We start from the raw sequence: 57,671 nt of genomic DNA on the forward strand, positions 1-57,671 counted from the left end.
AGCGGGATCGGGCGATCAATCATCGGCGTACGAGAGAACGAATACACCGCAGCGGCCTACACGGTCGGTCCGTCACGCACGAAGCTCATGGCGTTCGCACTTGCCGGAGGGATCGCCGGGCTAGGCGGTGCCCTGCTCGGCGGCCTCGTACAGAACATTCCCTACACCGAGCGCCTGTTCCAGATCGGCGACTCGTTGCGCCTGGTCTCCATGGTGGTAATCGGTGGCTTGGGCACCCTGATGGGTCCGGTCATTGGAGCCATGTGGGTGGTCGGCCTGCCCGCCTTCTGGCCTGACAACGACCTCGTTCCGCTGTTCACCTCCAGCATCGGCCTGCTGATCCTGTTGCTCTACTTCCCAGGCGGCCTGATCCAGATCGCCTACGCGGCACGCGATGCCGCGCTCCGACTTGCCGAGGCGCGTCTCGGTGAGGCTTCCACGGAGCGGGCGACGGTACCCCCCGCGGTGATATCCAGCCGAACCACCACACGTCCGGTGCTGACCGGCCCGGCTCTCGCGGTCACCGACGTATCGGTGACCTTCGGTGGCCTCCGGGCGGTGGACAAGGCCTCCATGTTCGCCCAACCAGGCGAGGTCGTGGGCCTTATCGGTACCAACGGCGCCGGCAAGTCGACGCTCATGAACGCCATCGGTGGATTCGCCCCGTCCGAGGGCACCATTGAGATCCTCTGCCGGGATGCCTCACAAATGAACTCGGCCAACCGGGCGCGTCTGGGTCTGGGACGAACCTTTCAGGCAGCCCGCCTGTTCCCCGACCTCACCGTTCGCGAGACCGTGCAGGTCGCCCTCGAGGCACGAGGACGTACCGGTCTGTTGTCGACCGCCCTCCACCTTCCCTCGGCCACCCGGGCCGAACGGTCCAAACGGTCCGACGCCGACGACCTGATCGGCTTTCTGGGCCTTGGCCGCTACTCCGATGCTTTCGTGGCCGACCTCTCGACGGGAACCCGACGCATCGTGGAACTGGCCGGTCTACTGGCGCTCGATGCACAGGTTCTCTGTCTGGACGAACCAACCGCCGGCATTGCCCAGCGGGAGACCGAGGCATTCGGACCACTGCTAAAGCAGATCCAGCAGGAACTGAACGCCACCTTGATCGTGATCGAACACGACATGCCCATGATTATGGCCCTCTCGGACCGGGTCTACTGCCTGGAGGCCGGACAGGTCATCGCACAGGGCACTCCCGATGAGGTGCGAAACGATCCACAGGTGTTGGCCAGCTACCTGGGTACCGACCAGCGGGCCATCGACCGCTCCGACTCCTAATCTCCAAGGTCCCGCCCGCCGGGGATCCCGCCCAACAGAGATCCTGACGGCAGGCCGTTACTCCTCGCCGTCGCTCCCTGAGCGGTTCTCTAGCAGGTCGTCACGGATCTGGGTGGTTTCGACGGCTGCCGCCGGTCCCTCCGACACCTGGTTGACCCAGACGGTCCGCTGAGGGAACGGAATCTCGATTCCGTTGGTGTCGAATGCCTTCTTCAGGCGAGCCCGAATAAGACGACCGGTGGCCCACTGTTCGCCCGGCTCGGTTTTGACGGCGAGGCGGATGGAGATGGCGTCGGCTCCGAAATTCTGCACGCCCCAGATCTCTGGCTCCTCGATGATGGTCGCCGACTCGAGTTCCTCTCGCCAAACGCTGTCGGCCACCTCCTTGATGACGCTGGCCGCTAGGTCGATGTCGGTGTTGTAGGCCACGTCGACGTCGAGCACCGTGCGGGCCCAGAGTTGCGACGAATTGCCTACTCGGCGGATCTCGCCGTTGGGCACCACCCAGAGCGCCCCGTGGACGTCTCGCAGCACCGTGGTTCGCAAGGTGACCCGCTCGACGGTCCCTGATGCGGCACCCACGTCGACGTAGTCGCCGACTCCGTACTGGTCCTCGATGATGATGAAGATCCCGGCGATGAAGTCGGCGACCAGTGACTGGGCGCCAAAGCCCACGGCCAGGCCGACGATGCCCGCGCCGGCGATCAACGGACCTAGGTCAAGACCCAACTCACCGAGAGCCACCATGAACGCCAGGGCGTACACCGAGAAGCCGGCGAGGCTTCGGAGCACCGCACCGAGGGTCATGGCCCGCTGGCGGGACCGCTCGGCCTGTTCATGGATCTTGGTCAGCTTTCCGCGTGCCCGACGGCCGAGACGGGACAGTGTGGCCGACGCCGAGTCCTCGGCCACGGTCTCCTCCTGGGTGCGGGTCTCGACCAGGCGATTGACCATACGGTCGATGGCCCGCTTGACCAGTCGGTTGACTATCAACGCGCCGATCAGGATCACCACGACCTTCAAGGGTCGCTCGATCAGCCAGTCGACGAGCGAAGCAAGCGCCTCGTTGCCGGTGGTATCCCAGATCCATTCGCAGGTGTATCCCGGCTCAAGTCCACAGGCTTCCACCAGCCCCTGATCCAATCCCATGGTCGTCTCCGTTTCAGCCATCGACATCGCCTCCGGCCCGGACGGTAGTGGACCGGGCCGACGACCGGCCGGAGCCGTTGGCAACCGTCACGGTGGTTCAGCCAGCGAGCGTGGCCACGGCCCATAGGGCGGCGGCCGTACCCAGGACGATGTAGAGCAGGCTGCGCCACAACGGCGCCCGCTCCAAGTCGCCCTCTTCACGTCCGGCTGGTGGCCGGATTAGAGCCATGGCGTTACCGACGGCCATTGCCGCGCCGAGGGCCAACAGCAGCCAGCTCAACAGATTTTCGCCCAGGAACACGCTATTACCCGGCTCGGGACATGTTGGCAAAGCGCGTGTACCTGGGAAGCCATGCCAGCCGGACCGTGCCGGTCGGGCCGTTGCGGTGCTTGGCAACGATGACCTCGGACAGTCCCACATCGGCCGTGTCCGGGTTGTACATCTCATCGCGGTACAGGAAGATCACCACGTCGGCGTCCTGTTCGATCGAACCCGACTCACGCAGGTCAGCCAGCATCGGGCGCTTGTCCTGGCGGGCTTCGAGACCACGGGAGAGCTGGGATAACCCGATCACCGGGCACTGCAACTCACGGGCCAGGATCTTGAGTCCACGGCTGATCTCGGCAACCTCTACCTGGCGACTCTCCGCTGACGAGCGACCGGTCATCAGCTGGATGTAGTCCACGATCACCACACCCAGATTGCCGACCCGGCTCTTGAGACGCCTCGCCTTGGCCCGGATCTCCATCACAGAGATATTGGGGTTGTCGTCGATCCAGATATGCGCGTCGCCCAGCTTTCCGGTGGCGCGGTTGATCTTCGTCCAGTCCTCGGCAGAAAGCTGTCCGTTGCGGATGTTCGTCGCGTCGACCCGGGCTTCCGAGCAGAGAATCCGCTGGCTGAGCTCCAACTGACTCATCTCGAGCGAGAACACCACGGCCGGAAGCGCCTTGCGGATACCGACGTGAGCGGCAATACCCAGGGCGAACGAGGTCTTGCCCATGGCCGGCCGCGCCCCGACAATGGTCAACGTCTCGTCCTGGAGGCCGGACAACAGCCGATCCAGATCGTCATAGCCGCTGGGCGTTCCGGTGATCTCCTCACCCCGCTCGTACAGGTCCTCCAACCGATCAAGGTTGGCGCTCAGGACGTCACGCATCTGGGCCATCGAGTCAGTGACCCGACCCTGCCCCACCTGGAAGACGAGGTTCTCCGCTTCGTCCACGGCCTTGACCACGTCGTCGGGGCGGCCGTAGCCGATTTCCGCGATCTCGTTGGCTGCTCCGATTAGTCCACGAAGGGTGGCGTGCTCCTGGATGATGCGGGCGTACTTGGATGCACTTGAGGTGGCCGGGGTCGAAGCCTGGAGTTCTAGGAGGAGTCCCGTCCCGCCCATCTGTTCGAGCAGTCCCGATCGGGTGAGGGCTTCGGCCACCGTGACCGAGTCGGCTGGTTCTCCTGAGGAATAGAGACCACAGATGGCCTCGAAGACATGCGAGTGGGACGGCTTGTAGAAGTGCTCAGCAGCCACTACCTCGAGTGCATCGGCAATGGCGTCGCGCGAGAGGAGCATGGCCCCCAAGAGGGAAGCCTCGGCATCGAGGTTGTGTGGTGGAACACGCGAGGCCAACGATCCGCTGGCTCGACGATTCTGGGACTGGTCTCCAGATCGCGATCCACTCCAGGATCCCGCCGAGGAGGGCTCCCAGCGCGGTGGCTCGTCGTACTCCGGGGGTTCGATGGGCGGCGGCTCACCGAGGGCCGGCGGCGGTTCGAGGGTAGGCGACGCCACGAGGGGATCGGACTGTAGATCAGTCGCATCCGGCGACTGGTCCGGCGCTTCTTCCGGGCGTTCCGAGGGCTCCGGAATTTCAGACGACGGAGCGTTCACGCCACGCTGCCGATCGCCACCCCACCCATGGGGACAAGCATGCACGCGATGCCCTGTGGGGAACCAGAAGGAAAAGCACCGAACTTCTCCCCATCGCGCCGTAACTCACCGGGGAAAACCCGGGCCTTTCTGTGGACGACCGTCTGGCCGGTCCGAGCCTTCTCCCCGGACCGGCCGACGTTCGTCATAACCGGGGGATCAGACCTCGGCCTGCACCTCGACGGTGACCGGAACGGCCACGTCGCTATAGAGGGCAACGGTGAACTCATACGAGCCCACCTCCTTGATTACCTCACCGGCGAGCTGCCGCCGATCGACTTCGAGCCCGACCTGCGCGGTCAGAGCCTCAGCCACCTCGACAGTGCCAACCGAACCGAACAAACGGCCCTCATCAGAGGCCTTGGCGGTCACCTGAACCACCACGCCGGCGATCCGAGCGGCAGTTGCCTCAGCCTCGGCCCGGTCTGACGCTGCCTTGAGCGCACGCTTGCGCCGCATGGACTCGGCCTGCGCGGTCACACCGGCCACGGCCTCAATGGCCAGGCCCTTGGGCACCAGGTAGTTGCGTGCATAGCCGCGAGCCACGTCGACAATGTCGCCGGTCCGGCCCAGACCATCCACGTCGGAACGCAGGAGAACCTTCACGACTGGGTCTCCTCGTCTACCGCCGACGCGGCCTCGACCGCATCGTCGAGCGTCTCGACGGCAACCACCTCGTCAATCGCCTCAACGGTCTCGTCGGTACCGGCCTCGTCATCCGAGCCGGGCGGCGGACCTGACGGACGCGGCGGCGGACCATCGGCCCGGGCACCCCGGTCGTCATTACGACGCTCACGACGCTGGGTCGTGACGCGGTTGGCATAGGGAATCAGTGCCATCTCACGGGCGTTCTTGACCGCCCGGGCGACCTCACGCTGCTGCTGCTCGGTGTTGCCGGTGATCCGACGTGCCTTGAGCTTTGACCGCTCCGATACGAACTTCTTGAGAAGCTCGGTGTCTTTGTAATCGACGTACTCGATCTTGCCGATGACGAGTGCGCTGATCTTCTTCTTGCCCCGCCTGCCCGCATCGCGGGGCTTGGATCGGCGGGGAGGGGTACGACGTGCCATCAGAAAGGCTCCTCATCGGTCGGATGGGTGGGAGCGGTCTGGCCACCACCACCGGTCGGGGCGCCGGATCCACCGTCGCCGCGGAACTCGGTTCTGGTCACCTCGGCAGTCGCCCACCGGAGGCTAGGGGCCACCTCATCGGCTACCAGTTCCACCTTCGAGCGACGCTCTCCCTCCTGGGATTCCCAGGAGCGCTGATCGAGTCGCCCGTAGATGACGACGCGCATGCCCTTGGTGATGGACTCGGCCACGTTCTCAGCCAGGTCACGCCAGCAGGCGACGTCGAAGAAGGAGACGCTGTCCTCCCCGGTCTTGGACTTCATATTCCAGGCCACGCCGAAGTTGCACACGGGGGCGCCGCTCGGAGTGAACCGGAGTTCGGGATCACGGGTCACATTGCCCACGATGGTCACAGTGTTGTCGAATGCCATTTGTTCTCTCCGGTGCTCAACCGGCCTCAGCCGGCTCCGCCTCACCCAAGAGGCCGCGTCGTGCGACCTCCGCATCGGGCAGGCGAATGATCTTGTGACGGACCACTTCACTGCGGTCCGCGAGTCTGAGGATGCGATCCGTGGAGTCCAGGTTGCCCGCATCGGTCACCACGTCGAGGACGACGTAGACGCCCTCCCACTTGTGGTTGATCCGGTAGGCAAATCGCCGACGGCCCCAGGGTTCGGAATCCTTGAGGGACGCGATGCGTCCACCCTCAGATTCGATGTTTGCGGTGACCTTCGAAAGGCTGGCCTCCAAGGCTTCAGCCTCGAGGTCTCCGTCGAAGATGATCATGAGTTCGTATACCCGCATGGCGGGGACTCACCTCCTCTGGTCTCGGACATCGCCCACGGCGTGCCCGGGGCCCCACGGTGGGGCAGGGGTAACGGGTTGTCAGAGCCTCCGTGGACACCAGTTGACCGGCATCCACAAGGGCGAGAGCAGGTTACCGGCCTTCGGTTCGCATCCACGCAGACATCATGGCAGGGGCCTGTGACAGGGCTTCTGGCGCGGGCTTCTAGACAGGGTCCGGCCGCGTCGTGGTGAGTGACGGGTTTCACGCAGCCGCTGCTGCCAGAAAACCGAGGGGGCTCAGCCGCGGCCCAAGGAAGTGACCCGCACCAGATGATTCCACCCACAGGCCGCACAGACCTCGACCACGTACCCGGTGAGGTGGGCCTTCCGGGCATCCAACCGTTCCAACTCGCCCGGGGTGGAGATACACCGCCCGAAGGCCGGCAGCCGGGGCCCGAAAACGTAGGTCACGTGCGCCACCTCATAGTCCTCGCACACCGGACAGATCTCCGAGGTGGGCGTGCCGCACTCCACGGCGTTGCGGCGGAGCATGGGCTGGGCATCACACAACACGTCTCGTCCCAACGAACCACGTCGCCAACCGTTCAAGGTCGTCTGGCGAGCCAGGCGGTAGTCGACGTCGGCTGGGCGTCGTCCGGGGAGCAGGCCCTCTCTGACCTGTCTCGCCTCGCCGGTTCGCCGACCTGTCACATCGTCACCCTAGGACACCCGTTCGACGGGCTTCCCTCGAAAGGCTGTCCAAACCAATGATCAGTCACCGCCAGTCCCCCAGTGGGCAAGCAGACGGCGTCGGATCTCGGCGTCGTCGAGGCGTCCCTCGGTGAGCCTAAGTTCGCCCAGCCAGGCCATTACCTCGCCCACTCCGGGGCCTGCCTCCAGATTCAACAGCCTCATCACCGTGGCCCCGTCCATGCCTGGTCCGAGATCGTCGAGTTCACCCAAGCCCCGAAGCCGGGCCACCGCGCGGCCCAACGTCGGGCCATCGGATCCCAACCCGACGAGAGCGGCGAAGGTCAGCACCTCGTCCAGCTGGTCTCCGACACGTGCTACCAATCGACGGATCTCTTCATCCGACGGTGACCCATCAGGTGGCGATTCGGCCAACATCTCGACACCATCCAGCAGGGTTCCGATACGGCCAGCCTCGCGCCCCGATAGTCGGAACGCCGCACTGCACCTCCTAAGGGACTCCCGCCCCTCAGCACCGTGGATGAGAAGGCCGAGGCGGAGCACCGCGTCCCCAGGATCCGCCGCAGCCACCCGACGCTCGAGCACTTCACGAACTGACGGCGTCAGTGCCGCCAACTCCGGCAGCAGGACGGGCAGCAGGCCCATGTCGTCCAACAGGGCGAACCCGGCCGTCGGATCCTCGACCTGCAACAACCGGAACAGTTCGTCGCGGATGCGCTCGCCCGCCACTATCTCCATTCGATCCACCAAGGCCCGAGCGGCGTCCACCAGACCATCGGCAGGCGTCAACCCATACCGGGACAAGAACCTGGCAGCCCGCAACATTCGCAGCGGGTCATCGGAAAACGACTCCACCGGATCCAACGGAGTCCGTAGGGTCCGGGTCTCCAGGTCGGCGCGACCACCGAACGGATCGTGCAACATTCCGTCAGCTACGTCGACAGCCATTGCGTTGACCGTGAAATCCCGACGAGCCAGGTCCTCGAACAGCTCGCTGGAGAATCGCACCACCGGCTTACGGGAGTCGCTCAAGTAGGCCTCAGCTCGATGGGTGGTGATCTCCATGGTGACGTCGCCCACCCGCAGTCCGACCGTGCCGAACCGCTCGCCCTGCAACCACACTGCATCAGCCACTTCGGCCACCAGTTCCCGGATCCGGTCAGGGGTGGCGTCAGTGGTCAGGTCGTGATCGGGCGTCCGGTCATCGCGCAGGAGCCGGTCACGGACCAGTCCGCCGACTAGATAGAGACCGTGCCCGGCCGCGTGGAATGGCCCGGCCACTGGCGCCACTGCAGCGCGGATGTCGTCAAACGTCCCATCAGGAATGGCGGAGAGCCCGTCCACCGTTCAATCCTCCAAGCCGTGGCGTCGAACCAGATCCACCACGAGGGAATCGACCTCGCCCACTACACCGCCGCGCCCTCGACCTGTGGCCTGTTCGGGCCGATAATCCATGCCGACGACGGCCGCCACGGTGGCCCCGGCCGAATCGGCGAGTGCACCAAGGTCGTACCCGCCTTCCAGGAACAACACCACCCGGCCCGTCGGGACCAGCCCCACCAGTTCGACGACCAGGTCTGCGTAGTCGGCCGAGGTCAGACCCATGTCCGTCAGCGGATCGGCCCGGTGGGCGTCGAAGCCTGCAGAGACGAGCAGCCAATCAGGAGCAAAACGCTCAACGGCGGGAACCACCACCGACCCCATGACGTGGCGGTAGTCATCGCCGGCCGCGCCAGGGGGAAGGGGAACGTTGATCGTGGTGCCGACTCCCGCACCTGTACCGACCTCGTCGGCCGCGCCGGTACCCGGATACAGCGGCCACTGGTGGCACGACACGAACAGCACCTGGTCATCACCGTAGAAGACGTCCTGGGTGCCGTTGCCGTGGTGGGCGTCCACGTCGACTATGGCCACCCGTTGACCGACTCCTACCAGAGCGGAGGCGGCCACCGCCACGTTGTTGAGAAGACAGAACCCCATGGACCGGTCGGGCGTGGCGTGATGCCCTGGAGGTCGTACCGCACAGAAGGCCAGGTCGGCGTGACCGGCACGAAGCCCATCAACCGCCACCAGGCCCGCGCCGGCCGCTAGTCGGGCTGCCATCCAGGAATTCGGGCCCATGACCGTGTCGGGATCGCACCGGCCACCACCCTCGGCATCGATCCCAGCCAGCTTCTCGAGGTACGCCGGCGGATGGACGCCCATCAGGTCCGCATCATCGGCCAGGCGCGGCGCACGACGGATGACCGCCTCATCAACGCCTGCGGCGTCCAGCCCCTCCCACACGGCCGTCAGGCGAGCAGGCTGCTCTGGGTGACGGGATCCCGCCCGGTGGTCCAGAAACCGCTCGTCGGTCACCAGGAGGAGCGACATCTAGCGAGCGTAACCTCCGTGCCCCCGGAGGTTCCGACCCCTCTGGCCAGTCGGGCAAGTCATACCCTGTCGGAATCGACGTCCGGACCGAACGAACCTCCGTCGACGAACCCTTCCCCTCGGGTCGCGTCGCCCAGCCGCCTGTCGGGCTGCCGGGTTCCGGTGTTCCCTGTATCGAACGGTTCATGACCAGCGGCGGCACGGTCATCCGTCTGAGTCCATGGCGTGGCAACACCCGGACCACCCAGGTAGTGGCCGTGGACGGGCCACCACCACGTCCCGACGACGTGTCCGACCTCATCGAGTACCTCGGCTCCCGGGGCGTCCGGGAGATCATGACCACTGCGCTGGGACCGATCGACCAACAATCGTTCACAGCACGTGGGTTCGACCCTCAGGAACACCTCCTACTCATGGGTCGACCTGTCGACCCGACGAACCCATCCTCCCGCTGGACATCACGCTGGACTGGACGTACCCCCAGTCGTCCCCGTACCCGACCCGCCCGTCGACGGGACCAGGACGCCGTACTAGAACTGGATGACCGAGCATTCGCCCCGTTCTCGCCCTTCTGGCGATTCGACAGGGCCGCCCTCGACGAGGTGGGGCAGGCCACCGAATCTCATCGTCGACGCGTGATCAGACAGCGGGCCAACCGACGGACGGGTTCCACGGTGATCGGTCACGCCATCACCGGACGAACGACCACCATCGGATTCCTCCAGCGTCTGGCCGTCGATCCGGCGGCCGAGGGCCGAGGCGTCGGCTCGGCCCTGGTCGTCGACGCACTTTGCTGGCTACGCCAGACGGGGGCCCATGAGGTCTGGGTGAACACCCAGCCCGACAACGACCGCGCCCGTGCCCTCTACCTCCGCCACGGATTCACCGAACGGGAGGGGGGCCTCGACGTCCTCCACAGGGTGATCGACGACCCGGCCGGAGATCTGGTCAGATGAACCGGCAACGAATAACCACGGCCGTCTCGGCCAACCCCACGAGGTGGTTCGGACAGCCCCTCCAGCCGACCAGTCGGCAGAAGGTCCTGATGCAGGTCCTTATGACCGTCCTGCTCGCAGCCCTGCTGGTATCTGCATCCGCGGGGGCGACGGCCGAACAGGCGCGAGCCGACGGTGACTCGGCCAGCCTCGGTCTCATTGCACAGTCGCCATGGATCGACGACGATGGCGATCTGGCCCTCCAGTTGAGGATCACCGGAGATGCCACCGGCTCCCACCTCCGCCTTGGACTCCACCACCCAGTGGATCGTCGTGGTCTCCTGGCCCTCCGGGACGACCCGGTGCTCGGAGTCCCGGAGTCCACCCTCACCATCGACGTCTCCGACGTCATCAACTCGGCCGGCGTGGCCTCACTCACCCTGCCAGTCGGTCCTGACGGGATCCTTCGCTCGCGACCCGGCGAAGTCTCCCCATTAACCGTCGAGCTGGTGGCCGCCAACGGCCACCTATTGGACCGACTGGTTACCCCGGTGGTCCATCTCCCGATCGTGCCCGCTGGCGAAGCGGCCGCCCAACGACCACTCCTTGTCGGGATCTCGCTGGACATCGACGGACCGCCACCGCTTCGCCCCGACGGGCGGGTCGAACTGGACGAGGCAACGGTGCGATACCTCGGCGCGGTGGCCAACGCCGTTCTCGACCATCCCGGCGCACCGGTGGACGTGCGTCTGCCGCCAGCCACCATGGCCGGTCTGGCCCACTCTGATGACCTGGCCCACGCCCGCCTCTTGGCCCAACTAGCGGCAGCCGTGCAGTCTGGTGGCCTCCACCTCCGGTCATCGCCGTTCGTGACCGCCGATCCAGAAGCATGGCGACAAGCTGGACGCTCCGACGTCCACCGGGATCTGCTCGACCACGGCGACCAGGTCCTGACCGAACACCTCGGCGCCGCCCCCGACCGATCAGTCGCCGTACTCGAACCCACCGCGGTTCCCTCCACCCTCGATCTTTTGAACCGACTGGGAACCGTCCACCACGTCGTCTCCGCTGATCACCTTGACCCCCGTCCGATCACCGCGTCACACGGCTCCACCCATCCCGCCCGACTCCTTGATGCGGCCGGGGTCGCCCACCCGGCGCTGGTATCTGATCCCGATCTGGCCCGACACCTGGTCGACCCCCGGGGATCGGTATCCGCTGCCCAGCAACTGGTGGCCGACCTAGCTCTGCTGGCCTGGTCGGACCCCACGGTGACCCGAACGGCCATCATTACCGTGCCCGACGGCCTGACCATCGACGCCCTAACTCTGGGTCTGGTCCTCGGAGTTCTGAGGGATGCGCCCTTCCTCCATCTGCAGTCGCTCCCAGACTTGTTCGAGGCGTCGTTGACCGCCGATGCAGCGGCCGCCATCAATTACGAGCTCTGGCCGGACCCCGTCATATCGGTCTCCCGGCGGGCCACCGACCGGAGTCTCGCCGAGACCACGGTGGCGGCCTACACCGCCATGTTGGGTGGCCCCCACCCCGACGCCGCGGCTCTCAATGACCTTCTAGAGGTCACCGCGGCTGCCGAACTCGACGGAGATGCGATGGGCGCATACCTGTCGGCCGTGTACGCCACGGTGTCCGGTGTCCTCGACGCGTTCACCACCCCATCGGACCAGAGCGTCCGACTCACGGCACGCCGAGCCGACCTGCCGTTCACCATTCACAACGGCCTGAACACCGACGCACGGGTGGTGCTTGTCCTCCAGAGCGACGGTCGTATCGACTTCCCCGACGGTGACGTCATCGAGGCCGTGCTGGTCCCCGGTCGTAACCGGATCGCCGTGCCCGTCCGGGCCAGGACGTCAGGTGACGCCCGACTCCAGGTCACCGTCCGATCCCCCGACGATGCCCGACTCCTCCAGCTCCGGTCGACACAACTCATGGTGCGTACCACCAGCCTCCCGGGCGTCGGTGTGGCGTTGTTCGTTGGTGCACTCGCCGTCCTGGCCATCTGGTGGGTTCGCTCAGCCCGACTACGCTCGACGCGCACCAGACTTGGAGAGAGCCCATGACCGTCCGCATCGTCACCGACAGCGCCTGCGACCTCACCGAGGCCGAGATCGAAGCCCACGGCATCGACCTGGTCCCGCTGAGCATCCGATTCGGCGAAGACGTCCAACTGGACCGCGAAGAGTTGTCCGTCGACGACTTCTACCGCCGCATGGCGTCGTCCGATGAGCTTCCCCAGACCGCTGCACCGTCCCCCGGGGCATTCGCCGCAGTATTCCAACGTCGCCTCGACGAGGGTGCCGACGCCATCGTGTGCATCAACCTCTCCAGTGGGATGTCGGCCACCATGGAGTCCTCGGAACTAGGCGCCCGCGAGGTAGACGGCGACGTTCGCATCGTGGACAGCCGATCGGTCACCGCCGGACAGGGCGTCATGGTCCTCGCGGCCGCCATCGCAGCTGCCAGTGGCGCGTCAGCAGACGAGATAGTGGCCCTCGCGGAAGACATCCGGGACCGCACACGGGTGTTCGCCGCTATCGACACCTTGGAAAATCTCAAGAAGGGTGGTCGAATCGGCAACGCTCAGGCCCTGCTGGGGAGCATGCTCTCCATCAAGCCCCTCATCGACGTGAGTTCCGGCATCGTCGAGGAGGCCGGCCGCCAACGCACCCGGAAGAAGTCCTTGGCGTGGTTGCGGGACCGGGTAGCCGACCATGTCGACGAGATCGAGACCCTGTCCGTCATGCATGCCCAGGCTGACGACGTGGACGATCTAGTGACCATGCTGTCCGACCTGGTGGATCCCTCGATCATCCGGGTGGGAGTGATCGGACCGGTGGTGGCCAGTCACGGAGGCCCCGGCGTGGTCGGTCTCTGCTTCACACTCCGTCCCTGATCGACCTGTTCCCGCCCCATTCCCCTGTTCCGGACTGGTCATCTGCAGTCAGCTCCGGCGGCGGCCCAGAAGGTGATCGGTAGGCTCGACGCCATGATGACGCCGGTTGACCCCCACCCCACGGAGGACCCCACCCCTGGGACCCCCGTTCGGGGCGATTGGGCCTCGTCGCTCGTCGACCGGTTCGTCGAGGTGGTCGACCAGGTTCGAAACGTCACCACACGGCCGATCATCACCCTCGCTCGTGCCCTGGTGTTTGGACTCGTCATGGTGTGTTGTGCCGTCGCTGCAACCGTCCTAGCCGGCATCGGCCTGTTCCGCCTCCTTGACGTCGTCCTTCCCGGTGAAAGCTGGTCAGCCCATCTCGTCCTAGGTGCCACCTGCTGCGCACTCGGCGGACTCCTTTGGTCCCGCCGAAGTCCCTGATCCCAAATCTCTCTCCCTTCTGGAGTACCCGTGTCTGAACCCGTATCTGGACCCATATCTGGACAGGTCCCATCCCACCGCGAGGTCGTGATCATCGGATCCGGGCCCGCTGGCCTGACCGCGGCCATTTACGCAGCCAGAGCCGACCTTGCTCCCCTGGTCATCGAAGGCGAACCTTCGTCGAACAGCGACCAACCCGGTGGTCAGTTGATGCTCACTACCGAGGTCGAGAACTTTCCCGGCTTCCCAGAAGGGGTGATGGGCCCCCAACTCATGGGCGACATGCGGGCCCAAGCCGCCCGGTTCGGTGCCGAGATCGTGACGGCCAAGGTTTCCCGGGTCGACTTTGCCGAACGGCCGTTCCGAATCTGGATCGGTGATCCCGACGCTGATGAACCCACTCACACCGCCGATGCCGTCATCGTCTCGACCGGAGCCCGGTCGGTCATGCTGGGGCTGGAGGCCGAGCAGCGGCTGATCGGACATGGGCTCTCCACGTGTGCCACCTGTGACGGCTTCTTCTTCCGTGATCAGGAAATCGCCGTTGTCGGTGGCGGGGACTCCGCGCTGGAAGAAGCCGGATTCCTCACCAAGTTCGCCTCCAAGGTGACGCTGGTCCATCGTCGCGACGAACTACGGGCGTCAAAGATCATGCAGCAGCGAGCCCTAGACAATCCCAAAATCGAGTTTTCCTGGAACTCCACGGTCGACGACGTCCTTGGAGAGTCCAAGGTCGAGGGCCTGGCCCTACGGGACACGGTGACCGACGAGAAGCGCGTGCTACCGGTGACCGGTGTGTTCATTGCCATTGGCCACCGCCCCAATACCGACCTGTTCAACGGGATTCTGGATATGGACGAGGCGGGCTACCTGGTGACCGGGGCGGACCGTTCGACCACCAACGTGGATGGCGTGTTCGCCTGTGGTGACGTCCAGGACCACACCTACCGGCAGGCCATCACCGCTGCAGCCTCGGGATGCATGGCCGCCATCGATGCCGAGCGTTGGCTGGAGAGCCGAACCGACTGATCACCCCTCGACGGCCTACGCTCCTCGAGAAACCTCTCCTTGACCGTCATCGATCGACGACCTATGGCAGAGGCAACGACCAACTTGTCCTCCGGGACCCGAGGGAAGCGAGACCCCATGGCCGGCGCCATCACCAACCTGTCAGAAACCACGTTCGACGAGGCGATTGGCTCCGCCACCGAACCGGTGCTGGTCGACTTCTGGGCTGAGTGGTGCGGCCCATGCAAGACGATCGCCCCCATCCTGGAGGAGATCGCCACCGAACAGAGCAACTCGATCCGGATCGCCAAGGTAAACGTCGACGAAGCACCGGATCTGGCTCGACGCTTCGAGGTGATGAGTATCCCGACGCTGATCCTGTTCGCTGATGGTCAGCCGACCACTCGGATCGTGGGAGCCAAGGGCAAGCCACAACTGCTCGAGGAACTGGCCCCCCACCTCTAGGTCTCGACTCGGCGCACAGACCACCGGCTGCAACCGACCACGGAGACCGGTCCCGACCGTGACCGGATCAGACGATCCGACGATCCACGACCTTCACCGCCGTCTAGCCGACGTCGGTCATCCCGTCGATCACCACGAGGTGGTCGACGGCTCATTCGGACCCGACACCACTAGGGCACTGCTGGCCTTCCAGGCCGAGCGGGGCCTCGACGAACACGGAACGGTCGACGACGCTACGCATGCCGCCCTCGTCGAGGCCGGCCACCGCCTCGGTGACCGCCACCTCTACCTCCACACTCCAATGTTCCGAGGCGATGACGTCGCTGACCTGCAATTACGCCTCGGAAGCCTAGGTTTCGACGCTGGCCGGATCGACGGCATTCTCGGACCGGACACCACGTCAGCAGTGTCTGATTTCCAACGGAACATCGGCCTCGCCGCGGACGGAATCGCCGGGCCGCTTACCGTGGACGGACTCCGACGCCTTCTAGGACGGACCGCAGGGCGACAACCAGTGGCCCAGGTGCGGGAGCTGGACCGTCTCCGTCGAAGTCGACCCGATCTTGTCGACCAACGAATCGCCATTGGTGAATTTGGTGGAACCGCCGCTCTGGCCGGGGCACTGACCCGCATCCTTCGGGCCCGTGGCGCCCATGTTCTGGAGTTGGATCAGCCCGACGCGGCCCTACAAGCGGAAACTGCCAACGAATTTGACGCCGGAACCTACATTGGCCTCCGCCTTGAGAATCATTCCCAATGCAGAACAGACTACTTTTCCACAGCCGGATTCCATTCCGAGGGGGGCCTCCGCCTGGCGCATCGTTGTGCCGATGCACTGGACCGGGCGCTACGGATCCATCTAGAGGCAGCTACCGATGAGATCGTGAGCACCACCTGTACGGGTCGACGACTACCAATCCTCCGTCAGACGCGGATGCCAGCCGTACTCTGCACCCTCGCACCCGCGTCCACCATCGTCCTCGCCACCGCGGAGATCGCCGACTGTCTGGCTTCAGCCGTTACCGACTGGCTGGCTGATCCAACCGCGGGTCCTGTCTAATCCCATCCACCGGCTGCTAGATGTCAGTGCAGGTCAGCCACCCAAAAGCTCGAACAAGCGCTGTAAGTCATCCCGATCGGCATACTCGACAACTATCCGGCCCTTGCGACCCCGCGTAACCACCCGAACCTTGGTATCGAACCGGTCTCCGAGGATCCGTTCGACCTCCAGGAGTGCCGCATCAGGCGTAGGTACTGGATACGCGGTCGAATCCACAACCGGCTCTTCGACCTTGTCGAGGGCCCGAACCAGATCCTCAACCTGACGAACCGAGAGACCGTCGTCGACCACTCGAGAGGCCAGACGCTCCAAGAGGTGATGGTCAACCAGCCCAGCCAGGGTTCGAGCGTGCCCAGCAGTGAGGAGACCCTCCATGATCATCTGCTGGACGGTGTCGGGCAGATGGAGCAACCGAAGCGCATTGGCCACCGCAGGTCGGCTACGACCCACCCGAACCGCCACCTGGTGCTGTGTAAGCCCGAATTCGTCCATCAAACGATGGAAGGCCGAGGCCTCCTCCAGTGGATTGAGGTCATCTCGGTGGACGTTCTCGACAATGGCCTGCTCAAGGCTGTCCCGGTCACCAACATCCCGGACCAGCGCGGGTATGGCCGACAACCCGGCCCGCCGAGCCGCTCGCCAGCGACGCTCCCCAGCCACCAGTTCAAGGCCGTCCTCGGTCCGACGCACGAGAATCGGCTGGAGAACACCGATCTCCTGGATGGATAGCGTCAGTTCGGCCATCTTTTCGTCATCGAAGACGCGCCGAGGCTGGTAGCGATTTGGCTCGATGGCTGACACGGCCACCATTTCGAGATGCAGGTCATCGGCAACGCCACTTGCCTCTACGGGGACCGACGGTGCTGCGGTGGCCTCACCGGGAGCAGAAGGGGTCGCCCCCCGGGGCACCCCTTCAATCGGCGGGTCGGCCTGAGTCCCAACGGATCGGAGGCTCGTGGCCCCTCCTTCCGGAATCAGTGCGGAAAGGCCTCTTCCCAATCCACCCTTCTTCATGCCTGGACCTCCTCTGAGCCGGCCTCCGACTCACCATTCTCATCGTTATCAATAATTTGGCCAGAAGTTGGCTTCACCGGCCCGCTGAGGACCTCACGCGCCAATTCCCGATACGCCACGGCGCCACGACTGGTCGGGTCATACACGTTGATGGGCTGGCCAAAAGACGGCGCCTCGGACAACCGGACCGATCGGGGAATTATCTGCCGACATACCTTGGTGCCGAAGAAGGTTCGAACTTCGTCCGCCACCTGTTCGGAGAGTTTGGTCCGTGCGTCGTACATCACCAGCGCAATGGTCGACACCTCAAGATCAGGATTGAGGTTCGCCTTGACCAGGTCCACGTTGCCGATGAGCTGTCCTAAACCCTCGAGGGCATAGTACTCACACTGAATTGGTACCAGAACTTCACGAGCGGCTACTAGGGCGTTGATCGTCAAGAGACCTAGCGCCGGTGGACAGTCGATCAAGACGATGTCGTAGTCGTCGACGATCTCCGCAAGCGCCCGTTCCAGCCGGTACTCCCGACTGAATGCCGCCACCAGCTCGATTTCCGCCCCAGCGAGGGCCAGGCTGGAGGGGAGTAGGTCGAGGTTGGGGGTATCAGTCGAACAACGCAAGTCAGCCGCCGACGCTTGTTGCAAGAGCACGTCATAGATCGACTGCTCGAGATCCCGAGAAGGCACGCCGACACCTGTGGTGGCGTTCGCCTGAGGATCCAGGTCGACTATCAGTACCTTTCTGCCCTCCTCAGCCATTGACGCACCGAGGTTGATGGTCGTCGTGGTCTTTCCGACCCCACCCTTCTGGTTTGCGACGGCGATGATGCGTGGGCGATGGGTTTCTTGAGACATCCCGGGCATCATGGCCAGAACGGTGGGAAAAGACAAGGACCTTGTGGAAAGCCCCGTTCTAGAACGAGTTTTCGTGCCGCAACCGTCCGAATGTTTCACGTGAAACAACTGTTCCCCGGTGGGCTGGGGAATGTCGACCCAAGCAACCTGCTTACTCCGAAATGTTTCACGTGAAACATCCCTCGTCTAGGTGGCTCTCAGAACAGGGGATCCGCCATCTGCCGGGCGAAGCGCCGAGGAAAACGATCTGGACAAGCCCCGATTCGGACCATGGCCCGGTAACCCGCTGGTCCAGCCGCCTGATCGCTGATCCAGCCTCCGAGATCCTCCAATCCGAGCTTGGACAACCCCTCAGCCGGCCATCGACGTGCCTCAGCGCTCCCGCCAGTGATCCCTGGAGGCTCACTGACCACCAATACTCCCTGTTCAGCCAGGAGAGGGGCCGCACATTCCGCTGTGGACCCGGGAGGAGCAAACCCTCGGGCAGTCACCAGGGACACCGCACCTCGAAGCTCGCCACTGGCGATATCAACGGCATCGGCCAACAGCACGTCCACTCGATCCTCCAGTCCAAGCTGGCGAACCGCCCATCGGAGAAAGGTTGCACGACGATCTCCCCGGTCAACCAGAATCCACCGCCAGGGCGTAAGCGTGGCCAGAACCAGCCCGGGCACGCCACCCCCTGTTCCGAGGTCCACAGCGAGCTCGCTGTCTCCCATTTCTGGAATCGAAAGGCCGTCACCTTCCCGGACCACTAGACCACCATCCAGAAAACCCAAGAAGCCCGCGCTGTGCGCGGGCCCCTCGGACGCCGCCGATGAAGTGAGATACCCCTCGGCGACTGCCTCGTCCAAGACCTGGTCGAGGCTTTTCTCGACGATGGTTAGCCGTCGATCAGCGAGATCACCACTCGCCGATCAGCGTCACTGCCCTCAGAGAAGGTGGCGAGGCCATCGATCTCTCCCACGGTGTCATGCACGACCTTGCGATCCGCTGCTCCCATGGGCTCCAGCGCCCGGGGACGACCGTCATCAAGCACAGCCTCGCCCTGGTTCCGAGCGAAGTCCGCCAGGAAGGTCCGACGACGCTCGCGGTACCCGCCGATGTCGACAGTCAGAGACCCATCCGCCTGACCATCGGAACTCCTCTGTACGAGGGTCCGTGACAGTTCGGTGATGGCACGTACCGTTTCGCCTCGCTGGCCAATGGCCAGACCAAGGTTCAGGCCCTGAGCCTCGACGGTGAGGCGATCCTCTTCGATTCGGCTGGCCACCCGAGCCTCGAGGCCCATCCGGTCCAGGAGTCCCTGGACGAACTCTTCAGTGATTCGTGCCTGCGTCTGCAGATCCATGGACTCCACGTCAGTCCTCTCCCGGTCGCTTCCACGACCGTTTCCATCGGTCGACGACTTCGCCGACTCTCCATTCCGACCTCGACGATCGGCATTCCTCTCACTACCCCGGTCCCGTCCACGTCCAGAATCGCCCACAGGCTCCCGTGACGCACGCTTTTCCGAAGTTACTGACTCCTGCTGCGAGTGGCCTTGCCCATCGCCACGACCCTCGCCCCCCCTGCGGCGACGATTGCCGCCACGAGAACCCTCGCCCTGACGCTCGTCATCACGATCCTGCCGACGATCACCACCCTGGGTGGTACTCCGGATCCGATCCTGATCCCCGCCCTTGGACTGGCCATTCTGTCGCCCGCTGCCCTTGCCAGAACCGCCACGACCCCGACCGCCGCTGCGGTCATTTCGCCGATTCCGATCACGTCGCTCCACCTTGGGACGGGGGCTGGTCGGCCGAACACGAGCCCGGAGACGGGCCTCGGTCTTCTTCAAACCAAACATCGACCGAGAGGCCTCGACCAGCACCTCCACCTCGAGTTCATCTTCAGCTACACCGAGCCGATCCAAGGCTCGTTCCTTTGCTTCATCTAGTGAGATACCGGTGGTTTCAATCCACTCCATGGCTCACTTCCTCCTTTTCTTGTTCTTGGCACTGCGCGCACGGGCTGTTCCGGGAGGAGTCGTCCGACCCCCACCAGACCGCCCGGCCGGCGGCCTCTTGTCGGTTGTTTTGATGTCATCAGACGCATCGCTGCGTCCGCGACGACTCGCCTTCTTCTTCGCCGGGGAAGTCGAGGACCTGGATTTCCGAGCACGCTTCTTGCTTGAACGGGAATCATCCTCAGAGGACACTCCATCGTCGATCTTTTGAGAACTATTCTCAACCTTGCCGGCTGTCGTTCGTCCTGATCGAACAGAACCGCTGGTCGAGGGCCTATCTTCAGGCTTTCCACCTGTACTTTTCCCGGGCTTGCCGCCGGTCTTGGCACCAGATTTGGCACTGCCGGACTTACCGCCACCGGACTTCTTGGTCGATTCAGTACTGGTCGGAACCACAACCTCTGGATGATCCCGCCCAGGTCCGTACAACGTCTGGGTGATGTAGGCCTGCTGGGCGATCCGGTACAGGTTGGAGACCACAAAGTACATGACCAACGCAGCATCCAAGTTGAACGAGATCACCGGCAGGAAGAACGGCATGACCTTCATCAGCATCTGCTGCTGAGGATTCACCGTGGCATCGGGGTTCCGACCCCTGATCTGTCGCTGCTGGATCCATGAGCTGGCGAACACGATCAGGATCAGGATCAGATAGGGGAGGGACGACGTCAAGCTCTGTGACAACGCCGTTCCCGCTGATCGGGAGAGATCGAAGCCCAGGAAGAGCATTTCGGTCTCACTAGACAGGTCGATAAAGAGATCTGAACTCGGGTCGACGTAGGCCGGATAGAAGGCCTGAGGATCGTTGGACGCCCCGGTCAATGCCGCATTTGACCCGTTGGCCAACCGTCCGGCCACCCATCCCGCGCTGTCCCCGATGTCGGACAACCGCCTGGTCATGCCCCGCAGCACGTTGTACAGGACCATGAACACTGGCGCCTGGATCAACATGGGCAGGCAGCCACCCATCGGGTTGATGTTGTTGGCCTGGTAGAAGGCCATCATCTCCCGGTTCATGACCTCCCGGTCGCCCTTATACCGAGTCTGGATCTTCTTCATCTCGGGCTGGAGGTGCTGCATCTTGATCATCGACCGCGTGCCCTTAAGGGTCAGAGGGGTCACGATCAGCATGACCACGAGGGTCAGCAGGACAATGGCCAGGCCGTAGCTGGGTACGAGCCCGTAGAACCAGGACAGAACGGCGGCGATCAGGTCGAACATGTGGATCCTCGGGAACCATGAAACGGATGGGGACGGTCAGATGGCCCGGGCACGGGATCCAAGCCCGTACCACCCCACGGATGGCACCGGCAGAGGCGCCCGACGGTCAACACGGAACCACGAATCGCCCCATGGCTCTCGAGGGCGTCCAAGGCGTAGTTCGAACAGGTCGGGACAAATCGACAGGGAGTGGGACGACCATCCACGACGCGCTGGTAGCCACGTACCGCAGATCGCAAAATTCGGGTAAGAACACCGAAGTCAGAGGATGTTTTCATAGATAGGTTCCGTCAAGTACGTACACGTCGGAGCGTTAGCCTTCGGTTAGTGCGTCGATCGCACCCGTCAGATATCGCTGGAGCTCGTCGTAGGACGAGTCCGCAGCACCAGGTGACACCCGAACCAGGTAGTCGCCGACCGGTACACCCTGTGGGCGCCGGTCGAGGTCCACCACTATCGCCCTGAGGCGACGGCGGATCCGGTTCCGGACGACCGCCGGCCCGACGGTCCGAGGAATGGCGTAGGCCACCCTCGGTCCCGGGCCGTCCATCTGGTCTCCGCTGGCTCGAAAGCCGATTCGCAATGGTCCACGGCGAACCGTGCGACCATTGCGACGGAGTAGACGAAAGTCGTCCCGTCGACGCAGCCGGCCGATCAAGCCGACAATCGGGCGCGGCCCTTCTGGCGGCGGGCCGAAATGATGGCCCTTCCTGCGCGGGTTTGCATCCGCTTCCGGAAGCCGTGCTTCCTGGCTCGACGCCTGGTGTTGGGCTGGAACGTACGCTTCATAAATGGTCTCCTGCTGGCATCGAAAGGGCGTCGTCAGGAAGGGGAGCGCCCAGATGCCGTCGATTACTGGAATACGGTCGGACCCCTCATCGGACAAAGACGCCAGACGAAGAACGACCGTCCACCGTCGGTGACGGCGGGATCGGCTCGGCTGCCGATCGGACTGGACCGATGGGTCGGGACGAATCCCGCACCGATCACGTGTCTGCCCGACAGGCTACGGGCCGATTGACGGACGCGCCAACCGTGAACACCGCATCTGACGAGATCCCTGTCCCCCGTTTGAGGACCTCTAACCCCAGCACCAACAACCCCCAGCGAGAGTTATCCACAGATCCCATCAAGCCCCGACTGCCTAATTGGTCCCTGAAACCCGGAGCGGTGTCCCCATCGCGAAATCATCCAATTCCGGGCCCTGTCGCGCGAAATAGGAACTGAACAGGCGCGACGCGTGATGGGTTCTGGCCTTGCGCGAGGTCATCCACAGGCTGCTACCTTGCCTCGCCCACAGCGAGGGCGGAGTGGGCCAACGGTGGCTGTTTTCCGTTCTCTAACGACCTTTCCACAACAAATTTAACATCTGTGGACAACTTGATCGGAGAATGCAATGGCAGATGCAACGGTGCTTTGGGAGGCCTGTGCGGCAGCCATTCAGTCGAAGGTGTCAGACGTCGTCTGGCAGATGACGTTCAGCGCGGCCCAGCCGGTGACTGCAGACGACCAAACCCTCACCGTCTCAGTACCGAGCATCGTGACCCTGGATCGGATCGAAGGTCGGTACCACGACCTGGTCCATGACACGGTCTCCGAGGTGAGCGACGACCAACTCACGCTCAACATCGTCATCCGAAAGGACGACGTTGAAAACCATGATGAGTTGATCTTCGACCTCCCACCGCTGACTCATCCAGCAGCCAGTACCACAGCGCCAAATTCCCTCCATCGAGCCAACCTCGATGAGCGCACCAACCCCATCCAACCAGCAGCATCCAGCCTGACCCCCACAACCGTCACCTCCGTCGGCGCCGCTGCCACTACCGGTACGGGAGATTCTTCGTTCGCCGGACGCCTCACCTTCCAAGACTTCGTCATCGGCTCGTCAAACCGGTTCGCCCACGCTGCAGCCCAGGCCGTAGCCGAAACCCCTGGTCGCTCGTACAACCCCCTCTTCATCTACGCCGAAGCCGGACTAGGAAAGACCCATCTCCTCCAGGCCGTCGGCAACTACGTCCTGGCCCACTATCCGACCAAACAGGTCCGGTACGTATCCAGTGAGACGTTCATGAACCGGTTCGTAGAAGCCATCCGCAACAAGCAACTCCCAGAGTTCAAGGACCTCCATCGTCGCAACGACGTACTCCTCGTCGATGACATCCAGTTCATGGAAGGAAAGGAGGGCCTCCAAGAGGAGTTCTTCCACACCTTCAACGCTATCCAGGAGGGTGGCGGCCAGATCGTGCTCACCAGCGATCGACCCCCGGACGACATCTCCACCCTGGAGGATCGACTTCGAAGCAGATTCAAGATGGGTCTGGTCACCCATATCCAGCCCCCCGACGTTGAGACCCGTCTAGCCATCCTCCGCAAGAAGTCTGAACAAGGAAGAAGCAGCATCGAGATCCCTGACGATGTCCTGTTCTTCATCGCCGAGAACATCACCGAGAACATTCGTGAACTCGAGGGTGCCCTGACCCGGATCACCGCCTACTGCAGTCTCAACCAAGAGGTTTGCACCATCGACCTGGCCACCACCGTTCTCGGAGATTTGATTACCAGCAACGCACCGCTGATCATCACCCCGGACCTGATCCTCAACCAAACCTCGGAGATCTACGGCTTCAGCCGCGAAGATCTCGTTGGTGCCAGCAGGCGCCGGCCCCTCGTAACTGCACGCCAAGTTTCGATGTACGTCTTTCGTGAGCTCACCGACCTGAGTTACCCGGCCATCGGTCGAGAGTTCGGTGATCGTGACCACACCACGGTGATCCACGCCGTCGAGAAGATCACCCGTCTCATGGCCGAACGCCGCGAAATCTACGATCAGGTCTCGACCCTCACCTCTAACGTTCGTTCCGGTAAATGAGGGGCTCCCAGTTAGTTTGATTAAGGACCAGCTGATTCTCCCGTTAGCCAAATCCTGTGGATCATCCCGTGTACGACCAGTGGAAGGCGATGTGGACGCTCGGTGGATCATGACTAGACCATCCACAGCCATTGTCTCCATTCATCGTCACGCTGGGGATACCGGTGGATGACCGACACGACACCATCACCCTCCTGACCTGCGATGATGGGAGATACTCCACAATCCACAGCACTTATTACTGCTACGACCTGATTAGAAAAGCCACATGGAGAAAGTGACCACCTTGTGAAGTTCCGATGCGAACGAGATGTCCTAGATAGGGCCTTCTCCATCACCCGACGCGCTGTTGCCGGTCGTGGAGGAACACTTCAAGTCTTGTCAGGCCTCCACCTGGAGCTCAAGGGAAACACCTTGACCGTGGTCGGTAGTGACCTTGACCTGGTGGTACGTGTCACTGTCGAGGTTGGTGGTGAACAAGATGGTTCAGTGGTCCTGTCTGCTCAACTAGGGGCTGAGATTGTCCGATCTTTGGATAGTGGACAGGTGGAGTTCACCGTCGATGACGACGGGGCCAGCGTGGTGTCAGGACGATCAGACTTTCGTCTTCGGGTCATGTCGGCCGAGGAATACCCCCGCTTTGATGAACCCGGTGGAGAATCAGTAACCCTGGATGCCGGCGCAGTTGCTGATGCCCTTGACCAGGTCATTAAAGCGGCAAGCATCGATGACGCACGCCAGATTTTGACCGGCGTTCTCATGGCTGCCGAGGCAGACGGACTTAGATTCGTAGCAACGGATTCCTACCGTCTTGCGGTTAGAGATCTCCCTGGGACCGCAGTGCTGGGTCGGGACCAAACGGTGCTCGTTCCGTCACGAGCTCTAGACATGGTGGGAAAGATCTTGGGCGATGCCGAGGAGCTGACTATCAGACTGGGTGAACGGGATGCCACGTTCGAGGTAGATGATGTCCAGGTGGTGACCCGCCTCATCGAAGGTGAATTCCCGAACTACCGGGGCCTGATACCAGACGACCATCCGAATGTTCTGGTGGTGGACCGTATAGCCCTGCAGGAAGCAGTTCGCCGGGTCCGAATTCTGGCCCAGGAATCCACGCCGGTGAGGTTGTCGATGTCTACCGAAGGGCTTGAGTTGGTGGCCATCACCCAAGACGTTGGGCAAGCTCACGAATCTGTGGATGCCACATACGAGGGTGCCGATCTAACGGTGGCGTTTAATCCACAGTTCCTACTCGATGGTCTTGAAGTGAGTCCCGGTGAAGAGGTCCGGCTGGAGACCAGCGAGGCAAGCAAGCCTGCGGTACTCCGGTCGATTGGTGATGAGCAATTCCTGTATCTGCTCATGCCCGTACGGGTGTCCTGACCCTTCGAACGGTTCGGGCCGGTAATCCTGTGGTGGGCCGGCTCTCGGCGACTTCGCTGCCATGACCGTTGAACGCCTCTGGCTGACTGATTTTCGCAATCATCCGGAGGTTGATCTGGTTCTAGATCCCGGGGTCACCCTGGTGGTCGGTTCCAATGGCCAAGGGAAGACGAACCTTATTGAGGCGTTGGCCTGGTTGGCTCGAGGGTCGTCCTTCCGCGGTGCACCCACCGAGGCAATGGTGAGATTTGGTGCAGACCGGGCGGTAGTTCGAGCGGAGATCGATACGGCCGGGCGAAGCGTCCTACTCGAAGCTGAACTGGTGGCCTCGGGACGAAACCGAATTCAGGTCAACAAGCAGCGGATCACCCGACTGCGAGATCTTCTTGGTCATTTTAGGACCACGGTGTTCGGCCCTGATGACCTTCACCTGGTCAAGGGCAGCCCGGGAGAACGGCGGGGCTGGATCGACGACCTGCTGGTCGATCTACACCCACGTAATCATGCGCTTAGGAGTGACCTGGATCGGATCCTCCGACAGCGAAACACGTTGCTCAAACAGGCCAAGGGTCACTTGTCGACTGAGGTGGAGACCACGTTGGACGTCTGGGACGCCCAACTGGGAGACTTGGGAGAACGCTTGGCGACCGCTCGACGGGAAACCCTCGTGGCTCTCGGGCCGAGGGTTGATGAACTTTTCGACGCACTCACCGATGGGAGAAGTCGTCTCACGATGAAAGTGGTGGATCAGTGGTCCTCAGAGGGACTGGAGAAGGCATTGAACCGGGCACGGTCCAATGACGTCCGACGCGGTGTGACCACGGTCGGTCCTCATCGAGATGATGTGCTCCTGACTTTGGACGATATGCCGTCGAGAACCCATGCTTCCCAGGGGGAGCAGCGCTCGATAGCCCTCGCCCTCCGTCTTGCCGGTCATCGTCTGGTGGCTGAACAGACGGGTGCAGAACCGATTGTTCTGCTCGATGATGTGTTCTCAGAACTTGATCCTCGACGGTGTGTTGTCCTAGTCGGGTTGCTGCCATCGACCCAGGCAGTGATTACCTCGGCTGGAGCGGTTCCTGAAGGAGTAGAAGCTGGTGTCGTCCTTCATCTAGACGACGGCGAGTTCGTTTCCCAAATAGGACCATGAAGCCTGATCGCGGGCCGGTGGCCCTTCGATGGAGTTTGGAACGGCTGTTGGCTGGCATGGGAGCACCGCAGATCGATGACACCATGATGATCATCGATCAGTGGCCGGAGATCGTGGGAGCACGGTTGGCCGAGCGGATCGAAGCTGTCGCGGTGAGTGGATCAGAGCTCCTGGTCGCCGTTCACGACCCGGCCTGGGCTAGCCAGGTTGCGTGGCTGGAGGCCCAGTTGTTGGAGCGGGTTGAGGCCCTGGTTGGACCAGGGAAGATCACCTCGGTTCGGGCTCGAGTCCAGCCTCGTGAGGGACCCTGAGGGAGCATATTTTGCACCTGATCGACACCGCTTGGATCCGTGGTCGGGAGGCCATTGGCTGGTAGTCTGGTCAAACCGTGAAGATGCGCTCTGACCTGCGGTTTTATACCGCTTTGACCCGTCTTTTGGCACCTTTCTTCCCCGACCCGACGATCCAAGGGGAACGGCTCCCTTGACTACCGCAGAGACGTCCTACGGCGCAGCCGATATCACCGTCCTTGAGGGCCTCGAAGCCGTCCGGAAACGGCCTGGCATGTACATCGGATCGACGGGTCCCACCGGCCTCCACCACTTGGTGTGGGAGGTCGTAGACAACTCGGTTGACGAAGCGATGGCTGGCCACTGCACGACCATCGAGGTGACCCTCAGCGAGGACGGGTCGTGTGAGGTTTCAGATGATGGTCGGGGAATTCCCGTCGGCCTCCACCACCAGTATGAAGAGCTCACGGCCGCCGAGGTCGTGCTCACGGTGCTCCACGCCGGAGGCAAGTTTGGGGGCGAGGGATACAAGGTGTCCGGCGGGCTCCACGGCGTCGGCATCTCGGTGGTCAATGCGTTGTCGTCCAGGGTCGAGGTGGAGATTGATCGTGATGGCAGTCGGCACTACATGGATTTCGTGGAAGGCGGTCGACTGGAGACCCGTCTGGCGGTGAGCGGCGATTCACCCGATGGAAGGACCGGCACCACCGTTCGCTTCTGGCCGGACGAATCGATCTTTGACGAGACTCGATTCCGTTTCCAAACCTTGTCTGAGCGCTTCCAGATGATGGCGTTCCTGAACCGGGGTCTACGGATTCGATTGCGAGACGAACGGACGGACGAGAACCGTGGTGAGGTGGACTACCAGTACGAGGGGGGCATCCGCGACTTCGTGGCCCACGTGAATGCCTCTAAGGAGTCCTTGTTTTCCGAGGTCGGCTACATCGAAGGCATCGAGGACGGGCAGGAGGTCGAGGTGGCCTTCCAGTGGAATACCGGCTTCAACTCCGATGGTCTCCACTCCTTCGCCAACGGCATCAACACCCTCGAGGGGGGGATGCACGAGGAGGGATTTCGTAGCGCGTTGACAGCGGTGATGAACCGCTATGCCAAGAAGAGGAACCTCCTCAAGGAGAACGACGACAACCTCCAAGGCGAGGACATTCGCGAGGGGCTGACCGCCATCGTCAGCGTCCGCCTGTCTGATCCGCAGTTCGAGGGTCAGACCAAGTCCAAGCTGGGAAACGTCGAAATGCGATCGCTGGTGCAACGGACCACCAATGACCGGTTGGCCGACTGGCTGGAGGAACACCCCCCGGAAGCCAAGGCAATTGTCCAGAAGGCAATCAACGCCCAGCGGGCTCGGGTAGCCGCTCAGGATGCACGCAAGTCAGCCCGCCGGAAGTCGGCGTTGGACGGCGCCGGCATGCCCGACAAGCTCAAGGACTGTGCATCCAAAGATCCGCGGGAATCCGAACTTTTCATCGTGGAGGGCGATTCGGCTGGCGGTTCAGCGGTACAGGCACGCGACCCCCGCACCATGGCCATTCTTCCCATCCGGGGAAAGATCCTCAATGTCGAGCGTGCCCGTGCTGACCGGATGCTCAAGAACAACGAGATCCAAACGCTGATCCAGGCTATTGGTAGCGGCTTCGGCGACGACTTCGACGTCGGTCGCATCCGCTACCACAAGGTGATCCTGCTGTGTGACGCGGACGTAGACGGCAGCCACATCCGCACGCTTCTACTGACCTTCTTTTTCCGTCAGATGCGGCCGATGGTCGAGGCCGGACACGTCTACATCGCCCAACCTCCGCTGTATTCCACGGTGGTGGGGCGCGAGAAGGTCTACCTGAAGGACGACCACGCCAAGGAGGCGTTCTTGGTCGAGAATCCCAGCCACAAGCGGGAGTTCCAACGTCTCAAGGGCCTTGGCGAGATGGACTTCGACGAACTCAAGGAGACCACCATGGATCCGTCCCGTCGGAGTCTTCTGCAGGTGACCGTCGAGATGCTGGCCATTGCCGACGAGGTCTTCTCGACGCTCATGGGCGAGGACGTGGAGAGCCGTAAGCGCTTCATCCAGACCAATGCCCGCGATGTCCGGTTCTTGGACATCTAGTGGCTGACGAGACGGACGTCCCGACGACAGACGTGGCTGCTCCGGGTGACGAGGCACCGACGCTGGGATTCATCCAGCCCATCGAGATCCAGGAGGAGATGGAGCAGTCTTTCTTGGACTACGCCATGTCGGTCATCGTGTCGCGGGCTCTTCCCGACGCACGGGACGGTCTCAAGCCGGTGCACCGACGAATCCTCTGGGGCATGTACGACCTTGGAGCCCGGCCGGATCGGCCGACCATGAAGTGCGCCCGCGTCACCGGCGAAGTCATGGGTAAGTACCACCCCCATGGGGATCTAGCCATCTACGACGCCCTGGTTCGCATGGGACAGAACTTCAGCCTGCGTCACCCGGTCGTGCACCCGAAGGGAAACTTCGGCTATTCGCCGGACGACGCGGCCGCCGCGGCCCGTTACACCGAATGTCGCCTCGATCCGATCGCCCTGGACCTCCTGGCCGGGATCGACGAGGACACCGTTGATTTCACGGAGAACTACTCGGGTGAATTCACCGAGCCGGTGGTCCTTCCGGCCCGCTTTCCGAACCTTCTGGTAAACGGCAGCCAGGGCATTGCGGTAGGCATGGCGACCAACATTCCGACCCACAATCTGGGTGAGGTGATCGATGCCACGATCCACCTCATCGACCATCCGGACGCCACGCCGGATGACCTGATGGAACACTTGCCTGCACCGGACTTCCCAACCGGGGCCCTGATCCTGGGGCGGTCCGGTATCCGCGAGGCCTACCGGACCGGCCGCGGACAGGTACGGATGCGGGCCCGCACCGACATCGAAGAGGGCCAGCGGTCGAGCCGGATCGTGGTCTCCGAGTTGCCGTACCAGTCCAGCCCCAACCTGATCATGTCCAAGATCCGTGACTTGGTGGATGCTCGAGAGATTGAGGGCATTGCCGACATCAACGACGAGTCGGCGCAGGGAAGAACCCGAATCGTGATCACGCTCAAGCGGGACGCCCCGGCGCTGGTCATCCTTAACAACTTGTTCAAGCGGACGCCGCTGCAGACCACGTTTTCGGTCAACACGGTGGCCCTTGTCGACGAGGTGCCCCGCACTCTGAACCTGCGTGAACTGCTGGTGGCCTACGTCGACCACCAGGTCGAAGTGGTACGTCGCCGCAGCGAGTTTCGGTTGGCCAAGGCACGCGATGAGGCCCACATAACCGAAGGCCTCCTGAAGGCACTCGACCTGATCGATGACATCATCGCCCTGATCCGGGGGTCGGCGGATCGGGCTACGGCGCGTGAAGGTCTGATGGGTGATGACTTCGAGTTCAGCGAGGTCCAGGCAAACCACATCTTGGACATGCAGCTGGCCCGCCTGACCCGTCTTGGACGGACCAACCTCGAGGAGAGGATGGTCGAGCTCCAGGCGACGATCGCTGAGTTGGAGGCCATCCTCGGAGACGAAGAACGCCTTCGCAGCGTTATCAAGGACGAGTTGGGCGAGGTGCGGGCCAGACATGCCACCCCGCGGCGCAGCGAGATGGTCCACGATCCAGGCGAACTCGACATCGAGGACCTGATCGACGACGAGGAGATGGTGTTCGCCATGAGCACCTCGGGTTACGTCAAGACGATGTCAATCGGTGAGTTTCGGACCCAGGGGCGCGGAGGCAAGGGCGTCACAGGAGCAAAGCTCAAGGACGAGGATGCGGTGGCTCACCTCATCCACACCACCGCTCATGCCTACCTGTTGTTCTTCTCCACCAGGGGCCGGGTATACCGGCTCAAAGCTCACGAGATTCCGTCGGCTGGTCGTACAGCCCGCGGGACATCGATCGTGAACCTGCTCCCGTTGCAGCCCGACGAGCGGATCCAGGCCGTCATCGACACCCGGGACTACGAGTCGAACCGCTTCCTGTTCTTCGCCATGCGGAGCGGACGGGTGAAGAAGACCCTGTTCACGGCCTACGATTCGTCGTTGAAGGCCGGTCTGATCGCCGTGCGCCTCAACGACGGCGACGAGCTGGTGGCCGTGGTGCCCACCAACGGGGACGACGACCTGTTCCTTGTCTCGAGCTCTGGCCAGACCCTGCGGATCTCCGAGGACGACGTGCGGCCCATGGGGCGGAGCGTGGCCGGGGTGAGGGGCATGAAATTCCGGGACGAGGACGTTCTGGTGTCGTGTTGCGTGGCCCGTGCCGACGCCACGATCCTCCATCTGACCACCGAGGGCTATGGCAAGCGGACCGAGTTGGACGAGTTCACGGTCAAGGGCCGTGCTGGTCTTGGTGTACGGGGTATCCGGACGACCGATGATCGGGGACGAGTGGCTGGTGCGCTGGTGCTGACCGAGGACGAGGACCTGTTCGCCATCACGACGGCTGGAATGATCATCCGCATGCCCGCGACCGACATTTCGGTCCAGGGTCGGGATGCAACCGGGGTTCGGGTCATGTCCCCCGGCGATGGCCAGGAAGTCGCTGCGGTGTCGCCCGTACCGGCCGGCGAACCCGACGAGGAGTTCACCGAAGAGTTGGCTGACGGGCTGCCAGAGGTGCCCGTCGAATAGAACTGACCCCCGGGTGGTTCGTGCCTGGGCAACGGCCCAGTCGCCGGCCCGTCCGGCTGGACCGGGATCGGACCCGTAGACTTCCGGCCCGTGGCCCCCGACGACATCGATGATTCCAGTGAGCCGCGCCCAGCCGCGCGCTCTGGGGAACTCTTCGCGGATCTTGGGGAGGAGTCGACTGATGATCTCGTCGTGGACCTGCCTGAGGAGCTGGGCGATTTGGTCGATCCTGAAGGCGACATTGAAGCTGACGCAAGAACCGAGAACGACGTCGCATTGACGGCGCAGCAGTCGTCAGGCGACCTGTTGGCGAAGATGTCTGGTGGGGACCTCGATGACGACGACCTCGACGTGTCACCAGTCTTTCGACGGGAACGTCCACGTGTCCTGAAGGGCTGGTTCGGTCGGGCACGGGCAGAGGCCCTCCCGGTCGTCGAACGGGCTTCAGGTGCTCCGACCGGTGGGTATCGGGTGCGACGGGTTCGCCGTTTGGTCCGTCACATCGAGCCGTGGTCGGTTCTGAAGGTCTGTCTGGTGTTCTACCTGTGCGTCTGGGGTCTTCTGGTCATCGCTACCCGCATGCTGTGGAGCGCGGCTGACGAGGCGGGAACCATCGGCAAGGTCGAATCGTTCATCGAGGAACTATTCGCCCTCGAATCCTTCACCTTCGACTCGGCACAGATCTTCCGGATCTTCGTGCTGGGTGGCCTGGTCCTCGTGGTCGGCGGTATCGGTGTCACCGTGGTCCTTGTGGTGCTCTTCAACCTCATCAGCGATCTGACCGGGGGAATCCGCTTCACCATGGTGGAAGAGGAAACCGCGGTTCGACAGAGGAAGTTGCGGCGTGGTGATGTCGTCGTCGAGACCCCCGTGACCGGCACTGGTTGGCAAACCGAGGGCGGTCCGGGAGAGTAGTGACGCCTTCGTCGGCGCCGATACCGTTCCGGGGTCTGCGGGGCTATAGCTCAGTCGGTTAGAGCGCACCCCTGATAAGGGTGAGGTCGCTGGTTCGATTCCAGCTAGCCCCACGTTCATGCAGTTCATCCGACGAGCCCTCGCCGCGGTGAGCGTCGCCGCCGCGGTGGCCGCCGCCCTCCGCATTAACGGAGCTGACGGGATCGCGCGCCGCTCCGGCGGATGGCGACCCCTGGCTGGGCCACACCTCCGGTGAACCACCTCCCATGAGACGCTTTTCATGAACCGGGTAGCGGTCCTCGGGGCCGGAGCGGTCGGCGCCCGGGTGGCCCGTCAACTCCTGTCCTCCGATGCGGTCGAGCAGGTCTTGCTGCGAGACATCTCGGCTGAACGCCTGGCTCGAGCCTCACGATCCCTCGGTGACCGGTGTCGGGTCGAACACCATCCGTTCTCCGACTCGCTGGAGGCCGATGTGGTCGTGGTGGCAACGCCAAGGGGGACCCATCTCGAGGCGGTGATCGAGACCATTGCGGCCCGTCGGCCAGCGGTACTGGTTGGTGACGGCCTAGCCGAGACGATCGCGGTGCTTCGGCGGTCGGGCGACGCAGCCCGTGCCGGCGTGCCGATCGCGGTGGGCAGCGGCTTCGGACCAGGTATGTCCTGTGTCCTGGCGGCCCATGGCGCCTCGTGGTTCGACGAAGTCGACGAGGTACACGTGGCGAAGGTTGGCACGGGCGGACCTGCGTGTGCGTTGGTCCACCATCGGGCACTCAGTCGACGTTCCTACGACTGGCGGGTGGACGATGGTTCCGGCGCGGGCGACTGGACCCGCCGGACGGGTGGCTCGGGCCGTGAACTGGCGTGGTTTCCCGATCCGGTGGGACCGAGGGACTGCTATCGGGCGGCTCTTCCTGATCCGGTGTTGTTGCACCACGCACTGCCCACGGTGGGTCGGATCACCGCCCGGGTGGCGGCTACCCGCCGGGATCGCCTGACGGCGCCATTACCCATGCTGTCTCCGCCGCACGTGGAGGGCGGGATGGGTGCTGTACGGGTCGAGGTCCGGGGTCGGCGAGATGACGCAAGCGACGTGGTCGTGCTCGGAGCCACCGAGCGACCAGCAGTGGCTGCCGCCGCAGTGGCTGCCACGACGGTGGAGTGGTTGCTGGCGGGTCGCCACCGCGTGGCCGGAATGGCCGGTCTGGCCGAGATGGTCGAACCGGTGGCATTCCTGTCGGACCTGGTGGAGCGGGATCTTAAGGCTTCGATCTTCGAGGGGGAGCGGGCCCTTTCCTGAGCATCGGTTCTGGTTGCCTGTTCTGAGTGCCCCACTCTGGGTACTGGTCTTCAGCGGCCGACCAGTTCGAGGATCTGGGGGGCGAGCGCCAGGTTGGTGGCCAGGGCGTCCCCACCTTCGGCAGTCACGGCACCCGACAGATCGGTGAACACGCCACCGGCCTCCGGGAGGATGGTCAGCATGGGGGCGACGTCCCACCGGCTCACGATCGGATCGACCATGGCGTGCGCTCGACCGGTGGCCACCAGCACGTAGCCGTAGGCATCACCCCAGGTCCGGATCACCGCGTTGCGCCCGACGAACTCGTCGAGTGCGGCGGCTGACGGCCAATAGTCGACGCCACTGGTAACGATGCAGGAGCCATGGAGGTCCTCGCGGTCCGACACGCTGGTCGGTTCGCCGTTCACGAAGCAACCGAGTCCCCGGCCAGCCCAGACGCATTCGTCGAGTGCGGGGATGTTGATCACCCCCACGACTGGGCCGTGCTCGTCCTCAAGGGCCACGAGGTTGGCGTAGAGGGGCACACCGTGGATGAACGACTGGGTGCCGTCGATGGGGTCGAGTACCCAGGTGCGTCCCGAGGTGCCGTCGGTGTCGGATTCCTCTTCACCGACCACGGCGTCGTCGGGGTACGTGGCGCCTATCCGTTCCCTGAGAAGACGTTCGGCTCCGCGGTCGGCTGCGGTGACCGGGGTGCCGTCTTCCTTGCCTTCCACCGCGACGTCGGGGCGACGGAAGAGTTCCAGGGTCAGAGCCCCTGCCGCACGTGCGATGGCTATGGCGAAGTCAAGGTCGGACTGTTGTGCGGCGGGAGCAGCGGGGGTTGGCGACATGGTCGGGAGCCTAGGGTCGGCACCTTCGGGGACGAGCGGACGGGAGGCCCGGTGTGACGACGGTTTCGTTTTCACGCTGCCGGACTGGTACTGGCTGCTGGCCTACGGACCGGGTGTCGGCCGACATCGGTTACCTGCCGGCACTGCGGTAGGCATCGAGTAGCAGGCCGTGGAAGTGGTGGACGCCGTGTTCGGATTTCCCCGAGCCCGCCGGGTCGTGCACGATGCGACCCTGGGTAAAAGCTGGGGTGGTCATGCCCCGCTGCACGCTCTCCACCAGCGCTATGTCCTCGGCTTGGAGGACGTCGTCGATGTACCTGATGGCCTCCAGCTCGGCCTCGGTCGCCTCGGCGGTCTCGAAGAAGAAGTCGTAGGTCTCGCGGGTGCGACCTGGGCCGTCGGGTACGACGTTCATGACGATGAAGTTGCCCCGTCCCGGGTAACGCATGAGACACGTGGTGGGCCACAGCCACCAGACGGCGTGGTCGGTAACCGTGGCATCGTCGACCGGGTAGGCGGTGTTGTCGGATCGCCCAGCCTCAGCCATGTGGCTGGACCAGATCCCGTGGGTGGACACCTCGTAGGTATCCATATTGACCAGCGTGCAGAAGTCCCGGTGGGCGACCGGACAGTGATAGCACTCGAGGAAGTTGTCGATGACGTTCTTCCAGTCCGACGCAATCTCGTAGGTCAGGCGATGAGCGTGGGTGAGATCGGCCACGTCGGGTGCCCAGTGGGCAATCTCGGCAGCCAGATCACCGGCCTGCTCGGCCAGGGCCCGGGCCTCCGAGTCGAGGTTCACGTAGACGAAGCCGCCAAACTCCTCCACGGCTAGGGCATCGAGGCAGATGGAGTCCGGGTCGAAGTCGACTAGGTGGTCGGTGTGGGGGGCGGTGAGGAGGCCGCCGTCTAGGCCGTAGGACCAGGCGTGATACGGGCAGGTGATCCGCTTTACGGTGCCGTCGCCGGTCAGGAGTTCGTGGGCCCGGTGCATGCAGACGTTGGAAAACGCCCTAAGGGTGTGATCGACGTCGCGGGCCACGACGACCGACCGATCGGCGATCGTTGTGGTCGTGTACGTGCCGGGGTCACGGACCTTTTCGACATGACACACCCACTGCCAGGTCCTGGAGAAGACGGTCTCGACCTCTACATCGAACCAACGTGGATCGGTGTAGGCATCTGTCGAGAGTGACATCGAGCGGGCGGGGTTGGGATCCCAGCCGGTGGCCAGAGCCTCTCGTTCAGCGGCGGTGGGCCCCATTGTCACAGCCAGACACTAGAAGCAGAGGGTCCGCGCGCGCGATGGTCCGCGCGCGCGAACCTCGAGGACCCACCCAGACAGCAGAGGAACCCCATGTCCCAGATCCCCAGTTCACCCGAGATGAAGTCGGACCAGACCCAGGAGGAACAGGTGGTGGCACGCGCCCGGGACTACGACGAGGCCCGTCAGCGGGCCGCCGATCTCCACCGGGACCGCATCGTGGCCGGTGAGGAAGAGCGTCTGGCGGACAGCGACTTCCACGCCGCATCAAACGACCGGTTCGCCGCAAACTTGACGGCGGATGACCGGACGATGGGGTTCACTGGAACGACCGAAGCTCCTTCATCTGATGGCGAACCGGTCGACCAGAAAACCGGATGGGCGAACCATCGATACCAGGTGCTGTTGGAGGCCCGAAAGAGGTTGGACGTTCTCTGTGATCGGGCTGACCGTGAGCTCGACGAGACTCTCGGGGCGCTTCTGTCAGCCACCGACGGCCTCAGGCAGGTGGCCGGCGAAGACGAGGAGAGCGATGATGCCGAGGCCTTCGATCTGGTGGTCGGTGGCAGGGTCGACGCGGCGGTCAAGGAGTCCGACGAAGCCGTTGATCTCACCGGTGCAACGTCGGCGGCCTGAACGGTCTTAGCGCTACTAGTCGGTGCAGCCGAACATGATCTTCCTACCTGTCGACGGTGATCTTGTCGAGGAGTGGTATCCGTTGGGAGGTTCGGTCAGGCAGCTTCAACGATGACCGCGGTGACCATGCCAAACATCCCGTCATCGCGTTCCACGTGGTTGAGGATGTGACAGTGCCACACCCAGGCGCCGGGTTCGTCGGGACGGACTAGTACCGAGTAGCGCTCGCCAGGCGCCACATTGATGGTGTCGGCAAAGTATGGGTGATCGAGGGGGAATCCGTCCTTGGCGAATACCAACTGGGGGAACTGGTGCATGTGCATCGGATGGATCTGCAACCCCTCGTTGTAGTAGTCGACGACAATCCAGTCTCCTGCGGTGACGACGTAGGGCTGAGTCGCCGGGAAGGACTTGCCGTTTAGTGAGTAGCCGATGACCCCAGCGTCGTTAAGAACCATCGGGATGATCCTCGAGATCTCGAGGTCGGCTGGAATGGATACCCCCCCGATCGTCTTCCCGCGGGGAACTGGCGGTTCGCCAATGGTGAAAACACCGAACAACCCGTTGGGAATCGCCATGTGGCCCATGTGGTGGGCGTGGTACATGCCGGTTCGGGGTTCCTCGGCAGTGAACTCATATGTAAATGAGGTACCCGGCTGGATCAGGTCTTGGGTCAGGGGAGCCACGCCGTCCATGTCGTTGGGTGTGGAGATCCCGTGCCAGTGGACGTCAGTTCCCAATGGAAGCTGGTTGTCGATCACCACCCGAACTCGGTCGCCGACGTCGACCCGGATGACCGGGCCGGGGACTTGGCCGTTGTAGGTCCAGGCATCGACGATCTTCCCGGGCTCGACTTCCCACGGTGTGATGGCAGAAGTCAGATGGAATTCCTTGGTTCCGTCGGCGGTGGTGACTGCCTCCAAGATCTGGTTGCCGATGCCGGTGGTCTCGGCCGGGAAGTTTCGGATCGACTCCAACATGATTCGGTCCATCTCGGCCCAGTCGACGTCTCCTCCGTGGGCACCATTTCCATGGGAGGAGGCCGCCGTGGTCAGCTCCGGGTCATCGGCGTCAAGCACGGTCAGGGTGGCAGTCATTCCGGCCTCCGTGTGTCCGGAGATCTCGCACGTCATGGGATACGTACCTGGACGTAGCGTCCCCAAGTCCAAAACAGCTGAACGGTTGGTGCCCAATATGGGGGTAACTGGCCCGTTGTCGAATTGGAGGTTGTGTTCGGCTGAACCGAAGTTGGTCACGGATAGGACGACCGGACCCGCCGGCACGGTCAGGGTGCCGGTAATGGCAAACTCGGTTAGAGAAATCTCAGCTACAAAGACCCCGTCGCTGGCCACCGGGGTGGGGTGGAGTTCTCCGGAGACGGCTGCCGAGGTCGAAGAAGCCGGAGAGTCGTCGTCGGTAGCGCAACTGGCCACCAAGAGGGCAAAGGCCAGAGATGCGATGAGGATTCGTGTCATGAGGTGGCGGGTGTTTGATGTCGGCACCGAAGGTCCTCCATTGGTTGGTCCGCCGTGTTGACGGACGATGGGTCTGATGAATCAAGTGTCAGAGCGCTAGGGCCCGGTGGTCGTGGAGGAACGTCTTGAGTCAACGGTCCGTAGTGGAGACACCCAGGCTTTCCGCACTGCATGAGTGATGCTTCGTCGGGTTATTGGTGAATAGACGACGTGGGTACCGGCTAGAAGTTCGCTGTGGACCGCGACCTGCGGTTTGGGGACCTCGACGACTATCGGCGTGTTCGAATGTCGACACTTGAGCAGCCGGAGGATCTCCCGGTTGGTCGGGTTGGATAGAGGGAACGAGAAGAAGATCACGTCGGCTTCGGCGGCTGCCGGACAACTAGCCGGTTTCATCAACGGGCATCGTGATCCCGCATTGTCGTCCGGGCCTCCACATCCGACTACTTGAAAGCCTTCCCTTTCGAGCAGTCGGACAATGGATGACCGCACTGCTCCGTCGGACTCTTCGACGAGGACCCGGGGGTCAGTTGGCCACGGACTGAACCGCGGGGTACGGAATGATTTCCCGCGGCCATGTCGACGATGCTTCTGCTTGGCCATGCTTTGACGGTACGGATAGCCCAAGAAGCTTTTCAGGGCCAGAGGTCCCGATTCATGGGGCTTCTTCGAGTGGTTTCCGCACAACAGGACCTTTGACCCTGAGCGCCTTCCACGATCGTCCGTACCGTCTGATTTACCACCCGTGCGCCGATTGGAAGACCGTGCCGCTCACCAGGAGAGATTTCGTGATTGCTGGAGGCGCCATTGGTGCCACCCTTGGAGGTGGTGTCGTCGCCCCGGTAGCCCTCACCTGGGAACGGGATCGGTTCGGCAACTTCACCGCTGTGACCGCCCGGTTCGCCGAAGTGGTCGTAGCAGACCTTTCTCAACTGGTTGTTGGAGAGCCAGTTACCTTCGAATATCCGGCGGAGGGGCAGCGCAACGTACTGGTGCGAATCGGTCGGCCGGTCGAACACGGAGTCGGCCCTGACCTCGACCTCGTTGGCTTCTCCTCGATCTGTCCTCACACTGGCTGCCCATTTGACGAGTACCGGGTTGACATGGCCACCCTGGACTTCTGCCCATGCCAGTTCATTACCTTCGATGTCGCAGCTGATGGGATTCCGTCGTTCAACCAAGCCACCCAGCACCTATCGCGTATCCTCCTGCGGCTCGAGGGCGACGATGTTGTGGCATACGGGGTACGACGACCCATCTATGGAGACACCGACCCACTGCACGGCGTCGGTATGAAGGTCCTGGAGTCGACATGAACACCGCACACCACCTCCTGTCGGGCCACCGAACCGAAACACGTCTCGTCGATGCTGACGGTGAACGGCTCCTCCGGACCGTCGTGGTTGCCACCCTCGGCTCCGCCGTCTTCATCACCGGGTTCTTTGCTTTGGTGACCTGGCTCGTTGCCCCCGAAGCTGGGGTGGTGAGCGCCTTGGCTCTTGGTGGCCTTTCAGGTATCTGGGTCTCGGTCCTTGCTGGCGGGGTAATTGGTAACGGGATCCACGAAGCCCGACATGAACGGGCCGAACGTGATAAGTCGAAAGCGTGAGCCTCCGCATCTTCCTCGTTGACGACCACGACGTCGTCCGCCGGGGCCTGACTGCGTTGATCGACGCCGAGGATGACCTCGAGGTGGTCGGTACGTCCAGTTCGGCCGCCGGCACGCTCGACGCCATCGCTGCGACGAGACCGGACGTATCCGTTCTCGACGTACGCCTTGGAGACGGCAACGGCGTCGAGGTATGCCGCGACATCCGCTCCGCACACCCCAAGGTTGCCTGCCTGATCCTCACGTCGTTTGAGGACGACCAAGCCCTCGTCGAGGCCAGCCTTGCCGGAGCTGCCGGTTACGTCCTCAAACGAGTCCAGGGAGATGAGCTTCTCACCGCGATCCGACTGGTCGGAAAGGGAAGGCGTCTTCTTGCCCCCGGCACCACCCGACTGGCCTTGCGGCGGCTCCGCGAGAGCGGCGAGGCAGCCGTCGAGGAACTCTCACCGCAAGAACGGCGCATCTTCGACTTGATTGGCGACGGACTATCCAACCGCGAGATCGCGGATCGCATGTACCTCGCAGAAAAGACAGTCAAGAACTACGTCACCAACTTGCTACGGAAGTTGGGGATGTCGCGCCGGACCGAAGCCGCGGCATTCGCTGCCCGGTTGGACGAGCGCCGACGGTCAACAAGTTGACCGGCGGCACCAATAAAGAGCGGATCAAGATCCGTCGGACCGCATTGGCACCGACCACTCGATAGTTGTTCCCCCAATCGGGTTCCGGCAGGCGCTAAAGGTCCCCGCGTGGCGAGACGCTCGATCCTCAAGGTTCGCGAGGCCACTGCGTCGGGGTGGCTCGTCGGCGATCCCCGTCCCATCGTCAACCACTTCGATGGTGAGCCGGTCGGAGACATCGATTCGCAGTTCGACCGTTGTCGCCTCGGCATGACGGGCCACGTTGGTCAAGCTCTCCCGCACCACGGCCAAGGCCTCTTCGACCAGTTCGTCAGGGACCCCGGTGTCGAGCGGTCCGCGAAAGTGGCACCGTGGCTCGATTCCCAGGGTGCGCACTACATCGGCGACTAGGGCCTCAACTTGTGAGCGAAGACCTGATCTTGCATGGACCGGCGACGACAGGTCGAAGATGACCGTTCGGATAGTGCGGATCGTCCCGTCAAGGGCAGCCACCACCTCGGCGAGCCGCTCGGGCTGCGAGTAGGTGGCTTGCAAAGCCTGGAGCCCGATTCCGGCAGCAAAGAGCTCTTGGATGACCGTGTCATGGAGCTCGCGGGCGATGCGTTCGTGGTCCTCGGCCAAATCACGGGACCGTTCGGCGTGCTGGAGACGCTCCTCAGCCTCCACCCAAGCCGACATATCCCGCACGGCGGCCAACGTGCGCTCACCACCATCCAATGGCGCCAGACTCACGTGTATTGGAAAGGCTGTGTCGTCGGCCCGTCGGCCTTGAAGGCGGAGGCCGGTGCCCATCGGGCGAGCTAGTGGATCATTCTCGAACGAGGTTCGGTGGTGGGCGTGAACCTTACGGAGGTCCTCGGGGATTAGGTCCTCGACCGAGCGCCCGACAAGGGTCTTGGCGGGGTGCCCAAACAACAGATAGGCCGCCTGGTTGGCGGCCAGGATCCGTCCACCGCGTTCGACGACGACGAGAGCGTCCGGAGAGGAGTCCCAGACTTCCTCGACCGAGACTCCAAATGTCGGGTCCCACGTCCTTCGCTCCATGGCTCGAGCGTAGGACGGGTAGATCGCATTCGCCCCGACGCTGGACCGGGACCAAGGTCCCGAATCTCGAGGAGGTGACAATGGTCCCTGTTGGCGGTGACTGTCTCGGTCCGAGGATTACCCCATGGACCCCACCACCGATATCCCTATTGAGGATTGCGGCGATGGCAACTCGTTTGCCAAGGTTGCCGACAAACCCCGTGCCGTCGTTATTGGAGTTGATGATGCCCTACGGGACACCCTCATGGACCATTTGGCTGCGTCGGGCTTTGAGGTTGTGGATTATGAGTGCCAGGACGATGACGTCTTGGCTGACGGCGATGAGCGGATTCGGCCTAGCGACGTCCTGGTTTTTTCATTTCGCGAGGTCACAGAAGCTCGACGAAACGCCTGTCGTTCAGTCCGCCGTTCCCACCCGAAGAACCCGGTCGTGATCGAACTCATGAATCCGAAGACGTTCCGTTACGCCGACTTGCTCCTTGGAGCACGAGTAGTCAGCGCTCCGGTATCGCGTGAATCGCTTCAAAAGGCGGCTCTAGATGCCTGGTCGACACCCAATCCCATATACGAGATGCTCCGGAGGTGACGCTCAGGATCTTCTTACCCGTCGTCGGTGATCTTGTCGAGGAGTGGTAGAAGCTCCTGGCCCAGCATGCTGCGATAGGTGTTGTGGTAGTGGTGCAGGGCAGGCTCGTTTCGTCCGAACACGATCTGGTCGAGTGCACCGGTGTCAGCTGACCTCTGTTGGCTGGCGCTCATGGCGTAGTCCTCGTCGCGGATGATCTCGCCGAAAGAGCGAGCAATTTGGGTCGCAAAGGCTTCGAAGTCAGGTACCTCGATGCCGAGGACGTTCGACTCGACGGCTTCCGGGCGGATGTAAAAGTCGACCTTGCTGACATGGTGGCCCGGGTCACCCGGCGTCGGAATGGCACGGACGAGGAATACACCGACTTCGAAGGGCATGAGGATGATGTTTGGGAATAGCCAGTAGACGGGGAGGCCGGCGACGGTGACGTCCCACTCCTCCTCTGGAAGCTGTCGTACTTGATCGATGGCTCGCTTGCATAGGACCATTCGGTGGAGGTGCCCGTCCTCGTCGTAGGTCTGGACGTTGCCGTGGAAGTTGAGTGCAAGGGTGTTCGAGTGGAGTGCGTTGAAGTGATACGTCTCGCCGAAGGTGTCCATTGCGAGCTTCCAGTTGCACTTGATGTCGTACTCGTCAGAGGTGAGGAGTTTGAGTTCGTCGAATCTCCAGGTCGGGAACTCGTCGTTGAACCACTCGCCGAGTAGCCAGTCGAGGTCGACTTCACCGTCGGGTTGGGGATGCACAAAGAGCAACCCGTGTCGCTCCTCGGCCGGGAGTTCGCGCAATCCGAGGCATTCCATTTCGACTTGGCCGAAGTGGGCGGCCTTAGGCATCCCTACGAGGGTCCCGGCGGTGTCGTAACTCCAGGCATGGAACGGGCAGGTGAAGCGACGTTTAGTGCCGTGGCTATCGGTTTCGAGGATGGTGCCCCGGTGTCGGCACGAGTTTACGAAGGCCCTGAACCCACCATCCTCGCCCCGGGTGGCGAGGATGGGTGTCCCGTAGTCGTTGTTGGTGAGGAACGACCCTGCCTCGGGAAGGTCACCGGACAGGCCGATGAGTTGCGGCATCCCTCGGAACCACTCGTTCCACTCACGGTTGGCCTGGGTGGGGTCGGTGTAGGTGATGGTCGGGTTTTGACGCAGGCCGCCCGCATCGACGTTGGTGTCGCCGTCGAGATGGGCGCACATTTCCTTGATTATCCGGACCTGCTCGTCGTGTCGCATGACGTGACCTGACCAGAAACTTAGAGGGTTAGCCAAATCCACTGGATGTGCTGGCTTGTGAAGGCGTGGGCGTGCCCGGAGGGACTCGAACCCTCCCCACCGCGGAGAGCATGATCCGGGCACCAGAGCGCTTCTCTGCAAGTCTGTTGGGTCGGGGCAAACTTGCAGTTCAGAGCTGATTTTTTGGGCCGTCACCGCTCAATCCGCCGACGGACCTCGTGCTAAACAGAACCCGTGGATTCCCTACGACTCGTCTGGCTGCTAACGGTGGCCCTCCTCGCCGGATGCGCCTCCAACGGCGAGGTGGCTGCACCCACCACCGCGACGACCGCGACCGCCACGTCCACCGCGACCGCCACGTCCACCGCGACCGCCACGTCCACCGTGACGACCGCGGCGCCGGTCACGTCCACTGCGGAGATCACCGTGACCACTGCGGAGACCACCGTGACCACCGCGGAGACCACCGTGACCACCGCAGCGCCCACCACCATCGACATCAGCGCCGTCCAGACTGCCGAGCAGCTTCAGGCGTATGTGGCCGAGGCAGCCGGGTTCTCGCAGGTCGAAGCCGCCTGGCTCCTGCCAGACGACCTGGACCCCCAGGCGGGCGGCGCCCCTGGTTACACCCGCTATGTCTTTCGTGAGACTTCTGCCGGCGTGGTGCCCACGCTGGTGGAGGGGCCGGTCGGCGACCAGGTCCGCTGCCAGGATCCTGACCTGCCCTGTTCGTACCTTGAACTCAAGGAGTTACACGAGAGCGGTGGGAGTATTCCCGAGGAACTGGAGCTGCACCCCGACGAACTGGGCGCGTTGGTCGCCGAGTTGGACGAACTGAATGCCTTCATGGAGAAGCACAGGGACGTCGACGACGCCTGCCGCGCCGGCCATGTTTCCGACCGGATCCAGACCCCGAACATGGGATCGCACTTCTACAACCTCTCCAGCATGCGACGGGGCTTCGACCCGGGCAGCCCACAGATCCTGCTCTACACGCTGGCTGACGACTCCCTGCCGAATGGGGCGCTGGGCCAGTGCTCGGAGGGCAGATGGATAGGCGAGCCCATGCAACTGGTGGGCACGGCGTTCGTCATTTCGCCAGAGATCATCGGCTTCGACCACCCCGAAGGCTTTACCGGCGGATTAGACAACTGGCACTCGCACTTCAATCTCTGCCGCGGCAACCGTAAGGGCGTTGACCAGTTCGTGAGCCGGGAGGAGTGTGCTGGCCTGGGTGGGCAGTTCCACGACGCCATCGGCTGGATGCTCCATGCGTGGGTGGATCCCGCCCACGACAACCAGTTGGGTGTCTTCTCGATGTGGAACTCCTCGATCACCCCGTTCCTGGGAGACGCCGACATTCGCTCGGCTTCGATGGTGCGCGGTAGCGACTTCCCAGAGGACGCCCGCCAGTCGCTCATTACCAACTTCGCCTTCGAGTCCGCTATCAAGGTGACCGCCGGCGAGGCCGTCTACTTCAACAACAGCGACTCGGTGCCCCACACGGTCAGTGCCGGCACCCCTGACGACCCCGTCCTCGACTCCTTCGACTCGGGCCTTCTGGACCCCGGCGACAACTGGCAGTTGAACACTTCGACGCCGGGCACCTATAGCTACTTCTGCGCCCTACACCCCGACATGACTGCCACCATCATCGTCAACTGAGGTTGGCCAGGTTTTCTTCACGGGTGAAGCCGTGATCCCCGGTGTTAGGTCGGGCGGTGTCGAAGAGCGGGCATCCAGCGTTCACCAGCGGTGGCGTTGATCCGAGCAACGAACGCTTCGTGATGGGGCTCGACAGCCTGACAAAACGCTTGCGTGGCGGCCTCGCCTACCTCTCGCCACGCTGGTTCAGTCAACCTGTTGGTGCGGTCTTCTAGCTCGAGGCGAAACTGACGGGCTGTCTGGTTCAGGGCTCCATCAGTTGCTAAGCCTTTCGCTTCCAGACGGCGCCACCCGCGTGCCACGGCCTCATCGTCAGCACCTCGACTTCGGGCGATCCATTCTTCGCCGCCGTACTCGTTGGTGTCGACCATGGCCGAATGGAGAAGTCCGACTTCGACGTCATCGAGTTCTTCAGACGCGCACAGGGCCCAGTGGTTATCGCCGCGGAGCTCGCGAAGGCAGTTAGCCGCCAACCAGGCTGACAGTGCGGGTTGAGTGTTATCAGGTCGTGGCTGGTCTCGACAGGCCGCGAAAAGGGGACGGGCTCCGTGGTGCACGGCGTCGGCACCGCGCCAAAGGTCTTTGGCCAGTGGGGCGAGGGCATCACTCAACCCCGGAGCGATGGATTCCAGGCCGGGTTCGACGGCGGCATCGCGCACTGCACAGATGGCCTCAGCGTCAGTGACGCTGCGCCAGAGGCCGAGGATGGTTTCCACGATCCGTGGATTGATCGAGTATGTGGCCGCCGCAACGGCGGCCGAAGGAATGTCCCCTAGGGGTGCGAGTCGCCATGCCTGGATCCAGCCATTGCCGTTCGGGACGCCCAGGGCCTCGTAGGCGCTAATCGCAACCGGATCCCACATGAGCCAGCCGACGAGGTCGTGACCTGCGCGGCCGGTCCTCGCTGTCAATCCGGTCCAGTCTGTCATCGGCTTTGCTCCGTCTGCCTGCTACTCGGTGATGCCGAGCAGAGGGATTCCCGACGAGGCCTATGTGGGTGGCGCGCTCGGAGGGACTCGAACCCCCAACCTTCTGATCCGTAGGTAGGGCCACGGGGATCTCCAGTCGGGTGAGTTGTGCTCTGAACAGCCCATTCTACGACGGCCCTGCGTCTGGCTGTCTCCCCGTATGCCACCCCAGCCGGATGGCGTCCTTATCGGAACCGTCGCTGGGTGGCCGACCGTCGGTTGGTGAGTTGTTCGATCCGATGTTGGGGATCCCCGTTGACGCGAATTTCGGCGAATTGAACGACCTCCGCCACCGGTGTCGGTTTCGTTTCCGCCCAGACGTACCGATAGGCCACGGAACCACGCTGGAGCCCGGTGGTGTCGAGCCAGTTCGGCCAGCCTGGATCCTGGTGGGCGACGACGATCCGGCACATGCCGTCGGACGTTTCGACTTGCTCCTTGTTGAGGCTTGTCTGGCGCTGGCCGAACATTGGTGACTCGTACCAAAGGAGGTCGTACAGGGCGAACGACCAGTATTTCGCGTCAGGTGTTTCGAGGTCGATAACGAGTGCCTCGTCGGGGCCAAGTTCGAACTGGATGCCGCCGTAAGCAATATTGTCGGCACTTCCGGGTACGGAGTGTGGAGCGGTCGCCTCGTTAAGCGGAGAACCGAGACGGAGGCTTTGGATCCAGTCCGGCCAGAACGTGAATGCTTTCTCCGTCCAGGTGATGGCCCGGTCGAGTTGGCTGAAAAATGCTGCCGGGGTTGGTGGCGTTGGAAATGTGTCGATCCGGTCGAGTCGTTCGATCACAAACCAGCCGGGCTCCACGTTCCAGTCAAGGAAGTACTCCCGTATGGAAACGTGGTCTGCCTCGCCGTCGATCCGTAGCCAGTCCCCGTCATGGGGCTCGGCGCTGATGATCAGTTCAAAAGAGCCGTCGGCCGCGATTGAGAGTTCCTCCGAGGTGATCTCTCCATGCGATCCATACTGTCCGAGGTGCATTTCTCCCTCGGGGAGCTGGACCAGAAACGGGCGCCCACTAGGAACCTTCCCATCAAGCCGGTAGGTGCCCGATGGTTCAATCTTTGCCCGCCAGTACGTGTTGTCGGGACTCGGAGCCCCCCACTGGCCGGTGTCCGAGTTGTGACGATAGATCGATGGCACTTCCCGGTCGGAGAACTCGATTGATTCCTGCAGTGCACCCGCCAAGAGCCCAAGCAGGTGCCGCTGGCCGTTGACGACATCCTGCTCGGTATCCACGCCCGGCATGTCGACAATGCCGTCGCCTAGGTCGCGAAGACGATCACAAAACCCATGCCAGTCGGTCATCTCTAACCCCCCAGGTTCAACCTTCGGAGTAAGAGGGTAGGTGGGTGGGACGATGCCTCGCCGATGAGGCCTCCGGGAGTCGGGTCTAGGGTCATCGGAACTATTGAGAGTGCCGACGGAGACGGCCCAGAGTGACAACGGGAGGCGAGTTCGTGACTGACCGGGTTCAGCTAGAGATCGATGGATCGATCGCCACGATCACGAACAACAACGTCCACAAGCACAACGCCTTCGACGACGAGATGGACGCTCGGCTGTTCGAGATCCTCGGCGAACTCGCGGGCCGTCCTGAGGTACGGGCCGTCATCTGGCGGGGCGAGGGCCGGTCGTGGTCTTCAGGCCGGGATGTTTCGGCCATAGGAACGAACCGGACCGAACTCGCCCACCACGAGTTGATGGTGCGAGGACATCGGGGTATCCAGCAACTGTGGGACATCGACGCTCCGGTCATCGTCGCCATCCAGGGGTGGGCGATCGGGGGGATGTTCCAACGGGCCCTGCTATGTGACATTCGGATCGCCGCCGCCGACGCCCGTTTCATGCTTCCGGAGTTGGGCCACGGCGTGATCCCCGACACCGGAGGCATGGGAGTCCTATATGAGATGTGCGGCCATGGCCTGGTCAGCGACATGGTCCTAACTGGCCGACAGCTCTCAGCCGAGGAGGCACTCCACCACGGGATTGTGTCCCGGGTCGTGTCACCGGAAACCCTGGAGGCCACGGCACGGGAGATGGCCGAGCAGATAGTCGCCGCGCCGGCTGTTGGCGTGAAACTCGCCCGACGGGTCATAGCCCACCTAGCAAGACCCCAGCAACGAACCTCCATGGACGACGAGTTGATCTACCAGACGTTCCTTAACCGCAGCGACGATTTCGCGGAGTTCCGTGCGGCCCGCGACGAGAACCGGGAACCCCGGTACCGGGGGTGCTGATTGTGACGGACCTCTCCGACCCAGGGTTGCCGGCGCCCCCACCATTGGGCGCCAGCGCCCTGCCCGCTGGGACCTTCGACGGCGAGGCGGTGTTCATCACCGGGGCTGGTACAGGCCTCGGCAAAGCAATCGCCGTTGAGTTCGCTCGGCTGGGCGCCTCGATCGTGGTCGCTAGCCGGAAGCTCGAACACCTTGATGCAGGTGCGGCGGCCATCCAGGAGGTCGGTGCTGACGTGATCACCGCCCAGTGCGACATCCGTGACGCCGAGGAGGTCGCCGCGGCGTTCGATACCGCCACCGATGCCTTCGGGCTACCCGGCGTCCTCGTCAACAACGCGGCGGCTAACTTCCCGTCGCCCGCCGAGGAGTTGTCGCCCAATGCTTGGCGCACCGTGGTCGACATCACCCTCAACGGAACATTCCTGTGCGCCCGAGAGTTCGCCCGGCGACACCTCGCGGCCGGCAGCCCGGCATCGATCATCAACGTGGGCGCCTCGTACGCCTGGACCGGCGGTCCGGGCTTCGCTCACTCGGCAGCCGCCAAGGCGGGCGTCAAGAATCTCGTCGAGACCCTTGCTGTGGAGTGGGGGCCGGCCGGCATCCGGGTCAACGGTCTCGTACCCGGCCTGTTCCCCCATGAGGACATGACCAACGACATCCGGGGCAACCTTGACCGGACGCACGACAAGGATCACTGTCAGCCCGCCCTCCGGGTGGGGGAGCGTCAGGAACTGGGCTGGGCGGCCACTTTCCTGGCCTCGCCGTACGCCCGGTTCATCTCTGGACACACTCTGGTCGTCGACGGTGCGAACTGGCAGCGGCGTACTCTGACTAACCCTCCGGTCGTACCGATCCGTGACCAGTTGGGGCTCGGGCCTTTCGAGAACACCGACCAGGTCGGTTAGAACGGCAGGCCAGACTTGACGCCGCCCAGGTCTTTCAGGGCATGTTTCCGATCATCGATGCTGGCACGGCGCAGGTCCGACCGGTCGGCGACTTCGCGGCCATGCTCAAGGTCCGGGCTGAGGCGAACGCCTAAGGAAACCTCCTCCGACGAGTTCCCCCGCCCCCTACGACAACAGACCTCGCCGGGATTACCGACGAGGCCTGTCTGGGTGGCGCGCTCGGAGGGACTCGAACCCCCAACCTTCTGATCCGTAGTCAGATGCTCTATCCAATTGAGCTACGAGCGCAGCGGCCCGAGTGTACGAGCCACCCGGAACCCGCCCCACCGCTGGTGACCAGAGCCACCAGGAGGTGGTGACGGCCAATCGGTGGGCGGCTGGCGGAGAGGGTGGGATTCGAACCCACGATGAGCTTTTAGGCCCATACTCCCTTAGCAGGGGAGCGCCTTCGACCTGACTCGGCCACCTCTCCTCGGGGCCGGATGCTACCGGCGGCCCGGATGCCGCGGACCCCCGCCGATACGCTGCGCAACGGAGGGATGGCAGAGCGGACGATTGCGACGGTCTTGAAAACCGTTGAGCCTCACGGCTCCGGGGGTTCGAATCCCCCTCCCTCCGCCACTCGCCGGGACTGATCAGTCCCCTCAGGAGCGGATGCGACCCCGTAGGTCGGTCAACCAGTCGTCAGCCGAGCGGGAGGCCACGGTGGCCTCGGCCCGGACCTGCGCTCCATTGGTGCCCGCCGCCGGGTACGACCCGAGGAACTTGACCTCTCCGTGCTTCATCTGCAGATTTCGGAGGCAGTCGGCCACCAACTCGTCTGCCACATGACCTTCAAGGTCCATCAAAAAGCAGTAGTCACCGAGCCCTCGCTTGGTGGGGCGCGACTCCAGGCGAGTCAGGTTGATCGAACGGGCGGCGAACTCCTGAAGAATCCCCAGCAGCGATCCCGGTCGGTCGGCCCGCTGGAAGACGACCAACGAGGTCTTGTCATGACCGGTAGAAGCCGGGATGCCGTCGGGGGCTACCAGTACGAACCGTGTCTGGTTCTCCGGATGGTCCTCGATGTCGGCGGCCAGCACCTCAAGCCCGTAGGCCTCGGCGGCCCGACCTGGGGCAATGGCCGCGGTGTGGCCGTCGGGTGTGGCGGCCAGCAGGCGCGCCGCATCGGCCGTGGAGTTGGAGGCCTGGACTTCAGCGTTCGGGAGGTGTTCGGACAGCCATCCACGGCACTGGGCAATGGCATGCGGGTACGAACACACCCGGTCGACATCGGCCAAGGTGGTGCCGGGAGCCACCATCAGGTTCAACTGGATGGAGATCACAACCTCACGTTGGATCAGCAGGTCGACGTCGAAGGCCAGAGTGTCCTGGGTGACGTTGACACTGCCCTCGATGGAGTTCTCGATCGCCGCGAAACCGAGGTCCGCCTCGCCGGCCACCACCTGGCGGAACACGTCAGGAATCGACGGTGCAGGACGCAGGTCAAGGCCCGTCAGGTCGCCCTGAGTGAACAGAGCTTGCTCGGTGAAGGTGCCGGCGGGGCCAAGATAGGCAAGCCTCGAAAGGTCCGGGGGTGCGAGATCGTCCACGGGAGGGGAGGATAGTGACGTGGATCCCGACGCCCGGCACCAATTGCCTCTGTACGACTTGCCCTTGTCCGAATTGATGGCCGGCGTGGCGGAGGGGACGATCTCGCCAGATGACGCTGTAAGACGCCTGAGTCGACTGCCCTTTGTCGATGTAGGCGTAGCCCGGATCGACCACCACCGTGCTCTCCGGCAGGGACTCCCCGAGGCGGTGTACGCCCCCGGCAAGTCCGCCGAGGACGTGGCCATCGTGGTCAGCGAACTGCTGGACCACGGGACCGGCCCGGTGGTGCTCTCACGGGCCGACAAGGTGCAGACCGCCGCCGCGCTAGGCGTCGACGCGTCGGGAACCGTGTTGGGCCACACCGTGGTATGGCGACGGGCCGTCGATCGTGGGGACCGGGTGCTGGTGGTCACGGCCGGCACGGCCGATGCGCCGGTAGCCGACGAGTGCGCGGCGGTCCTGTGGGCCCACGGAATCGATGCCGACCGGTTATCCGACGTCGGTGTTTCGGGCATCCATCGTCTGCTGGCCGACATTGACCGCATTCACAAGGCCGACGCCGTAGTCGTGGTGGCCGGCATGGAGGGGGCGTTGGCCAGCGTGGTTGGTGGCCTCACCGATGGCCCGGTGGTCGCCGTACCGACCAGCGTGGGGTACGGCTCGTCACTGGAGGGGGTCACGGCGCTTCTGGGAATGCTGGCCTCGTGCGCCTCTGGGCTGACCGTGGTGGGCATCGACAACGGATTCGGCGCAGCGTGTGCCCTGCTACGCGCATTAGGACCGGTTCCCGGATGGCCGGCGGGCGACATCCCTGCGACGGAAGACCTCGAATGACCCGGGTGGCGTGGTTCCAGCCGTTTGCCGGTATCGCGGGGGATATGGCCCTCGGCGCCCTGATCGATGCGGGCGCCGACGTCGACGAGGTCCGGGCGTTAGTGAGACAGCTTCCGATTGAAGGTTGGGCGCTGACCGCCGAGCCGACCCTGCGTGGTGGGATCGCGGCGATCGACGTACGGGTAGAGGCCGACGATGACGCCACCCACCGACACGCGTCCTCGATTTTGGCCATGGTTGACGCTGCCGACTTCCCGGATCGCATGGCCCGACGGGTGCGCGACACCTTCGAGGCGCTGGCCGCCGTCGAGGGTCGCCTTCATGGGATTCCGCCGGCCGACGTGCACTTTCACGAGGTGGGTGCCATCGACAGCATCGTGGACGTGGTCGGCACGTGTGCCGCCCTCGAGGTGCTCGACGTCGACGAGGTCCAGTCGGGCAGTGTGGCCACGGGAACGGGAACGGTCGAATCGGCCCACGGCACGATCCCTATTCCCGCACCGGCCACCATCGCCCTGTTGGCTGGAGCCCCCACCCACGGCACCGACCTGGCCGCCGAGTTGACCACCCCGACAGGCGCCGCCCTATTGGCCGCCATGGTCACCACCTGGGGTCCGATGCCGGCACTGGTCGTCGAGGCCACCGGTTACGGGGCGGGCGACCGGGACCTTGACGGACGACCCAACGTCACTCAGGTTGTGGTGGGCACCCTCGATCGGACGGGGGAAGCTACCGGCGGGGGTCCCGGCCGGGCCTCGGGTCAGCCGATGGTCACCCTCGAGGTGAACGTGGACGATGCCACAGGCGAAACCCTCGCCCATGCCCTGGCCCGGTGCCTAGAGGCGGGAGCCCGTGATGCCTGGGTCACGCCCATCGTGATGAAGAAGGGCCGCCCGGCCCACGTGGTGAGCGCCTTGTGTGATCCGTCCGCAGTAGCCGTGGTCGCCGAGGTGTTGACGTCTGAGACGGGATCGCTCGGCGTACGGGCCCACACCGTCCAACGGTGGTCGGCAGCTCGGACCATGGACGAAGTAGTGGTCGACGGACATCCGATCGAGGTCAAGGTCACCGCCGGTCGGGCCAAGGCCGAACACGATGATGCAGCCCGCGTGGCCGCGGTAACCGGTCGTCCGCTCCGTGAAGTTCTGGCTCTAGCCGAGGCTGCCTGGCGGGCCGCCGACTCAGACCCGTCCGAACCGGCCTCCTAGTCTGGCTCGACGATGACCGACACCACCCACCGCGACACTCCCGACCGCCTCTACTTCCGCCAACTCCTGTCCGGCCGGGACTTCGCCACCGAGGATCCGATGGCCCGCCAGATGGTCAACTTCGTCTACCTCATCGGTGATCTGGAGACCGGCGAGGCCGTGGTGGTCGACCCGGCGTACGACGTCGACGGCATTCTTGATGTCCTTGCGGCCGATGACATGCGTTGCACCGGTGCGCTAGCCACCCACTACCACCCGGACCACGTGGGTGGTTCCATGATGGGCTTAGACATCATCGGGGCCGCCGAACTACTGGAACGAACCTCGGTTCCAATTCACGCCCAGCGTGACGAGGCTGGATTCATCGCCGAGGTGACCGGTCTGGGCGACGGTGAGATCGTCGGACACGACAGTGGTGACGTGGTCACCGTGGGAGCCATCGACATCGAGCTGATCCACACGCCGGGCCACACGCCGGGCAGCCAGTGCTTCTTGGTTGACGGCCGACTGGTGGCCGGCGACACCCTGTTCCTCGAGGGCTGCGGGCGGACCGACCTCCCCGGCGGCGACCCCGCGGCGCTGTACCACAGCCTCCATCACCGTCTAGCCAAGGTGCCCGACGACGCCGTGCTCTACCCCGGTCACCTCTACTCGCCGCAACCATCGGCCCCTATGGGCGACACCCGGCGAGACAACTTCGTATTCATGCCCCGTTCCGAGGAGCAGTGGCTGGCCATGTTCGGCCGCTGAACTGGCCCGCCCTGCCGCCGAGAACCCGGCCCCCGAACTCCCAGCCCCCAAGAAGAGAAGAGATGACCGTGTTTCGTGCCCTGCGACTCGACAAGTCCGATGGTGAGTTCCGACGGGAGTATGTAGAACTTGACGACGGGGATCTTCCGTCAGTAGGTGACGCCGACCAGCCCGAGGTGATCGTCGACGTCGAGTACTCGACGGTGAACTTCAAGGACGCACTGGCCATCGCCGACCAGTCGCCCATCGTGCGTTCGTGGCCCATGGTGCCCGGCATCGACCTGGCCGGCACGGTGGCCTCTTCGGACGACCCCGAGGTTCCGGTAGGCCAGCGGGTGGTTGTGAACGGTTGGGGGATAGGCGAGGAGTCCTGGGGTGGGTTGGCTCAGCGGGCCCGGATCCGCGGGTCGTGGACCGTGCCCCTACCCGAAGGTGTATCCACCGCCCAGGCCATGGCCATCGGCACCGCTGGCTACACGTCGATCCTCTGCGTGCTGGCCCTCGAGGACCACCACGTGACACCCGATCGTGGTCCGGTACTGGTCACCGGTGCGGCGGGTGGCGTGGGGAGCGTGGCCACTGCCCTGTTGGCTGCTCAGGGCTACGAGGTGCACGCCTCCACCGGCCGCCCGGAGGAGGCGGACTACCTGACGGCTTTGGGCGCCTCCACCATCGTGGAGCGGTCTGAACTGTCCGAACCGGGGGGTCGGCCACTGGCCCGAGCCCGGTGGGCCGGGGCGGTGGACGCGGTGGGTAGCCACACGCTGGCCAACGTGCTGGCCCAGGTGCAGCCTGAGGGCTGTGTGGCGGCCTGCGGCCTTGCCCAGGGTATGGACCTCACGACCAGCGTGGCACCGTTCATCCTGCGGGGGGTGACCCTGCGTGGCGTGCACTCGGTCCACGTGCCCCGTGCTCGACGCATTGAAGCCTGGAGACGTCTTGACGAGGATCTCGATCGGGATCTGCTGGCCTCGATGACCAAACTGGTGGGTCTCGACGATGTGTCGGCCGTTGCCGACGACGTGTTGGCCGGACGGATCCGGGGCCGGGTTGTCGTCGACGTCCACGCCTGAGTCGCTGACCGGGAATCGGAGAACGGGGCATCATGCGACTGGGTTTGGGGGTCGACGTCTGGGCCGCGCCGCGTGTCGACCTGCCGCTACGTCGGATCCTGTTGGCTGAGAAACTCGGCTTCGACTCGGTGTGGACCGCCGAGATCTACGGCGCCGATGCGGTCACCCCGCTGGCCTTCCTGGCCGCCCATACCCGGTACCTCCGCCTCGGCTCAGCGGTCGCTCAGATTCCGGCGAGGCCACCCACCACTGCGGCTATGCAGTTCGCCACCCTCGAGGCACTGGCCCCCGGACGTGTGGTGTGTGGACTGGGACTGTCGGGCCCGCAGGTCGCTGAGGGCTGGTACGGCCAGCCGTGGGGTCAGCCGTCAGCACGGTTGCGGGACTACGTAGCCATCGTTCGACAGGTATTTCGCCGCGAGGGGCCGGTGGTCCACGACGGCACGGAAATCCGTCTGCCCTACGACGGCCCGGGCTCGACCGGGTCGGGCCGACCCTTGAAACCGATCCTCCATCCGAACCCCGATCTGCCGATCTTCCTGGCAACCGGTGGGCCGGCCAACGTGCGCCTCACCGCTGAGGTGGCCGACGGTTGGTTGCCGCTGGGCTACACCCCGGGGAGCGCCCACCTCTACGCCGAGGACCTGGCTGTCGGCCTGGCTCGAAGCGGCCGGACCATGGCCGACCTCGAGGTCCAGACAGGGGCCACGGTGTGCCTGACCAATGACGTGCGGTCCGTTCTGGACGCCGCCAAGCCAGGAGTGGCCATGCGGGTCGGTGGTTACGGGACCGCTGAACACAACTTCCATCGCGATGCCATGGTCCGACGGGGATTCGGCGAGGCGGCCGAGCGGATTACCGAGCTGTTCGTGGCCGGTCGGCGGGACGAAGCCGCGGCGGCCGTGCCCGACGACTACGTGGATGACGGGGCCTTGGTCGGATCCGAAGCCCGGATTGCCGAACGCTTCGAACAGTGGCGGTCGACCGATGCCACTGGTCTCACCGTGCGACCCGGTACCGATGAGGAGATGGTCCTGCTGTCTCGACTGGCTGGCTGCGAACCACGGCCCGACGTCGACGTTCCCTGACTACCGGCGCTACCGGATTTGGGGTCGATCAGGTGGTGCGCGAGGAGGGACTTGAACCCTCACATCCTTTCGGACACAGGAACCTGAATCCTGCGCGTCTGCCAATTCCGCCACTCGCGCGAGTCGCGGAGGAAAGGCTAACGGGGTCGATGATGTTCCCGCCGCGCTGAAATGGCCCGCCAGCCACCGGTACCATCGTGCGACGGTGCAGCCGACCGACGGGTGGTGAGGGACAGGTGATGGTGGCCCGCCGACCTCGAAGACGGTCGATCCGATTGGTGATCGGTTCGGCCACCCATGTCGGTCGAATCCGTGACGTGAACCAGGACGACGTCGCTTCGGGCGACGACGTGTACGTGGTGGCCGACGGAATGGGTGGTCATCGAGGAGGCGAAGTGGCATCAACGGTGGCCACCTCAGCCGTGGTGGAGGGGTTCACAGGCCCCGACCGGGCCTCGCTGGTCCGTGCGGTGCGTCTGGCCAATCGAGCGGTCCTCGAGCGGGCCGCTGCCGATCCCGAACTGTCGGGTATGGGAACCACCCTGTGTGCGCTGGCCGTGGTTGACGGTCCAGGAGGACAGGGAGGGCCCGATGCACTGGCTGTGGTCAACATTGGTGACAGCCGCGTGTACCGCCTTGATGCCGGTGGGCTAGTACGGGTCAGCGACGACCACAGCCTGGTGGCTGACTTGGTGCGGGCCGGTGAGCTGACACCGGACGAGGCGGCCGTCCACCCACAACGCAACATTCTCACCAGGGCTCTGGGGATCGAAGCCGATCCCACCATCGACAGTTGGGAACTCCCGCCGGCCCTGGGAGACCGCTTCCTGTTGTGCAGTGACGGGTTGTTCAACGAGTTGGATGATGCCCGGATCAGCGAACTTCTGGGCGACGGCCCGGCCCACGAGGTAGCCGGTCGACTGGTGGCCGAAGCGGTCGTCGAGGGCGGGCACGACAACGTCACTGCGCTGGTCGTAGAGGTGGTCGACGGCCCGGAGGTCCCGCCCAGCGGGCGTCCGCCGATCCCTGCCGCCCGGCCCGAGCGGATCACCGGTCCTGTCCGATCCCGCCCGAAAGGCGATGACCCGCGGGCCACCCTGCGAGCCGCTATCGGCTCGGTGGTTGCCGTGGTGATCGCAACGATCCTGGTCCTGTCGTTGTTTGCTGGCCAGGGGTGGTTCATTGGGAACGACGATGGGGACGTGGCGGTGTTCCGGGGGCGTCCATCTGGGATCCTGTGGTTTGATCCAACCTTCGTGGAGGGCGGAGATCTACGGATATCTCGCCTCGATGACTCGACCCGGGCGGCCGTGCTGGAGACGATCCCGGTCGGAACTCTGGAGGAGGCCAGGCGTCTCATCGAGGGCTTCCGATCCCATCTGAGCGACCAATGACCAATTACAAGCGACTAATGACCAATCACGGGCGACGGTCGGCCCAAACCGGCCCCCGGTAGAATCCTCCGCCGTGTCAGCACAGGGCCCCACCGTCTTCAATGGGCGGTACGAACTCCACCGGCAGATCGCCCGGGGAGGCATGGCCGACGTCTACCTCGCGCGCGATCTCCTCTTGGATCGACCAGTGGCGGTCAAGGTCCTGTTTGACGAATTTTCCCGAGATCCCGACTTCGTGGAGCGGTTTCGTCGGGAGGCTCAGGCCGCAGCCAATCTGAACCATCCCAACGTGGTGAGCGTCTTCGACTGGGGCGAAGAGCAGGGCACCTACTTCATCGTCATGGAGTACGTGGACGGCCGGAGTCTGGCGGAGATCCTCCGCTCCGACGGGCCCCTGCCTGCCGATCGGGCCGCCGAGGTTGCCGCCGACATTGCTGCCGCGCTGGCCTTTGCGCACCGCAACGGTCTGGTCCACCGGGACGTGAAGCCCGGAAACGTATTGGTCACCCCCAACGGCCACGTGAAGGTGGCCGACTTCGGAATAGCGACGGCGTTGGTAGGGGCCCGCAACGACCTCACCCAGTCGGGATCGGTCATGGGAACGGCCACCTACTTCTCGCCCGAGCAGGCGCAGGGACGACCAGTCGACCCGCGTAGCGACCTGTACTCCCTCGGCGTCGTGCTCTACGAGATGATTCTTGGGCGACCGCCGTTCACCGGCGAGACCCCGGTGGCCATTGCCTACCGGCATGTCCAGGACAGCCCGTTGTCGATGCGAGCCGCTGGTGCCGCCGTGGCCGAATCGTTGGAGGCCATCACCCTCAAGCTGCTGGCCAAGAACCCGGTCAACCGCTATCCC

Annotated in this window: 56 protein-coding genes, 5 tRNA genes and 2 pseudogenes (2 of these 63 cut by a window edge); 35 read left to right on the forward strand and 28 right to left on the reverse strand. The window is 63.8% G+C overall.

Features of this window, described 5'->3' with window-relative positions; translation table 11 throughout:
• Nucleotides 1–1,290, forward strand: the final stretch of a protein-coding gene (locus tag QF777_07770) for an ATP-binding cassette domain-containing protein (GenBank protein MDP6911450.1). 1,578 nt of this gene lie to the left of the window's left edge; only the last 1,290 of its 2,868 coding nucleotides appear in the window; its start codon lies off the left edge, out of view; its stop codon occupies nt 1,288–1,290.
• A 57-nt stretch (nt 1,291–1,347) separates the two neighbouring features.
• Here QF777_07770 and QF777_07775 read toward each other — a convergent pair whose 3' ends face one another.
• The 10 genes and pseudogenes from QF777_07775 to QF777_07820 all read right to left on the reverse strand — a co-directional run bounded on the left by QF777_07775 (nt 1,348) and on the right by QF777_07820 (nt 9,310).
• The gene (locus QF777_07775; GenBank protein MDP6911451.1) at nt 1,348–2,460 is read right to left on the reverse strand and encodes a mechanosensitive ion channel family protein; all 1,113 of its coding nucleotides are present in this window, start codon (nt 2,458–2,460) and stop codon (nt 1,348–1,350) included.
• 76 nt (nt 2,461–2,536) lie between these two features.
• A complete protein-coding gene (locus tag QF777_07780) occupies nt 2,537–2,740 on the reverse strand; it encodes a hypothetical protein (GenBank protein MDP6911452.1) in 204 nt (67 codons plus the stop codon).
• Nucleotides 2,741–2,744: 4 nt separating this feature from the next.
• Nucleotides 2,745–4,232 carry a replicative DNA helicase gene (gene dnaB / locus QF777_07785; GenBank protein ID MDP6911453.1) on the reverse strand — a complete coding sequence of 496 codons (1,488 nt, stop codon included), beginning with the start codon at nt 4,230–4,232 and terminating at the stop codon, nt 2,745–2,747.
• 297 nt (nt 4,233–4,529) lie between these two features.
• Nucleotides 4,530–4,976, reverse strand: a complete 447-nt coding sequence (gene rplI / locus QF777_07790; GenBank protein ID MDP6911454.1) for a 50S ribosomal protein L9 — start codon at nt 4,974–4,976, stop codon at nt 4,530–4,532.
• Nucleotides 4,977–5,185: 209 nt separating this feature from the next.
• A pseudogene (gene rpsR / locus QF777_07795) lies at nt 5,186–5,440 on the reverse strand (30S ribosomal protein S18).
• Nucleotides 5,440–5,871, reverse strand: coding sequence for a single-stranded DNA-binding protein (gene ssb / locus QF777_07800; GenBank protein ID MDP6911455.1), 432 nt, complete (start codon nt 5,869–5,871; stop codon nt 5,440–5,442). Before ssb ends, rpsR begins: the two are co-directional and overlap by 1 nt.
• Before the next feature lie 16 nt (nt 5,872–5,887).
• Complete coding sequence (gene rpsF, locus QF777_07805; GenBank protein MDP6911456.1) at nt 5,888–6,244, reverse strand: 30S ribosomal protein S6; 357 nt, start codon at nt 6,242–6,244, stop codon at nt 5,888–5,890.
• A 279-nt stretch (nt 6,245–6,523) separates the two neighbouring features.
• Nucleotides 6,524–6,937 (reverse strand): DUF5318 family protein, encoded by a 414-nt coding sequence (locus QF777_07810; protein ID MDP6911457.1) that lies wholly within the window; start codon nt 6,935–6,937, stop codon nt 6,524–6,526.
• 60 nt (nt 6,938–6,997) lie between these two features.
• A complete protein-coding gene (locus tag QF777_07815; protein ID MDP6911458.1) occupies nt 6,998–8,281 on the reverse strand; it encodes a CCA tRNA nucleotidyltransferase in 1,284 nt (427 codons plus the stop codon).
• Between the two features lie 3 nt (nt 8,282–8,284).
• Complete coding sequence (locus QF777_07820; protein ID MDP6911459.1) at nt 8,285–9,310, reverse strand: histone deacetylase; 1,026 nt, start codon at nt 9,308–9,310, stop codon at nt 8,285–8,287.
• Between the two features lie 185 nt (nt 9,311–9,495).
• On the opposite strand from QF777_07820, the gene QF777_07825 reads away from it, so the two are divergent.
• From QF777_07825 to QF777_07855, 7 genes are all read left to right on the forward strand, one after another.
• Nucleotides 9,496–10,266, forward strand: a complete 771-nt coding sequence (locus QF777_07825; GenBank protein MDP6911460.1) for a GNAT family N-acetyltransferase — start codon at nt 9,496–9,498, stop codon at nt 10,264–10,266.
• Nucleotides 10,267–10,355: 89 nt separating this feature from the next.
• On the forward strand, nt 10,356–12,326 hold the full coding sequence (locus QF777_07830; protein ID MDP6911461.1) for a DUF6049 family protein: 1,971 nt from the start codon (nt 10,356–10,358) through the stop codon (nt 12,324–12,326).
• On the forward strand, nt 12,323–13,159 hold the full coding sequence (locus QF777_07835; protein ID MDP6911462.1) for a DegV family protein: 837 nt from the start codon (nt 12,323–12,325) through the stop codon (nt 13,157–13,159). The genes QF777_07830 and QF777_07835 overlap by 4 nt, the downstream gene beginning before the upstream one ends.
• A gap of 93 nt (nt 13,160–13,252) precedes the next feature.
• Entirely contained in the window at nt 13,253–13,585 is a 333-nt protein-coding gene (locus QF777_07840) for a hypothetical protein (protein ID MDP6911463.1), read from the forward strand.
• 87 nt (nt 13,586–13,672) lie between these two features.
• A complete protein-coding gene (gene trxB / locus QF777_07845; protein MDP6911464.1) occupies nt 13,673–14,614 on the forward strand; it encodes a thioredoxin-disulfide reductase in 942 nt (313 codons plus the stop codon).
• Nucleotides 14,615–14,731: 117 nt separating this feature from the next.
• Nucleotides 14,732–15,058, forward strand: a complete 327-nt coding sequence (gene trxA / locus QF777_07850) for a thioredoxin (protein MDP6911465.1) — start codon at nt 14,732–14,734, stop codon at nt 15,056–15,058.
• Between the two features lie 58 nt (nt 15,059–15,116).
• Nucleotides 15,117–16,118, forward strand: a complete 1,002-nt coding sequence (locus QF777_07855; protein ID MDP6911466.1) for a peptidoglycan-binding protein — start codon at nt 15,117–15,119, stop codon at nt 16,116–16,118.
• A 33-nt stretch (nt 16,119–16,151) separates the two neighbouring features.
• On the opposite strand, the gene QF777_07860 is transcribed toward QF777_07855, so the two are convergent.
• The 4 genes and pseudogenes from QF777_07860 to QF777_07875 all read right to left on the reverse strand — a co-directional run bounded on the left by QF777_07860 (nt 16,152) and on the right by QF777_07875 (nt 19,337).
• The gene (locus QF777_07860; GenBank protein ID MDP6911467.1) at nt 16,152–17,132 is read right to left on the reverse strand and encodes a ParB/RepB/Spo0J family partition protein; all 981 of its coding nucleotides are present in this window, start codon (nt 17,130–17,132) and stop codon (nt 16,152–16,154) included.
• A gap of 80 nt (nt 17,133–17,212) precedes the next feature.
• Nucleotides 17,213–17,986: pseudogene (locus QF777_07865) on the reverse strand (AAA family ATPase).
• Nucleotides 17,987–18,183: 197 nt separating this feature from the next.
• Nucleotides 18,184–18,840: a class I SAM-dependent methyltransferase gene (locus QF777_07870; GenBank protein MDP6911468.1), complete on the reverse strand. Its 657-nt coding sequence runs from the start codon at nt 18,838–18,840 to the stop codon at nt 18,184–18,186.
• 29 nt (nt 18,841–18,869) lie between these two features.
• The gene (locus tag QF777_07875; protein ID MDP6911469.1) at nt 18,870–19,337 is read right to left on the reverse strand and encodes a R3H domain-containing nucleic acid-binding protein; all 468 of its coding nucleotides are present in this window, start codon (nt 19,335–19,337) and stop codon (nt 18,870–18,872) included.
• Nucleotides 19,338–19,523: 186 nt separating this feature from the next.
• Between QF777_07875 and QF777_07880 the strand changes: the two genes are divergently transcribed.
• On the forward strand, nt 19,524–19,925 hold the full coding sequence (locus tag QF777_07880; GenBank protein MDP6911470.1) for a hypothetical protein: 402 nt from the start codon (nt 19,524–19,526) through the stop codon (nt 19,923–19,925).
• A gap of 33 nt (nt 19,926–19,958) precedes the next feature.
• On the opposite strand, the gene yidC is transcribed toward QF777_07880, so the two are convergent.
• The 3 genes from yidC to rpmH form a co-directional block, all read right to left on the reverse strand.
• Complete coding sequence (yidC, locus tag QF777_07885; GenBank protein ID MDP6911471.1) at nt 19,959–21,215, reverse strand: membrane protein insertase YidC; 1,257 nt, start codon at nt 21,213–21,215, stop codon at nt 19,959–19,961.
• Nucleotides 21,216–21,528: 313 nt separating this feature from the next.
• Nucleotides 21,529–21,873 carry a ribonuclease P protein component gene (locus tag QF777_07890; protein ID MDP6911472.1) on the reverse strand — a complete coding sequence of 115 codons (345 nt, stop codon included), beginning with the start codon at nt 21,871–21,873 and terminating at the stop codon, nt 21,529–21,531.
• A complete protein-coding gene (gene rpmH / locus QF777_07895; protein MDP6911473.1) occupies nt 21,870–22,004 on the reverse strand; it encodes a 50S ribosomal protein L34 in 135 nt (44 codons plus the stop codon). The genes QF777_07890 and rpmH overlap by 4 nt, the downstream gene beginning before the upstream one ends.
• A 607-nt stretch (nt 22,005–22,611) precedes the next feature.
• Between rpmH and dnaA the strand changes: the two genes are divergently transcribed.
• The 10 genes from dnaA to QF777_07945 all read left to right on the forward strand — a co-directional run bounded on the left by dnaA (nt 22,612) and on the right by QF777_07945 (nt 33,778).
• A complete protein-coding gene (gene dnaA / locus QF777_07900; GenBank protein ID MDP6911474.1) occupies nt 22,612–24,087 on the forward strand; it encodes a chromosomal replication initiator protein DnaA in 1,476 nt (491 codons plus the stop codon).
• Between the two features lie 288 nt (nt 24,088–24,375).
• The gene (gene dnaN, locus QF777_07905) at nt 24,376–25,470 is read left to right on the forward strand and encodes a DNA polymerase III subunit beta (protein ID MDP6911475.1); all 1,095 of its coding nucleotides are present in this window, start codon (nt 24,376–24,378) and stop codon (nt 25,468–25,470) included.
• A gap of 61 nt (nt 25,471–25,531) precedes the next feature.
• Complete coding sequence (locus tag QF777_07910) at nt 25,532–26,620, forward strand: DNA replication/repair protein RecF (protein MDP6911476.1); 1,089 nt, start codon at nt 25,532–25,534, stop codon at nt 26,618–26,620.
• Nucleotides 26,617–26,931: a DUF721 domain-containing protein gene (locus QF777_07915; GenBank protein ID MDP6911477.1), complete on the forward strand. Its 315-nt coding sequence runs from the start codon at nt 26,617–26,619 to the stop codon at nt 26,929–26,931. Before QF777_07910 ends, QF777_07915 begins: the two co-directional genes overlap by 4 nt.
• Before the next feature lie 172 nt (nt 26,932–27,103).
• Nucleotides 27,104–29,032, forward strand: coding sequence for a DNA topoisomerase (ATP-hydrolyzing) subunit B (gene gyrB, locus QF777_07920; GenBank protein MDP6911478.1), 1,929 nt, complete (start codon nt 27,104–27,106; stop codon nt 29,030–29,032).
• Nucleotides 29,032–31,566, forward strand: coding sequence for a DNA gyrase subunit A (gyrA, locus tag QF777_07925; GenBank protein MDP6911479.1), 2,535 nt, complete (start codon nt 29,032–29,034; stop codon nt 31,564–31,566). Before gyrB ends, gyrA begins: the two co-directional genes overlap by 1 nt.
• A 90-nt stretch (nt 31,567–31,656) precedes the next feature.
• Nucleotides 31,657–32,481, forward strand: a complete 825-nt coding sequence (locus QF777_07930) for a DUF3566 domain-containing protein (protein MDP6911480.1) — start codon at nt 31,657–31,659, stop codon at nt 32,479–32,481.
• Between the two features lie 39 nt (nt 32,482–32,520).
• A tRNA-Ile gene (locus tag QF777_07935) sits at nt 32,521–32,594 on the forward strand.
• 5 nt (nt 32,595–32,599) lie between these two features.
• Nucleotides 32,600–32,737 (forward strand): hypothetical protein, encoded by a 138-nt coding sequence (locus QF777_07940; protein MDP6911481.1) that lies wholly within the window; start codon nt 32,600–32,602, stop codon nt 32,735–32,737.
• Between the two features lie 24 nt (nt 32,738–32,761).
• Nucleotides 32,762–33,778, forward strand: a complete 1,017-nt coding sequence (locus QF777_07945; protein MDP6911482.1) for a Gfo/Idh/MocA family oxidoreductase — start codon at nt 32,762–32,764, stop codon at nt 33,776–33,778.
• A gap of 50 nt (nt 33,779–33,828) precedes the next feature.
• Here QF777_07945 and QF777_07950 read toward each other — a convergent pair whose 3' ends face one another.
• Together QF777_07950 and QF777_07955 are read right to left on the reverse strand one after the other, a co-directional pair.
• Nucleotides 33,829–34,611 carry an inositol monophosphatase family protein gene (locus QF777_07950; GenBank protein ID MDP6911483.1) on the reverse strand — a complete coding sequence of 261 codons (783 nt, stop codon included), beginning with the start codon at nt 34,609–34,611 and terminating at the stop codon, nt 33,829–33,831.
• Between the two features lie 130 nt (nt 34,612–34,741).
• Nucleotides 34,742–35,875: a ring-hydroxylating oxygenase subunit alpha gene (locus QF777_07955; protein ID MDP6911484.1), complete on the reverse strand. Its 1,134-nt coding sequence runs from the start codon at nt 35,873–35,875 to the stop codon at nt 34,742–34,744.
• A 93-nt stretch (nt 35,876–35,968) separates the two neighbouring features.
• On the opposite strand from QF777_07955, the gene QF777_07960 reads away from it, so the two are divergent.
• On the forward strand, nt 35,969–36,511 hold the full coding sequence (locus QF777_07960) for a hypothetical protein (GenBank protein MDP6911485.1): 543 nt from the start codon (nt 35,969–35,971) through the stop codon (nt 36,509–36,511).
• A gap of 95 nt (nt 36,512–36,606) precedes the next feature.
• Here the strand turns inward: QF777_07960 and QF777_07965 are convergent, their stop codons facing one another.
• Nucleotides 36,607–38,013: a multicopper oxidase domain-containing protein gene (locus QF777_07965; GenBank protein MDP6911486.1), complete on the reverse strand. Its 1,407-nt coding sequence runs from the start codon at nt 38,011–38,013 to the stop codon at nt 36,607–36,609.
• A 761-nt stretch (nt 38,014–38,774) separates the two neighbouring features.
• Between QF777_07965 and QF777_07970 the strand changes: the two genes are divergently transcribed.
• The 3 genes from QF777_07970 to QF777_07980 are packed head-to-tail and all read left to right on the forward strand — an operon-like array spanning nt 38,775 to nt 40,236.
• On the forward strand, nt 38,775–39,302 hold the full coding sequence (locus QF777_07970) for an arsenate reductase (azurin) small subunit (protein MDP6911487.1): 528 nt from the start codon (nt 38,775–38,777) through the stop codon (nt 39,300–39,302).
• The gene (locus tag QF777_07975; protein ID MDP6911488.1) at nt 39,299–39,595 is read left to right on the forward strand and encodes a hypothetical protein; all 297 of its coding nucleotides are present in this window, start codon (nt 39,299–39,301) and stop codon (nt 39,593–39,595) included. Before QF777_07970 ends, QF777_07975 begins: the two co-directional genes overlap by 4 nt.
• The gene (locus tag QF777_07980; GenBank protein MDP6911489.1) at nt 39,592–40,236 is read left to right on the forward strand and encodes a response regulator transcription factor; all 645 of its coding nucleotides are present in this window, start codon (nt 39,592–39,594) and stop codon (nt 40,234–40,236) included. The genes QF777_07975 and QF777_07980 overlap by 4 nt, the downstream gene beginning before the upstream one ends.
• 24 nt (nt 40,237–40,260) lie before the next feature.
• Here QF777_07980 and QF777_07985 read toward each other — a convergent pair whose 3' ends face one another.
• Nucleotides 40,261–41,280 carry a PAS domain S-box protein gene (locus tag QF777_07985; GenBank protein ID MDP6911490.1) on the reverse strand — a complete coding sequence of 340 codons (1,020 nt, stop codon included), beginning with the start codon at nt 41,278–41,280 and terminating at the stop codon, nt 40,261–40,263.
• Between the two features lie 124 nt (nt 41,281–41,404).
• Here QF777_07985 and QF777_07990 point away from each other — a divergent pair, with 124 nt between their 5' ends.
• Nucleotides 41,405–41,866 (forward strand): hypothetical protein, encoded by a 462-nt coding sequence (locus QF777_07990; GenBank protein MDP6911491.1) that lies wholly within the window; start codon nt 41,405–41,407, stop codon nt 41,864–41,866.
• 14 nt (nt 41,867–41,880) lie between these two features.
• Here the strand turns inward: QF777_07990 and QF777_07995 are convergent, their stop codons facing one another.
• Nucleotides 41,881–43,092 carry an aromatic ring-hydroxylating dioxygenase subunit alpha gene (locus QF777_07995; GenBank protein MDP6911492.1) on the reverse strand — a complete coding sequence of 404 codons (1,212 nt, stop codon included), beginning with the start codon at nt 43,090–43,092 and terminating at the stop codon, nt 41,881–41,883.
• 234 nt (nt 43,093–43,326) lie between these two features.
• Here QF777_07995 and QF777_08000 point away from each other — a divergent pair, with 234 nt between their 5' ends.
• Complete coding sequence (locus QF777_08000; GenBank protein MDP6911493.1) at nt 43,327–44,757, forward strand: hypothetical protein; 1,431 nt, start codon at nt 43,327–43,329, stop codon at nt 44,755–44,757.
• A 44-nt stretch (nt 44,758–44,801) separates the two neighbouring features.
• Here the strand turns inward: QF777_08000 and QF777_08005 are convergent, their stop codons facing one another.
• Nucleotides 44,802–45,686 carry a hypothetical protein gene (locus QF777_08005; protein ID MDP6911494.1) on the reverse strand — a complete coding sequence of 295 codons (885 nt, stop codon included), beginning with the start codon at nt 45,684–45,686 and terminating at the stop codon, nt 44,802–44,804.
• 224 nt (nt 45,687–45,910) lie between these two features.
• Nucleotides 45,911–47,035, reverse strand: a complete 1,125-nt coding sequence (locus tag QF777_08010; protein ID MDP6911495.1) for a DUF1214 domain-containing protein — start codon at nt 47,033–47,035, stop codon at nt 45,911–45,913.
• Between the two features lie 152 nt (nt 47,036–47,187).
• On the opposite strand from QF777_08010, the gene QF777_08015 reads away from it, so the two are divergent.
• Entirely contained in the window at nt 47,188–47,967 is a 780-nt protein-coding gene (locus tag QF777_08015) for an enoyl-CoA hydratase/isomerase family protein (GenBank protein MDP6911496.1), read from the forward strand.
• Nucleotides 47,961–48,872 carry an SDR family oxidoreductase gene (locus tag QF777_08020; protein ID MDP6911497.1) on the forward strand — a complete coding sequence of 304 codons (912 nt, stop codon included), beginning with the start codon at nt 47,961–47,963 and terminating at the stop codon, nt 48,870–48,872. The genes QF777_08015 and QF777_08020 overlap by 7 nt, the downstream gene beginning before the upstream one ends.
• A gap of 211 nt (nt 48,873–49,083) precedes the next feature.
• Here QF777_08020 and QF777_08025 read toward each other — a convergent pair.
• Both QF777_08025 and QF777_08030 read right to left on the reverse strand, forming a co-directional pair.
• A tRNA-Arg gene (locus QF777_08025) sits at nt 49,084–49,160 on the reverse strand.
• 90 nt (nt 49,161–49,250) lie between these two features.
• Nucleotides 49,251–49,344: transfer RNA gene (locus QF777_08030), tRNA-Ser, on the reverse strand.
• A 61-nt stretch (nt 49,345–49,405) separates the two neighbouring features.
• On the opposite strand from QF777_08030, the gene QF777_08035 reads away from it, so the two are divergent.
• Nucleotides 49,406–49,493 (forward strand) — tRNA-Ser (locus tag QF777_08035).
• Nucleotides 49,494–49,516: 23 nt separating this feature from the next.
• Here the strand turns inward: QF777_08035 and pheA are convergent.
• A complete protein-coding gene (gene pheA / locus QF777_08040; GenBank protein MDP6911498.1) occupies nt 49,517–50,464 on the reverse strand; it encodes a prephenate dehydratase in 948 nt (315 codons plus the stop codon).
• Nucleotides 50,465–50,483: 19 nt separating this feature from the next.
• Between pheA and larB the strand changes: the two genes are divergently transcribed.
• The 5 genes from larB (at nt 50,484) to QF777_08065 (ending at nt 55,418) form a co-directional block, all read left to right on the forward strand.
• Nucleotides 50,484–51,299 (forward strand): nickel pincer cofactor biosynthesis protein LarB, encoded by an 816-nt coding sequence (gene larB / locus QF777_08045; GenBank protein MDP6911499.1) that lies wholly within the window; start codon nt 50,484–50,486, stop codon nt 51,297–51,299.
• Between the two features lie 5 nt (nt 51,300–51,304).
• The gene (gene larC, locus QF777_08050; protein ID MDP6911500.1) at nt 51,305–52,507 is read left to right on the forward strand and encodes a nickel pincer cofactor biosynthesis protein LarC; all 1,203 of its coding nucleotides are present in this window, start codon (nt 51,305–51,307) and stop codon (nt 52,505–52,507) included.
• A gap of 12 nt (nt 52,508–52,519) precedes the next feature.
• Nucleotides 52,520–53,257: an MBL fold metallo-hydrolase gene (locus QF777_08055; protein MDP6911501.1), complete on the forward strand. Its 738-nt coding sequence runs from the start codon at nt 52,520–52,522 to the stop codon at nt 53,255–53,257.
• 62 nt (nt 53,258–53,319) lie between these two features.
• Nucleotides 53,320–54,330: an MDR family oxidoreductase gene (locus QF777_08060; protein MDP6911502.1), complete on the forward strand. Its 1,011-nt coding sequence runs from the start codon at nt 53,320–53,322 to the stop codon at nt 54,328–54,330.
• Nucleotides 54,331–54,362: 32 nt separating this feature from the next.
• Nucleotides 54,363–55,418, forward strand: coding sequence for an LLM class F420-dependent oxidoreductase (locus QF777_08065; protein MDP6911503.1), 1,056 nt, complete (start codon nt 54,363–54,365; stop codon nt 55,416–55,418).
• 33 nt (nt 55,419–55,451) lie between these two features.
• Here the strand turns inward: QF777_08065 and QF777_08070 are convergent.
• Nucleotides 55,452–55,538 (reverse strand) — tRNA-Leu (locus tag QF777_08070).
• Nucleotides 55,539–55,696: 158 nt separating this feature from the next.
• On the opposite strand from QF777_08070, the gene QF777_08075 reads away from it, so the two are divergent.
• Both QF777_08075 and pknB read left to right on the forward strand, forming a co-directional pair.
• Nucleotides 55,697–56,812, forward strand: coding sequence for a protein phosphatase 2C domain-containing protein (locus QF777_08075; GenBank protein MDP6911504.1), 1,116 nt, complete (start codon nt 55,697–55,699; stop codon nt 56,810–56,812).
• A 73-nt stretch (nt 56,813–56,885) separates the two neighbouring features.
• Nucleotides 56,886–57,671, forward strand: the 5' end (the start) of a protein-coding gene (gene pknB, locus QF777_08080; GenBank protein MDP6911505.1) for a Stk1 family PASTA domain-containing Ser/Thr kinase. The gene runs 1,116 nt beyond the window's last position; 786 of the gene's 1,902 nt are visible here — the first part of the coding sequence; it begins with the start codon at nt 56,886–56,888; the stop codon falls past the right edge of the window.

Source organism: Acidimicrobiales bacterium, from assembly GCA_030747595.1.
In the GTDB taxonomy this organism is placed as follows: domain Bacteria; phylum Actinomycetota; class Acidimicrobiia; order Acidimicrobiales; family MedAcidi-G1; genus UBA9410.

Coding starts and splice junctions, on each gene's coding strand:
- QF777_07775 (MDP6911451.1), bottom strand. CDS start 2,460: ATGGCTGAAACGGAGACGACCATGGGATTGGATCAGGGGCTGGTGGAA.
- ssb (MDP6911455.1), bottom strand. CDS start 5,871: ATGGCATTCGACAACACTGTGACCATCGTGGGCAATGTGACCCGTGAT.
- rpsF (MDP6911456.1), bottom strand. CDS start 6,244: ATGCGGGTATACGAACTCATGATCATCTTCGACGGAGACCTCGAGGCT.
- QF777_07820 (MDP6911459.1), bottom strand. CDS start 9,310: ATGTCGCTCCTCCTGGTGACCGACGAGCGGTTTCTGGACCACCGGGCG.
- QF777_07825 (MDP6911460.1), top strand. CDS start 9,496: ATGACCAGCGGCGGCACGGTCATCCGTCTGAGTCCATGGCGTGGCAAC.
- QF777_07830 (MDP6911461.1), top strand. CDS start 10,356: ATGCAGGTCCTTATGACCGTCCTGCTCGCAGCCCTGCTGGTATCTGCA.
- QF777_07835 (MDP6911462.1), top strand. CDS start 12,323: ATGACCGTCCGCATCGTCACCGACAGCGCCTGCGACCTCACCGAGGCC.
- QF777_07840 (MDP6911463.1), top strand. CDS start 13,253: ATGATGACGCCGGTTGACCCCCACCCCACGGAGGACCCCACCCCTGGG.
- trxA (MDP6911465.1), top strand. CDS start 14,732: ATGGCCGGCGCCATCACCAACCTGTCAGAAACCACGTTCGACGAGGCG.
- QF777_07860 (MDP6911467.1), bottom strand. CDS start 17,132: ATGAAGAAGGGTGGATTGGGAAGAGGCCTTTCCGCACTGATTCCGGAA.
- QF777_07875 (MDP6911469.1), bottom strand. CDS start 19,337: ATGGATCTGCAGACGCAGGCACGAATCACTGAAGAGTTCGTCCAGGGA.
- yidC (MDP6911471.1), bottom strand. CDS start 21,215: ATGTTCGACCTGATCGCCGCCGTTCTGTCCTGGTTCTACGGGCTCGTA.
- rpmH (MDP6911473.1), bottom strand. CDS start 22,004: ATGAAGCGTACGTTCCAGCCCAACACCAGGCGTCGAGCCAGGAAGCAC.
- dnaA (MDP6911474.1), top strand. CDS start 22,612: ATGGCAGATGCAACGGTGCTTTGGGAGGCCTGTGCGGCAGCCATTCAG.
- QF777_07910 (MDP6911476.1), top strand. CDS start 25,532: ATGACCGTTGAACGCCTCTGGCTGACTGATTTTCGCAATCATCCGGAG.
- QF777_07915 (MDP6911477.1), top strand. CDS start 26,617: ATGAAGCCTGATCGCGGGCCGGTGGCCCTTCGATGGAGTTTGGAACGG.
- QF777_07940 (MDP6911481.1), top strand. CDS start 32,600: ATGCAGTTCATCCGACGAGCCCTCGCCGCGGTGAGCGTCGCCGCCGCG.
- QF777_07945 (MDP6911482.1), top strand. CDS start 32,762: ATGAACCGGGTAGCGGTCCTCGGGGCCGGAGCGGTCGGCGCCCGGGTG.
- QF777_07950 (MDP6911483.1), bottom strand. CDS start 34,611: ATGTCGCCAACCCCCGCTGCTCCCGCCGCACAACAGTCCGACCTTGAC.
- QF777_07955 (MDP6911484.1), bottom strand. CDS start 35,875: ATGGGGCCCACCGCCGCTGAACGAGAGGCTCTGGCCACCGGCTGGGAT.
- QF777_07960 (MDP6911485.1), top strand. CDS start 35,969: ATGTCCCAGATCCCCAGTTCACCCGAGATGAAGTCGGACCAGACCCAG.
- QF777_07975 (MDP6911488.1), top strand. CDS start 39,299: ATGAACACCGCACACCACCTCCTGTCGGGCCACCGAACCGAAACACGT.
- QF777_07985 (MDP6911490.1), bottom strand. CDS start 41,280: ATGGAGCGAAGGACGTGGGACCCGACATTTGGAGTCTCGGTCGAGGAA.
- QF777_07990 (MDP6911491.1), top strand. CDS start 41,405: ATGGACCCCACCACCGATATCCCTATTGAGGATTGCGGCGATGGCAAC.
- QF777_07995 (MDP6911492.1), bottom strand. CDS start 43,092: ATGCGACACGACGAGCAGGTCCGGATAATCAAGGAAATGTGCGCCCAT.
- QF777_08005 (MDP6911494.1), bottom strand. CDS start 45,686: ATGACAGACTGGACCGGATTGACAGCGAGGACCGGCCGCGCAGGTCAC.
- QF777_08010 (MDP6911495.1), bottom strand. CDS start 47,035: ATGACCGACTGGCATGGGTTTTGTGATCGTCTTCGCGACCTAGGCGAC.
- QF777_08055 (MDP6911501.1), top strand. CDS start 52,520: ATGACCGACACCACCCACCGCGACACTCCCGACCGCCTCTACTTCCGC.
- QF777_08060 (MDP6911502.1), top strand. CDS start 53,320: ATGACCGTGTTTCGTGCCCTGCGACTCGACAAGTCCGATGGTGAGTTC.
- QF777_08065 (MDP6911503.1), top strand. CDS start 54,363: ATGCGACTGGGTTTGGGGGTCGACGTCTGGGCCGCGCCGCGTGTCGAC.